Source organism: Corallococcus exercitus (genome assembly GCF_042231735.1).
GTDB classification, from domain to species: Bacteria; Myxococcota; Myxococcia; order Myxococcales; family Myxococcaceae; genus Corallococcus; species Corallococcus exercitus_B.
On sequence record NZ_CP102577.1, the window covers coordinates 7414718 to 7472388 of the forward strand.

At 71.2% G+C, this 57671-nt stretch carries 49 protein-coding genes and 1 pseudogene (1 of these 50 cut by a window edge); 33 read left to right on the forward strand and 17 right to left on the reverse strand.

Annotation, left to right across the window (positions count from 1 at the left end; all coding sequences use genetic code 11):
- Positions 1–557, forward strand: the 3' portion of a protein-coding gene (locus NR792_RS29785) for a PLP-dependent aminotransferase family protein (RefSeq protein WP_375756091.1). It extends 898 nt beyond the left edge of the window; the window shows 557 of its 1455 coding nt (coding positions 899–1455); the start codon falls outside the window, past its left edge; its stop codon occupies positions 555–557.
- Positions 558–773: 216 nt separating this feature from the next.
- Positions 774–1112 (forward strand): DUF6572 domain-containing protein, encoded by a 339-nt coding sequence (locus NR792_RS29790; RefSeq protein ID WP_375756092.1) that lies wholly within the window; start codon positions 774–776, stop codon positions 1110–1112.
- A gap of 83 nt (positions 1113–1195) precedes the next feature.
- Here the strand turns inward: NR792_RS29790 and NR792_RS29795 are convergent, their stop codons facing one another.
- On the reverse strand, positions 1196–1807 hold the full coding sequence (locus NR792_RS29795) for a hypothetical protein (protein ID WP_375756093.1): 612 nt from the start codon (positions 1805–1807) through the stop codon (positions 1196–1198).
- 1227 nt (positions 1808–3034) lie between these two features.
- Here NR792_RS29795 and NR792_RS29800 point away from each other — a divergent pair.
- Both NR792_RS29800 and NR792_RS29805 read left to right on the forward strand, forming a co-directional pair.
- Entirely contained in the window at positions 3035–3322 is a 288-nt protein-coding gene (locus NR792_RS29800; protein ID WP_375756094.1) for a hypothetical protein, read from the forward strand.
- 192 nt (positions 3323–3514) lie between these two features.
- A complete protein-coding gene (locus NR792_RS29805) occupies positions 3515–4300 on the forward strand; it encodes a zinc metalloprotease (RefSeq protein ID WP_375756095.1) in 786 nt (261 codons plus the stop codon).
- 126 nt (positions 4301–4426) lie between these two features.
- Here NR792_RS29805 and NR792_RS29810 read toward each other — a convergent pair whose 3' ends face one another.
- On the reverse strand, positions 4427–4573 hold the full coding sequence (locus NR792_RS29810; protein WP_375756096.1) for a hypothetical protein: 147 nt from the start codon (positions 4571–4573) through the stop codon (positions 4427–4429).
- A gap of 130 nt (positions 4574–4703) precedes the next feature.
- On the opposite strand from NR792_RS29810, the gene NR792_RS29815 reads away from it, so the two are divergent.
- Entirely contained in the window at positions 4704–5864 is a 1161-nt protein-coding gene (locus NR792_RS29815; RefSeq protein ID WP_375756097.1) for an acetyl-CoA carboxylase biotin carboxylase subunit family protein, read from the forward strand.
- Positions 5865–5868: 4 nt separating this feature from the next.
- Here the strand turns inward: NR792_RS29815 and NR792_RS29820 are convergent, their stop codons facing one another.
- Positions 5869–6447: a DUF2378 family protein gene (locus NR792_RS29820; RefSeq protein WP_375756098.1), complete on the reverse strand. Its 579-nt coding sequence runs from the start codon at positions 6445–6447 to the stop codon at positions 5869–5871.
- 10 nt (positions 6448–6457) lie between these two features.
- Positions 6458–7231 carry an alpha/beta hydrolase gene (locus NR792_RS29825; protein WP_375756099.1) on the reverse strand — a complete coding sequence of 258 codons (774 nt, stop codon included), beginning with the start codon at positions 7229–7231 and terminating at the stop codon, positions 6458–6460.
- A 195-nt stretch (positions 7232–7426) separates the two neighbouring features.
- On the opposite strand from NR792_RS29825, the gene NR792_RS29830 reads away from it, so the two are divergent.
- The 3 genes and pseudogenes from NR792_RS29830 to NR792_RS29840 form a co-directional block, all read left to right on the forward strand.
- On the forward strand, positions 7427–9466 hold the full coding sequence (locus NR792_RS29830) for a hypothetical protein (protein ID WP_375756100.1): 2040 nt from the start codon (positions 7427–7429) through the stop codon (positions 9464–9466).
- Positions 9467–9478: 12 nt separating this feature from the next.
- Entirely contained in the window at positions 9479–11224 is a 1746-nt protein-coding gene (locus NR792_RS29835) for a lamin tail domain-containing protein (RefSeq protein WP_375756101.1), read from the forward strand.
- Positions 11221–11661, forward strand: a pseudogene (locus NR792_RS29840) (thermonuclease family protein); the annotation flags it as partial. The gene NR792_RS29835 and the pseudogene NR792_RS29840, both read left to right, overlap by 4 nt.
- A 63-nt stretch (positions 11662–11724) precedes the next feature.
- Here the strand turns inward: NR792_RS29840 and NR792_RS29845 are convergent.
- On the reverse strand, positions 11725–12432 hold the full coding sequence (locus tag NR792_RS29845; protein WP_375761772.1) for a hypothetical protein: 708 nt from the start codon (positions 12430–12432) through the stop codon (positions 11725–11727).
- Between the two features lie 366 nt (positions 12433–12798).
- On the opposite strand from NR792_RS29845, the gene NR792_RS29850 reads away from it, so the two are divergent.
- Together NR792_RS29850 and NR792_RS29855 are read left to right on the forward strand one after the other, a co-directional pair.
- On the forward strand, positions 12799–15093 hold the full coding sequence (locus NR792_RS29850) for a PAS domain-containing protein (protein ID WP_375761712.1): 2295 nt from the start codon (positions 12799–12801) through the stop codon (positions 15091–15093).
- Between the two features lie 115 nt (positions 15094–15208).
- A complete protein-coding gene (locus tag NR792_RS29855) occupies positions 15209–16021 on the forward strand; it encodes a hypothetical protein (RefSeq protein ID WP_375756102.1) in 813 nt (270 codons plus the stop codon).
- Between the two features lie 6 nt (positions 16022–16027).
- Here the strand turns inward: NR792_RS29855 and NR792_RS29860 are convergent, their stop codons facing one another.
- Complete coding sequence (locus NR792_RS29860; protein ID WP_375756103.1) at positions 16028–16951, reverse strand: TerC/Alx family metal homeostasis membrane protein; 924 nt, start codon at positions 16949–16951, stop codon at positions 16028–16030.
- Positions 16952–17160: 209 nt separating this feature from the next.
- On the opposite strand from NR792_RS29860, the gene NR792_RS29865 reads away from it, so the two are divergent.
- From NR792_RS29865 to NR792_RS29915, 11 genes are all read left to right on the forward strand, one after another.
- The gene (locus NR792_RS29865) at positions 17161–17568 is read left to right on the forward strand and encodes a low molecular weight phosphatase family protein (RefSeq protein WP_375756104.1); all 408 of its coding nucleotides are present in this window, start codon (positions 17161–17163) and stop codon (positions 17566–17568) included.
- A 247-nt stretch (positions 17569–17815) separates the two neighbouring features.
- Positions 17816–18727, forward strand: a complete 912-nt coding sequence (locus NR792_RS29870; protein WP_375761713.1) for a DUF2135 domain-containing protein — start codon at positions 17816–17818, stop codon at positions 18725–18727.
- Between the two features lie 31 nt (positions 18728–18758).
- The gene (locus NR792_RS29875; protein ID WP_375756105.1) at positions 18759–19436 is read left to right on the forward strand and encodes a DUF1175 family protein; all 678 of its coding nucleotides are present in this window, start codon (positions 18759–18761) and stop codon (positions 19434–19436) included.
- A complete protein-coding gene (locus tag NR792_RS29880; RefSeq protein ID WP_375756106.1) occupies positions 19433–21037 on the forward strand; it encodes a hypothetical protein in 1605 nt (534 codons plus the stop codon). Before NR792_RS29875 ends, NR792_RS29880 begins: the two co-directional genes overlap by 4 nt.
- On the forward strand, positions 21034–25749 hold the full coding sequence (locus NR792_RS29885) for an MG2 domain-containing protein (RefSeq protein WP_375756107.1): 4716 nt from the start codon (positions 21034–21036) through the stop codon (positions 25747–25749). The genes NR792_RS29880 and NR792_RS29885 overlap by 4 nt, the downstream gene beginning before the upstream one ends.
- A gap of 3 nt (positions 25750–25752) precedes the next feature.
- A complete protein-coding gene (locus tag NR792_RS29890; RefSeq protein WP_375756108.1) occupies positions 25753–28011 on the forward strand; it encodes a hypothetical protein in 2259 nt (752 codons plus the stop codon).
- 225 nt (positions 28012–28236) lie between these two features.
- Positions 28237–29268 (forward strand): hypothetical protein, encoded by a 1032-nt coding sequence (locus NR792_RS29895; RefSeq protein WP_375756109.1) that lies wholly within the window; start codon positions 28237–28239, stop codon positions 29266–29268.
- 131 nt (positions 29269–29399) lie between these two features.
- Positions 29400–30083: a DUF4142 domain-containing protein gene (locus NR792_RS29900; protein ID WP_375756110.1), complete on the forward strand. Its 684-nt coding sequence runs from the start codon at positions 29400–29402 to the stop codon at positions 30081–30083.
- 79 nt (positions 30084–30162) lie between these two features.
- Positions 30163–31137, forward strand: coding sequence for a hypothetical protein (locus NR792_RS29905; protein WP_375756111.1), 975 nt, complete (start codon positions 30163–30165; stop codon positions 31135–31137).
- 15 nt (positions 31138–31152) lie between these two features.
- A complete protein-coding gene (locus NR792_RS29910) occupies positions 31153–31902 on the forward strand; it encodes an ATP-binding cassette domain-containing protein (RefSeq protein ID WP_375761714.1) in 750 nt (249 codons plus the stop codon).
- Positions 31902–33389 carry a glycine betaine ABC transporter substrate-binding protein gene (locus NR792_RS29915; protein WP_375761715.1) on the forward strand — a complete coding sequence of 496 codons (1488 nt, stop codon included), beginning with the start codon at positions 31902–31904 and terminating at the stop codon, positions 33387–33389. Before NR792_RS29910 ends, NR792_RS29915 begins: the two co-directional genes overlap by 1 nt.
- Positions 33390–33395: 6 nt before the next feature.
- Here NR792_RS29915 and NR792_RS29920 read toward each other — a convergent pair whose 3' ends face one another.
- Entirely contained in the window at positions 33396–34370 is a 975-nt protein-coding gene (locus NR792_RS29920) for a COX15/CtaA family protein (RefSeq protein WP_375756112.1), read from the reverse strand.
- A gap of 147 nt (positions 34371–34517) precedes the next feature.
- Between NR792_RS29920 and NR792_RS29925 the strand changes: the two genes are divergently transcribed.
- A complete protein-coding gene (locus NR792_RS29925) occupies positions 34518–35642 on the forward strand; it encodes a hypothetical protein (RefSeq protein ID WP_375756113.1) in 1125 nt (374 codons plus the stop codon).
- Positions 35643–35652: 10 nt separating this feature from the next.
- Here the strand turns inward: NR792_RS29925 and NR792_RS29930 are convergent, their stop codons facing one another.
- The 3 genes from NR792_RS29930 to NR792_RS29940 form a co-directional block, all read right to left on the reverse strand.
- Positions 35653–37059 carry an NAD-dependent succinate-semialdehyde dehydrogenase gene (locus NR792_RS29930; protein ID WP_375756114.1) on the reverse strand — a complete coding sequence of 469 codons (1407 nt, stop codon included), beginning with the start codon at positions 37057–37059 and terminating at the stop codon, positions 35653–35655.
- A 97-nt stretch (positions 37060–37156) separates the two neighbouring features.
- Entirely contained in the window at positions 37157–37636 is a 480-nt protein-coding gene (locus NR792_RS29935) for an SMI1/KNR4 family protein (RefSeq protein ID WP_375756115.1), read from the reverse strand.
- Entirely contained in the window at positions 37633–38985 is a 1353-nt protein-coding gene (locus NR792_RS29940; protein WP_375756116.1) for an HNH endonuclease, read from the reverse strand. Before NR792_RS29940 ends, NR792_RS29935 begins: the two co-directional genes overlap by 4 nt.
- Positions 38986–39226: 241 nt before the next feature.
- On the opposite strand from NR792_RS29940, the gene NR792_RS29945 reads away from it, so the two are divergent.
- From NR792_RS29945 to NR792_RS29975, 7 genes are all read left to right on the forward strand, one after another.
- Complete coding sequence (locus NR792_RS29945) at positions 39227–39640, forward strand: ExbD/TolR family protein (RefSeq protein WP_375756117.1); 414 nt, start codon at positions 39227–39229, stop codon at positions 39638–39640.
- Between the two features lie 11 nt (positions 39641–39651).
- A complete protein-coding gene (locus NR792_RS29950; protein WP_375756118.1) occupies positions 39652–40089 on the forward strand; it encodes an ExbD/TolR family protein in 438 nt (145 codons plus the stop codon).
- A 74-nt stretch (positions 40090–40163) separates the two neighbouring features.
- A complete protein-coding gene (locus NR792_RS29955; RefSeq protein ID WP_375756119.1) occupies positions 40164–40892 on the forward strand; it encodes a phosphatase PAP2 family protein in 729 nt (242 codons plus the stop codon).
- 116 nt (positions 40893–41008) lie between these two features.
- A complete protein-coding gene (locus tag NR792_RS29960) occupies positions 41009–42814 on the forward strand; it encodes a histone deacetylase (RefSeq protein WP_375756120.1) in 1806 nt (601 codons plus the stop codon).
- A 53-nt stretch (positions 42815–42867) separates the two neighbouring features.
- Positions 42868–43536 (forward strand): DapH/DapD/GlmU-related protein, encoded by a 669-nt coding sequence (locus NR792_RS29965; protein ID WP_375756121.1) that lies wholly within the window; start codon positions 42868–42870, stop codon positions 43534–43536.
- Positions 43537–43648: 112 nt separating this feature from the next.
- Entirely contained in the window at positions 43649–45775 is a 2127-nt protein-coding gene (locus tag NR792_RS29970) for an ATP-binding protein (RefSeq protein WP_375756122.1), read from the forward strand.
- A 203-nt stretch (positions 45776–45978) separates the two neighbouring features.
- Positions 45979–48051, forward strand: coding sequence for a neutral/alkaline ceramidase (locus tag NR792_RS29975; RefSeq protein ID WP_375756123.1), 2073 nt, complete (start codon positions 45979–45981; stop codon positions 48049–48051).
- Positions 48052–48060: 9 nt separating this feature from the next.
- Here NR792_RS29975 and NR792_RS29980 read toward each other — a convergent pair whose 3' ends face one another.
- A complete protein-coding gene (locus NR792_RS29980; protein ID WP_375756124.1) occupies positions 48061–48894 on the reverse strand; it encodes a hypothetical protein in 834 nt (277 codons plus the stop codon).
- A 209-nt stretch (positions 48895–49103) separates the two neighbouring features.
- Between NR792_RS29980 and NR792_RS29985 the strand changes: the two genes are divergently transcribed.
- Positions 49104–49598: a gluconokinase gene (locus tag NR792_RS29985; RefSeq protein ID WP_375761716.1), complete on the forward strand. Its 495-nt coding sequence runs from the start codon at positions 49104–49106 to the stop codon at positions 49596–49598.
- Positions 49599–49605: 7 nt separating this feature from the next.
- Here the strand turns inward: NR792_RS29985 and NR792_RS29990 are convergent, their stop codons facing one another.
- Positions 49606–50232, reverse strand: coding sequence for a phenylalanine--tRNA ligase beta subunit-related protein (locus tag NR792_RS29990; RefSeq protein WP_375756125.1), 627 nt, complete (start codon positions 50230–50232; stop codon positions 49606–49608).
- An 81-nt stretch (positions 50233–50313) separates the two neighbouring features.
- Between NR792_RS29990 and NR792_RS29995 the strand changes: the two genes are divergently transcribed.
- Both NR792_RS29995 and NR792_RS30000 read left to right on the forward strand, forming a co-directional pair.
- A complete protein-coding gene (locus NR792_RS29995) occupies positions 50314–50676 on the forward strand; it encodes a cupin domain-containing protein (RefSeq protein WP_120523820.1) in 363 nt (120 codons plus the stop codon).
- A 169-nt stretch (positions 50677–50845) separates the two neighbouring features.
- Positions 50846–52468, forward strand: a complete 1623-nt coding sequence (locus tag NR792_RS30000; RefSeq protein WP_375756126.1) for an ABC-F family ATP-binding cassette domain-containing protein — start codon at positions 50846–50848, stop codon at positions 52466–52468.
- Here the strand turns inward: NR792_RS30000 and NR792_RS30005 are convergent.
- From NR792_RS30005 to NR792_RS30025, 5 genes are read right to left on the reverse strand one after another with little or no spacing between them, the layout of a single operon-like run.
- A complete protein-coding gene (locus NR792_RS30005; RefSeq protein WP_375756127.1) occupies positions 52465–53013 on the reverse strand; it encodes a hypothetical protein in 549 nt (182 codons plus the stop codon). The two genes, NR792_RS30000 and NR792_RS30005, sit on opposite strands and share 4 nt — an antisense overlap.
- A gap of 53 nt (positions 53014–53066) precedes the next feature.
- A complete protein-coding gene (locus tag NR792_RS30010) occupies positions 53067–53273 on the reverse strand; it encodes a hypothetical protein (protein ID WP_375756128.1) in 207 nt (68 codons plus the stop codon).
- A 13-nt stretch (positions 53274–53286) separates the two neighbouring features.
- Positions 53287–54726 (reverse strand): aldehyde dehydrogenase family protein, encoded by a 1440-nt coding sequence (locus NR792_RS30015; RefSeq protein WP_375756129.1) that lies wholly within the window; start codon positions 54724–54726, stop codon positions 53287–53289.
- A 27-nt stretch (positions 54727–54753) separates the two neighbouring features.
- Positions 54754–56205, reverse strand: a complete 1452-nt coding sequence (locus tag NR792_RS30020; RefSeq protein ID WP_375756130.1) for an aldehyde dehydrogenase family protein — start codon at positions 56203–56205, stop codon at positions 54754–54756.
- Positions 56206–56238: 33 nt separating this feature from the next.
- Positions 56239–56910 carry a TetR family transcriptional regulator gene (locus NR792_RS30025; RefSeq protein ID WP_375756131.1) on the reverse strand — a complete coding sequence of 224 codons (672 nt, stop codon included), beginning with the start codon at positions 56908–56910 and terminating at the stop codon, positions 56239–56241.
- Positions 56911–57035: 125 nt separating this feature from the next.
- Here NR792_RS30025 and NR792_RS30030 point away from each other — a divergent pair, with 125 nt between their 5' ends.
- The gene (locus NR792_RS30030) at positions 57036–57662 is read left to right on the forward strand and encodes a phospholipase D-like domain-containing protein (protein WP_375761717.1); all 627 of its coding nucleotides are present in this window, start codon (positions 57036–57038) and stop codon (positions 57660–57662) included.
- Positions 57663–57671: the final 9 nt, after the last annotated feature.

Sequence of the window (57671 nt, forward strand, 5' to 3'; positions counted from 1 at the left end):
AGTTCCACTTCGACGGTCCTCCTGTGCTGCCGCTCGCAAGCCAGGACCGTGACGGACTCGTGCTCTACGTGGGCACGCTGTCCAAGGTGCTCGCGCCGGGCTTGCGGCTGGGTTTCCTCGCCGCGCCTGCGCCGTTCATCACCCGCGCGGCCTCCGTACGCGCCGCCGTGGACCGGCAGGGCGACGGGGTCACCGAGGCCGCTGTCGCCGAGTTGCTTGAGGAGGGCGAGGTCCAGCGCCACGTCCGCAAGATGCGCTCCGTGTACCGTTCCCGCCGCGATGCGCTCGTAGAAGCACTGCGGGCATCCCTGGGCACCGTGCTCGACTTCACCGTGCCCGCGGGCGGCATGACCCTGTGGGCCCGTTGCGCTCCCGGCGTGGACGCCGCCCGCTGGGCCGAGCGGGGCCTGGGCGAGGGCGTCGGCTTCCTGCACGGCGGCCACTACACCTTCGACCGCGCGCCCCTGGACGCGCTGCGACTGTGCTTCACCTCGCTCCAAGAGGACGAGCTGCGCGAAGCCGTGAGACGCATGGCCGGCGCGCTTCCCAGTAGGTGAACGCCGACCCCTGAAGGACGCTGCCCGGCTGCCCGCCCGTCGGAGGCCGGGCCGGCGACGTCCGTGCAGTGGGATGGGGAGTCCCGCGTCTTGGCGATGGGACCTGTTCTGCGCTCGGGCTGGCTCTTCACGACGAGGGACCCCACTCTAGAGACGCGCAGTTTGGGCCCTCACCATTCATTGGCGAACGCGGCGTATAGATTTTGGAGGTGAACAGTGCCAGGAGTAGCTCAGCCGAACGTAGTCGACGTTGTGGGGCACGATGCGTCGGGCCGGTACCTCATGATCATGGTCGAGGCGCGCGCGTGGGGTGCCGAGGCGGCTCAAGCCTCGCAGTTGAAGGAGAAAATCAACGCGTACGCCGGTTTCATCATGGACGGGAGTTTGGCCCGGCAGTATCCCGAAACAGCAGGCCAGCCGGTGGACATCCAGCTCGACTGCTGCGAGGCGCCGAGGGGGGAATTCGCGACGATCCTCAAGCACGCCGCGATGCAACTCCAGCGGCTAGGCATCGGCTTGCGCGTGAACGTTACCGCCATGCATCCCGCTCGTTGATCGGCATGCACCTCCGCTCCAGAGGCGTTCGGGCCACTGGAGCGGCTGAACTCGTACTACTGGTGACAGTGGAAAAGCCCCGCCTATTGAAATGACCGAGGCAGCAACCGGCTGCGGAGCGATGCCGCAAACTTCCTGAATTCAGCTGCCGCGAGGTCCGTTCGCGCACCAATGGCCGCGAGCGCCTCGTCCAGCAGGGCGCGCGCCTGCTCAGGCTCCCCCGCGACCAGCGCTGCCGTAGGGCGTCGGTATGCTAGCTGGTGTTCAAGTCCGAACTCGCCTCGAAGCAGCTTGCGCAGTTCGTCGAGATCGACAACCGAGCGCATGAAAGCAACCCCGTGCATGGCGATCGCATTGGTCATGTCGGTTGCTACCGTCTCCGAGCGCCCAGGCGCGAACACCCATGCCTTGTACTTCTTCTCGGGCATCAAGTATCCGAGCGGACTGCTGATTGTCGATGGCTGGTAGGCATGGAACTTTTCGCCACGACACTCAGCCACGAGTCGCTCCACTTCTTGGAACCTCACGCCGATGACGGGGTTGATCTCCACTTCGCCCGCAGCAAGGTGTCGCGTCGCTCGATTGAGGCCCAGCCACCCGAGCACGTTAGGGGCGAGATCGAGCGTGAACACATGGCCTGCGCGCTTCCTGAAGCCGAGCTTGGCCAGGAGCAACACCAAGGTTTCGAGGCCCATGTCCCTCGTCATGGGTGCGGCCATGGATGGTGGACCGTCCAAACCGGCGTCGGTCCAATGGGAACTCCCGGGGTCAAATTAGCGGAGGTGGCGTTGGCGCCGCGCAGAGTGCCACCCAGCGTCCACGTTTGTGGGAAGGCGACCGTCTGATTCGGCGTGAGCCCTGCGGAGGCACCAAGCATGGCAGCGACGAGCTCGAAGGCTCCGACGCAAGCATGCGCATTCGCAGGTGTCGACGAAGCCCCGCCGCTGCGGTCCGAAGGAGCGCGGTGACGAAGCCGAGGAAGAGCGCGAGGTAGCGAGCCCATGGTATGCGCCCATTCTACAACGCGGGCAGGGTCGGGGACAGAGTGAGGAAGCGAGGCCGCCGACCGCCGGGCCTCACGCGTCGCGTTCATCGAGGACGACTACGCACTACACCTTCGACCGCGCGCCCCTGAATGCGCTGCGGCTGTGCTTCACCTCGCTTCAAGAAGACGAACTGCGCGAAGCCGTGAGACGCATGGCCGGCGGGCTTGAGGGGATGCTCAAGGATACTCACAGGTAGGAGGCGAGATGGCGGGCAGTGAAAATGACACATGGGCTCGCGACCTGGCCGGAGTTCTTCAAGGGCTTCGGGGAAGGCCAGGCGCTCCGGTCTTGGATATCGAGTGGGTGCTTGCCCGGTGTGCAGACACCCTGCGATACCAAGGGCAAATGCGCGACGAGTCTGTCCGGCAGCTCGTCAAGGATGTTCGAGCCTTCGAAGTCGAGTTCCCTGGCTTGCTTCCTCGGGGGCTACTGGATGGACCCGGCAGCTAGATGCGAGTGTCGGACCGAGAGGCATTACTCAGGTCCAAGACTGAAGACTATTCGCGACTGGAGCGTTCTGTGCTCACCCAAAACGCAACGAACTGGAGAGAGCCATGCGAGAGCGGTTGCTCATCCGTGCACGGGTCAGGCTCTTGACGCCTGACGAGGGCGGCACCCAGGGAACGCTGGGGAAAGTGTTCAGGCCATCCTGGAACATTGGAAGTCGAGCCGACGATGGCCGGATGGCATTGGATGGGGGTTCCGTCACGTTGGATGACGCAGGACCGCTTGTGCCAGGGCAGGAGAAGGAGGCAATCATCGAGCCGTTTCTGTCCGAGCCTTGGCTGCACGTGGCTCGAGGAATGGAAATCCCGATGCACGCTGGGGCCCGAGTCATCGGTTCTGCTCGAGTCCTGGAGATTGTGAGGATTCAAGATGCGTGACGCGGACGTCTTGAACGTGCTTCGTGCGAAAGAGAAGCTGCTGACCCCTGTGGAACTCGCGGAGTTGCTGGGCGGCATGCTTGAAGGCGGGATTTCGTATTCTGCGATTGTTTTCTATTTCAAACGGGCATTCCCATCCATTCCTCTGAGGGTCTTGCTGGAGTCAGGGCTGTGGTGGAGGGTCGGCGAGGGCCAAATGAACGACCAAGAATTCAATGAACATTTGAGTCCCTGGGTGGGGCAGGGAGTTGCCGGCTGCAATGGCGGACATCTGGTCTGAAGGGGTGGCGCCCCGGCGTGAGAGCCCAAGGTATCCTGGGTTCAAATGACACTTCATTCCATGATGGTCGGTCATGTCCTGGCGCTCCTGTCCGGAGCGTCCCACCCGGTTGACTCCCACAGCTGTGCGGCCCCTGAGCCCGCGCCGTCCTGGGTGGCGAAGTTCGCCTCCTCGACCGCCTCCGACTGCTCCATGGACTCGACCGTCCCCGGGCCTCAATGGCTGCCCGTGGCGGTGCGGCGCATTCCGGTGGTGGTCCATGTCGTCGCGGACAGCGCGTGCACGAATGGCAATGTCTCGGACGCGCTGGTCCACAGCCAGATTGCGGTCCTCAATGAGGACTTCCGCGCGCTGCCCGGCACGCCGGGGGCGGGTGGCGTGGACAGCAAGATTGAGTTCTTCCTTGCCACCGTGGACCCCTCGGGCAACCCGACCACGGGCATCCAGCGCTATTGCAACACGACGTGGTACCAGGACACGGGCAGCTACTGGCTCAGCACTGCCTGGGATCCGACGCGCTATCTGAACATCTACACCCACAGCGCCGGCGGCTCGCGCGGGTACGTGCCCTTCCTCCCGGCGGAGCCCACGGGCGCTGTCGGTCAGCCGCAGGACCGGGTGGTCATCAACTGGCTGGCCTTCGGCCGGGTGGGGCCCGTCATGCCGTACCACAACGGGCGGACCGTCACGCACGAGGTGGGCCACTACCTGGGCCTGTTCCACACGTACTACTCGGGGTGCGGCACGGCCACGGCGCCAGACTGCTACACCACCGGAGACCGCATCTGCGACACCCCGCCCAACGCCACCTCCCACAAGGGGTGCACCGCGGGAATCACGAGCTGCGGCGGCGTGCCCGTCCCCATCCAGAACTACATGGAGCTGACGGACGACGCCTGCATGACGGGCTTCAGCGCGGAGCAGGTGCAGCGCATGCGCTGCACCCTGGCCACCTACCGCCCGGACCTGGCGCAGTAGCCGTCAGCCGCCGCTCCGCTCCCCCCAGCGCTTCTTGAACGTGTCCCGGTGCGCGGCCCACCAGTCGCGCCACTCCTTCACCGCAGCCTCCCTTTCGGCCCGCGGACCCGCGGGCTGGAAGTGGAGTCAGGTGGACGTCGCGTCCCTCAGGCACATCTCCGCCAGGAACCGCGTGCGGACGTCTTCGCTCTCCAGCAGGTCGATGAGCTCCGGGATGGTGTGCCTTCCCATCGCCTCCCGCGCCTGTGCGAACCCCTTGGAATCCTCCGCCATGGCGCGAGTGTTCCCGGGCCAGGCCCCCGGCGCGAGTCCCGCTGGTGGACACTGTTCCCCACCGGGCTTCTAGGGCGGGGGCGGTGCCGCTATGGTCCCACCCCAGCGGAGGACTCGCCCGCCAGGAGCCATGAACTTCGTCTTCATCTCCCCCCACTTCCCCTCCCAGTACTTCCACTTCGCCACCGCGCTGCGCGAGCGCGGGGTGTCCGTGCTGGGCATCGGTGACACGCCCTACGAGTCCCTGCGCCCGGAGCTGCGCGAGTCCCTGCGGGAATACTTCTTCGTCCCCAGCCTCACCGACTACGACGCCCTCCTGCGCGCCACCGGCTACCTCACCTGGCGCCACGGCCGCATGGACCGCATCGAGTCCCTCAACGAGTCCTGGCTCGAGGTCGAGGCCCGCCTGCGCGAGGACTTCCATGTCCCCGGCCTCCAGCCCTCGGACATCCTCAAGCTGCGCTCCAAGTCCGGCATGGCGGAGGTGTTCCATGCCTCCGGCGTCCCCCACCCGGACCTCCTGCGCGTGCGCGACGCGGACCAGGTGAAGTCCTTCGCCGCGCGCGTGGGCTACCCGCTGGTGCTCAAGCCCGACGTGGGCGTGGGCGCCGCCCACACGTTCAAGGTCGCCAGCGACGCGGAGGTGGACGCGGCGCTCGCCCACCCGCTGCCCACGTCCTACGTGGCCCAGCCCTTCGTGCGCGGCACCATCGTCACGTACGACGGCATCGTGGACCGCCACGGCGTCATCGTCTTCACCCTCAGCCACGAGTACAGCGACGGCGGCATGGAGACCGTCACCGAGCGGCGCGACATCTCCTTCTGGAGCCTGCAGCACATCCCCGCCGCGCTCGACGTGCTGGGCCGCCAGGTCGTCGCCGCGTTCGGCCTGCGCGAGCGCTGGTTCCACCTGGAGTTCTTCCGCCTGCCGGATGGCCGCTTCGTCGTGCTGGAGGCCAACCTGCGCCCGCCCGGCGGCTTCATGACGGACATGATGAACTACACGTGCGACATCGACGTGTACCGGCTCTATGCCCGCGTCGTGACGGGCGACCCGGTGGCGGACTTCCAATACACGCCGCGCCACCACGTCTGCCACAGCGCCCGCCGTCACGGCCGGAAGTACCGCCACTCGCATGCGCAGATCGTCGAGCGGCTGGGCAAGTCGCTGCTCGTGCACCGCGAGCTGCCGCCCATCTACCACTCGCTGCTGGGCGAGGAGATGTACCTCACGCGCCACGCGGACCGCGAATCCATGCAGGACGCGGTCCGCTTCATCCAGGCGACGTGAGCCGTCAGGGCTCCGGCGTCCAGGTGAGCGCGTACACGGTGCTCGCCCCGTCGTCGTGCAGCTTCGTCACGCGGGGCGCCTTCGCGCCGCCCGCGGCCAGCAGTCCCTCGAAGAGCGCCTCCACGTAGCCGGGCCCTCCGAGGCTCGAGTTGAGGTGCAATTCGAAGTGCGTGGGGCCCCGCTCCGTGAGCGTCGCCTCCGTGTAGTTGTCCGTGCCGCGCAGCACCTCCGGCAGCCGGTGCACCATGCGCCGGGGGCCCAGCACGCGCATCACGCCCATCACCGCGCGCCCCAGGAGCGTGGACCCGTAGCCCTCCACGTGCGCCCGGGCGAGCCGGGCGTAGCCCTCCGCGCGAGGGACGTCCGGGTAGACCTCCTCGACGACGATGTCCATGCACCGCGACCAGAGCGGCACGGGGTAGAGCGGCAAGAGCGGCCGGTCCAGGTCCACGCCCGCCTGGCGCAGCCGTTCACGCAGGCGGGGAGACACCTGGCCCTTCAAGCCGTGCTGGAGCAGGCCTTCCACGACCTGCACGTAGACCTGCCGCTGCTCGGGCGGCACCGACCGGGGACGGCGTGTCACGGGCGGGAGCTCAGCTGAGCAACCACTGCATGGCACCCGGCAGCCGGCGCTGCCAGTCCTTCTCGTGGTGCTCGCCGCCGGGCTCCAGCACGAGCGACACCTCGTGGTCGCCGTAGCCCAGGCCCTTGAGGTGGTGGAAGAAGTCGCGCGTGCCCTGGCCGTAGTCCAGGGGGATTCCGCCCGCGTGGATGAACTCGGTGTCGCCCGCGTCCAGGTAGATGCGCGTCCAGCGCTGGCTGTGCTCGCGCCACGCGTCGAACAGGCGGCCCTGGCTCCACATCACCGTGGGCGACAGCGCGCCGATGCGCCCGAACACCCGCGGGAACTTCCACCCCAGGTACAGCGAGATGAGGCCGCCCAGCGATGAGCCCATGGTGCCGGTCCACTCGCTGCCCTGGCGCGTGCGGTACGTCCGGTCGATGTATGGCTTCAGCTCCTCCACGAGGAAGCGCCCGTAGGCCTCACCGCGCGCGGAGACGCCGTTGCGCGGCTCGTCCCACGGCGAGTACTCCTGGAAGCGGCCGGGGCCGGAGTCCACCGCGACGATGAGCCACGGCTCCATCCGACCCGCGCTCACGCTCTCCTCCGCGACGCGGTTGGCGCACCACGTGTCGAAGACGGCGGACTCCGGATGCGCGAAGACGTTCTGCCCGTCGTGCATGTAGAGCACCGGGAAGCGGTGGTCCCGCCAGGCGTCGTAGTTGTCCGGCGTGTAGATGCGGACGGTGCGGTTGAATCCCTCCTGGGGAGAGGGGAAGTGGCGAAGGATGTGGACGTGGCCCATGCGCTGTTCTTGGGGCCGGACGGGACCAGCCCTCGCGAGGATGTGGCCGCAGCATAGCCGCACCGCCCGACGCCCACGTGCAAGGGATTGGACCGCCGTCCCTTGCCTGGACGCCGAGTCCGGGGAAGGGATGGACCACGCGTCAGGACTTCGCTGTAGGGAAGAGTGGTCCCGCTCGTGCAGAGGGCCCGCCGCGTGCGTTCCGTCCTCGTTGCCGTGTGGCTGCTCCTGGCAGGTCTGCCCATCGCGTCGCTCGCGGCCTCCTATGAGGTTGAACCCGAGGACAGTGGCGAGCAGGCGCTGTTCGCGCTGAGGGAGGACGGCGCCATCACGGCGGAGACGCTGGCGGCGCTGCTGGTGCTGCGGCGCTCGGGCGTGGATCCGGCGCATGCGTCGCGCGCGGGGCTCTATGCGTTGCCGGGGCTGACGTACGCGCGCGTGGATGGGCTTGCGGCTTCCGGAGGGCTGACGTCGGAGGAGCGGCGTCGGCTGGCGCCCTTCCTGAGGTCGTCGGCGCCGGAGCGGGTGTCGGGGGACGCGCGGCTGCTGACGGCGTTCGCCGCGTTGGATCCGGTGCTCCCTCCGCTGGCGCTCCAGGTGCGCGTGGCGGGGCCGGAGGGCTGGCGCGTGGGGCTGCTCACGTCGCTGACCCGGCGACGGCTGGGCGCGGTGCACCGGGATGCGAGCCGGCGGACGCTGGTGGCGGAGGCGCCCGGTGTGTCGGTGGTCGTGCCCAAGTTCCACGGTCAGTGGACGGGCGAGCGGGCTTCCGTGCTGGTGGGCTCGTACCGGCTGGGCTTCGGTCAGCGGCTGACGCTGGACACCACGGGGCTGCCCACGCCGGAGGGCTTCCTGCCCGACGACGCCGTGCGTGCGCCGGGCGGCGTGGAGCGCTGGTGCTTCCTGGGAGAAGGGGCCTGCGCGCCCGAGGAGCGCGACGCGGAGGTGACGCCGGACTTCCAGTGGGACGAAGGCTTCCGGGGCGTGGTGGGCACGGTGCGGGGCGCGGTGGGGGCCTCCTCGGAGGTGTCCGTGACGGGCTTCGGTTCGTACCAGTCCCGCTCGCTGCTCTCGCATGCCCTGCTGGAACGGACGTCCTGTGAGGGCGCTGCCTGCAAGGCTCCAGGGGTGTGGCTCCAGGGAACGGGAGCCCCCGCGGGACGCGTGGTGTCGCGCACGCTGCCCGGCGTGTTCCACGAATGGGCAGGCGGAGGCCACGCGGCGATTGCCTGGACCTCGCGGTCGCAGCTGGGCGTGACGGCCTGGAGCGCGAAGCCGGTGTGGCGCGTGGAGGGCGTGGCGCTCGATTTCCGCTCCACGGCCGGCTACCCGGCGGGCGGTGCTTTCGGCGCGGTGGGCTTCGATGGTGCGTGGGGCCTGGGCGCCGTGGACCTCTTCATGGAGGCGGCGCGCACGTTCGATGCGGCGCCGGGCGGAGGCGGTGGATTCGGCGTGCTCCAGCGCACGGTGGTGGCGGGCACGTCGAAGGAGCTGGAGCTGTCGCTGCGTGCCTACGGTCGCGGCTTCGCCAATCCCTACACGGGCGCGATGTCCGGGCCGGACGAGCTGGAGGGCTCACGGGCCCGGAATGAGGTGGGCGCACGCATCCGCTACCTGCATCGGCTGGAGGGCGCGCTGCGGCTGCGCGGGGAGGTGGATGCGTGGACGCTGCCTTCCGACGGTGCGGCGGTGGGCAGTGCTGGCACGGTGAACCTGCGGGCCTCGGCGCGGGTGGACTGGCGGACGCATGCGCTGTTCCAGCCGTCGCTGTGGGGCGAGTACCGGGACAAGGACGTCGGCGTGGCGGGGGACTGCTTCGAGGGTTCGGGGGAGGAGCCCTGCTCGGGTTCGCTCTTGCGTGTGACGGCCCGGGTGAAGGCGGAGCTTCACGACGCCGTGTCCGTGGCGGCGCAGTACGCGCATGCGCGCGTGGATGATCCGGTGAACCACGGCGTGCGGCAGGACGCGCATGCGGTGGTGGAGACCCAGGTGCGGCCTTGCGAGGCCGTGAGGCTGCGGGGCCGCGCCGTGTGGAAGGACGAGGACCTGTCGACGCGCAACCGGCTGGAGCAGTCCTTCCGGGCCACGCTCGATGCGAGCTGGACGGCGGCCGACGCCGTGACGACGCGGGCCCGGTACGCGTGGGTCATCGACTTGAAGGACGCGCGAGGTGCCCGGACGCCGCCGGATGCGCCCCGGCACCTGTTCGCGCTGGAAGTGGAGACGCGGTTCTGAAGGGAGCGGAGTGTGGCGGCTTGGGCAGTGCGGGGATGGGGCGTGTGGCTGGGATTGGGATGGGTGCTGGGAGGGTTGGGGGCGTGCGGGCTGCCCGCGTGGGAGGAGGCGCCGCAGGCCTGTGAAGCGCTGCTGCCTGGGGACGTGGTCATCACCGAGTACCTCAACGACCCCACGGGCGCGGACACGGGCAGGGAGTACGTGGAGCTCCACAACCCCACCCGCGAGACCGTGGACCTGCTGGGCGTGACGCTCTTCACCGCGCGCGACGAGGCGGCACAGGAGCGGGTCTATACGTTCACCACGGGCCTGCCGGTGGATGCGGGGACCTTCGTCGTGCTCGGCGACGTGCGTGAGGGGGCACTGCCCGGGCATGTCGATGGGACCTATGGGGATGCGCTCGGCGCGCTGGGAAACAGCTCCGGGCTGTTGGGCCTGCGGTGCGGGACGCGCGTGCTCGACACGGTGGTGCTCGGCGCGCCGGCGAAGTCAGGCGCGGCCCGGACCTATGACGGCCGGTTCGTGCCCGATGCGGAAGGGAATGACGACCTGTCGCGCTGGTGTGACGCACCAGAGGCCACGCCGGGAAGCGCGAACGCGCCGTGTCCCGCGTTGACGGACGGCGGAGTGCCTTCGGGCGACGGGGGGCGTGTCACGACGTGCCTGCCGCCGGGAGCTGTCTCTCCCCGGGAGGTCCAACCTCCGCGTCCAGGAGAGCTGATCATCACCGAGGTGATGGCCAACCCGCGAGGCGACGACACGGTGGGCGAGTGGCTGGAGGTCCGCGCCACCGCGCCCGTGGACCTCAATGGGCTGACGGTGGGGACGGACACCTCCGGCACACGTCTGGAATCAGCGCGCTGTCTGTCCCTCGCCGCCGGAGAGTCCGCGCTGCTCGCGCGCAAGAAGGAGCCGGAGGCGAACGGCGGCCTGCCGGAACCCCTGGCCACGTTCTCCGTGGACCTGCGCAACGCGGGCGGTGTGGTCGCCGTGCGCGCGGGAAACGTGCTCATCGACAGCGCGCTGTATGGCCCGGCCCAGGATGGCGTGGCCACCCAGGTGTCCGCGCCGCTCACCGCCGATGCGAAGGGCAACGACGCCGCGACGTCCTGGTGCGCGGCCACGGAGGCCTACGGTGACAAGGGCAACCTGGGCACACCGGGGCGGAACAACCGCACCTGCACCGGGGCGGACGCGGGAGCCACGCAGGCAGGTTGCATCGACCGGATGACGGGACAGCCCCGCGCACTCCGCGCTCCCTCCGTGGGCTCACTGGTGCTCACCGAGTTCATGGCGGACCCTGGCGCCGTCCCGGATGCGCTGGGTGAGTGGGTGGAGGTGCTCGCGCTGCGCGAGGTGGACCTCAACGGGGTGACGCTCGCCAACGAGGCGGGCAGCTCCATCCTGGAGTCTCCGCTCTGCCTTTCGATGAAGGCCGGAGGCTTCGCGGTCCTCGCGCGCGGCGACGATGCTTCGCTCAATGGCGGGTTGCCCGCCGTGCTCGGCACGTTCGGGTTCGGCCTGGGCAACGGCGCGGGGGCCCATGTCCTCAAGCTGTCAGCACACGGGACCGTCCTGGACGCGGTGGCCTTCACGAACGCCGCGAGCCCGGGTGTGTCGTCGCAGCTGGATGCGCGTGTACGGGATGCCACCGGCAACGACGCGGCCGGGGTCTTCTGTCCCACGCCGGCTGGCGTGACGTACGGCGTGGGCGACCGGGGCACCCCGGGCCGGGAGAACCGGACGTGCTCGCGATGAGGACGCGGGGCCTGGCGTGGCTGGTGCTGCTCACCGTCCTGTCCGCCTGTGGCGGCGGGGAAGGGGAGTGCGGACCGGCCACGGGCGTGGTGGCGAAGGTCATCGACGGGGACACCGTGGTGCTCCAGGACGGCGAGCGGATCCGCTACCTGCTCGCCGACACCCCGGAGACGACGCAGGGCCACGATGACTGCTTCGGCGAGGAGGCCGCGGCGTTCAACCGCTCGCTCGTGGAGGGCCGCACGGTGCGGCTGCGGGACGCGGAGGCGTGCACGGACCGCTTCGGACGGCGGCTCGCCTACGTGTCCGTGGACGGCCAGGACGTGAACGCGCTGCTCGTGCAGCGGGGGTACGCGTGCACGCTGTTCATCCCGCCGGCCGGAGCCTCCCGGCGCGGCGAGTTCGAGGCCCTGGAGCTGGAGGCCCGGCGTGCCCGCCGGGGCCTGTGGGGCCGCTGTCTGGCGCCGTGTCCCAGGGGCCGGCGCCCGCCTGCGTCCACCCTACGGCAGCGTGTCCATCACCGCCCGGGCCAGCTCCGACTCCAGCGGCCAGGCCGCCGGACGGCGCGACGTGGTGAGGTCCAGCGTGCCGTTCGCGAGCCTCGCCCCGAAGGCGTCCCCCACGGACAGCCGCACCCTGCGCACCCGCTCCCGGAGCACGTCGCCCACGTCGGGCGCCGAGGCCAGCTGGGTCAGCACCTCTCCGGTGTGCTCGACGAGCCACGCCAGGGGCTGGATGTTGGCCTCCGTCTCCAGCTCCGTGGCCGTGCCGAACTCCGCCGTCACCTTCGTGCCCCAGGCGCTGGACAGCTTGTCGGCCATCGCGGGCAGGTGCCGGCGCAGGTGCATGGGCGAGGACTCGGGCATCGACTTCTCGGGCGTGTCCAGCACCGTGGCGTCGTGCAGCGTGAGCGCCTCGATGACCCCGTCCGGCACGAACGTCACGTCCCGGCCTTCCCCGTGCGAGCCGTAGCCGCCGGAGGTGATGAGCAGCACGCCGCGGCCCTGACGGAACTCGCCGTACTCGCGGACGAGCCCCGTCACCTCGCGCCCGCTGCGCAGGAACACCGTCACCTGCGGCAGGTTCAGCGGCAGGCCCTCGGTGTAGCGGCGCATGAGGATGCTCATGGCCTCCAGCACCTCCCAGACGCTGCGCACGTTGCCCCGGGCCAGCGACTCCAGCGGATCCACCCGCCTGGGCGTGCTCATGACCGGCCCTCCTTCGCCGGGCCCTGTCCCTGGGGGCACGTCCCCGGGGGCAACCGCCCCGTCGCCGCCGCGTCCGCGTCCTGCCTTCCGATGCCGTGTTCCGCGAATGCCATGGCCTGCTGCCTCCCGTGTGCCTGGGAGTCAGTCTCCCCCAGGTCCCCGGCGGGACCCAGCGGTTCGCAAGGGCCTTCCACGGCCGCCTGCCACCCCCCGGGGTTCCATCCCAGAGGTGGGCAACCCACCCCTCCTCCTCCCGCAGGCCCCATCCATCCCACGGCGCGCGATGCCCATCTTCCCTCCACTCCGGCCATGTCCAGGGAGCAGGGGAACGGTGACACTCACTCTTCCGACAGCAGGCGGCCTGCCTTGTCCGACCGGTGTCTCCGGGGCACCGGCATGAACCCGGTCGCGTCCACGACGGACCTGCTCGCGGACTTCGTGGCGGGGCGGCGCGAGGACATCCTCCGGCGCTGGAGCGCTCGGCTGGAGCCCGCCCCGCCGGGCATGTCCGACGAGTTCCAGGACCGGCTGCAGGGGATGATCAAGCTGGTGGACGCCCTCGTGCTCGTCCTCCGCCAGGGGGCCGTGGAGGCGTGGGCCCAGGAGTCGGTCTGGTCCCATGCCCGGGAGATTGGACTGCGGCGCTTCCAGTCCGGCGCTCGCGTGGAGACGCTGGTGCAGGAGTACAGCCTCCTGCGCGAGGCCATCCTGGAGGTGCTGGATGCGGCCCACCGGCCGCTCGGCGCGGACGAGCTGCGCATGCTCTGGCGCGCGCTGGACCGGAGCCTGACGGAGGCGGTGGCCCACTACGTCCACGAACACGAGCAGGCGCTGCGCTCCCGGGAGCTGCGGCTGCAGGAGATCCTCGACCACGCCCCGGCCGCCATCTACGCGAAGGACGCGCTCGGGCGGTACCTCTTCATCAACCGTCCCTTCGAGACCATCTCCGGCCACGAGCGCGCGGCGGTGCTGGGGCGCTCGGACCTGGAGCTGTTCCCCCGGGAGACGGCGGAGCGCTTCCGGCACAACGACCGCCGGGTGCTGGCGGCGAAGTCGCCGCTGGTGTTCGACGAGGAGGTGCTCCAGCCCGACGGGCCGCACCTCTACCACACGATGAAGTTCCCCCTGCCCAGCGTCGCGGAAGGGGAGCCCTGGGCCCTCTGTGGCGTGTCCACGGACATCACCACCACGCGCACGCTGCGCCAGGAGCGCGACGAGGCCCGCGAGCAGCTCCAGCGCGTGCTCACCCAGCTGCCCGTCGTGCTGTGGGCCTTCGACACGCAGGGCGTGTTCACGCTCTTCGAGGGCGAGGGCGTGACGTCCACGTCCATGCCCGCCCAGGTGATGCGCGGGCGCTCCGTCTTCGAGATCTTCCGGGACCGGCGGGACGTGCTGGAGGTCATCCTGCGCGCGCTGGCCGGGGAGCGGCTGTCCACGGAGCTGTACCTCATGGGTGTCTGGTTCGAGGTCCGCCTCCTGCCGGTGTTCGACCCGGGGGGGCGCGTGGTCAGCGTGTCGGGCGTGTCGCTGGACATCACCGAGCGGCGCCGGGCGGAGCAGGAGCTGCGCGCGTCGGAGACTCGCTACCGGCTGGCCACCCAGGCCACCCGCGACATCATCTGGGACTGGGACCTGGTGACGGATGAAATCCACTGGAGCGACATGGCGCCCCGCATCCTCCGGCTGGACCCGTCCCGGGGGCTGCCCGTCATGGACATGGGGTGGTGGGCGGACAGCCTGCATCCCGACGAGCGCGAGCGGGTGATGCGGGGGCTGCAGCAGGCGCTCGACAGCCCGGAAGGCCACTGGATGGCCGAGTACCGGCTCAGGCGGGGGGACGGGACCTGGGCCTTCGTCGAGGACCGGGGCCGCGTGGTGAAGGACCTCCAGGGCCGCCCGGTGCGCATGGTGGGCGCCATGCAGGACGTCACCGGCCGGCACGAGGCCGAGGCGGAGGCGAAGCGCCGCGCGGAGTTCGAGCAGCTGCTCATCGGCATCGTGGGCCACGACCTGCGCAACCCCATCTCCGCCATCACCATGGCGGCCACCACGCTGGCGAAGCGCGAGGACGCCGACCCGCGCGACCAGAAGGCCGTGGCCCGCATCCTCTCCAGCGCCGACCGCGCGCACCGCATGCTGCGCGACGTGCTGGACTTCACCCAGGCCCGGCTGGGCGGCGGCATCCCCATGGCCCCGCGCGACGTGGACCTCCTGGACCTGGTGCGCCAGGTGGTGGACGAGGTGCAGCAGGCCCACCCGGACCGGCGCCTGGAGGTGGACGGGCGGGGGGACGCCCGGCTGTGGTGCGACCCGGACCGGCTGGCGCAGGTCATCACCAACCTGGTGAACAACGCGCTCGCCTATGGAGACGCCTTCTGCCCGGTGCGCGTGCGGCTGCGCGGCCAGCCGGGGACGGTGTCGCTCGCGGTGAAGAACCAGGGGCACCCGATTCCACAGAGCCTGCTGCCGCACCTCTTCGAACCCCTCAAGCGCGCGGAGGCCCGCGAGGGCAACCGCACCGCCCACGGGCTGGGGCTGGGGCTGTTCATCGTGAAGCACATCGTGGACGCGCACGGCGGCCGGCTGCGCGTGCGCTCCAACCTCCAGGACGGCACCACCTTCCTCGTCCAGCTGCCGCGCCAGCCTCACCCCCGGGACTGAAGGCGGCGCCTCCGGGGCGCGCTTGCCCTGGAGGGACGGCCCGGGTAGCAAAGGGGCTCCCCAAGGGACTCCGACGACGGGCGGGCCCTGTCCTTTGTGGAAGGAGAGCGGCGCCATGAACAAGAAGTGGATCCTCGGGGTGGGGCTGGGTGTCGGCGGGCTGCTCCTGGTGGGCGGAGGGCTGGTCGCGACGGGCTACTGGGCGAACGGCCAGATGGGCGGCGACGGCATGGAGGTGCTGGCGCAGACCCAGGCCCGGGCCCAGCGGACCGCGGACCTCAACGCCCGCTACCCCTTCCAGCCGCCCCCCGCGGGCAAGGTGCTGAAGCTGGAGGAGGCGCGGCTGGAGACGTACCTCGCGGTGCGCGAGGCGACCCTGCCCGCCTACCAGGCGATGGAGAAGGAGTCGCTCGAGTTCATGCGGACGCACGGCGAGCAGCTCAACCGCGGGGGCCGGCGCGCGATGATCCAGGCCGCGGGCGCCTCCATGCGCATCATGGGCAAGGCCCAGACCGTGCTCCTCCAGAACCTGGAGGCGCGGCACATGTCGCCCCAGGAGTTCCGCCGCCTCACCGCCGTGGTGTACCCGCCGCCGGAGGTGGTGCCGGACGCGGGCGTGGCGATGTCCCACGCGTCGGACCCCACGAACCTCGCGCAGCTGGAGGCGCAGCTCGCCGCGCTGACGCCGCAGCTGGAGGACCCGAAGCTCACCGAGGCCGAGCGGCTGCAGCTGGAGCAGCGCCGCGCCGGGCTGCGCAAGTACATCACCCAGCTGGAGCTCGCCTCGGGCAAGGACGTGAAGGAGGCCAACGCCGCCCTGCTGAAGAAGCACGCGGAGCGCGTCGCGAAGGCGGCGAACCCCACGTTCGACGAGCTGATGACGAAGCCCCTGGAGGCCGCCGGCACCGCGGGGCTGCCCACGCCCTGAGGCGCGTCAGGCCTCCACCTGACGCCCGGAGCGCCGGTGCACGAGGCTGGCCCCCACCGCGCCGCCAATCACCACGAGGATGATGGCCACCGACAGGAGCGGCGGGATGTGCACCCACTGCTCCACCACCATCTTCACCCCCGCGAACGCCAGCACCCCCGCGAGGCCGTAGTGCAGGTACTTCAGCTGCCCCACGGCCCCGGCGATGACGAGGTAGAGCGCGCGCAGCCCCAGGATGGCGAAGGCGTTGGAGCTGTAGAGGATGAACGTGTCGGTGGTGACGGAGAACGCCGCCGGCACCGAGTCCACCGCGAACAGGATGTCCGTCACCTCCAGGCCCACCAGCGCCAGCAAGAGCGGCGTGGCGAGCCTGCGGCCCCGGTGCTTCACCAGGAAGTGCGGCCCCTCCACCTGGTCCGTCACCGGCAGCTTCTTCGACAGCCAGCTCACGACGCGGTTGTCCTCCTGCTTCGACGGGTCCTCGCGGAAGACGCGCCACGCGGTGACGAGCAGGATGGCGCCGAAGACGTACGACACCCAGCCCCAGCGCTGCAGCGCCGCCGCGCCCACGAAGATGAACAGGGCCCGGAACACCAGCGCGCCGAAGATGCCCAGGAAGAGCACCTCGTGCTGGTAGCGCTGGGGGATGTTCAGGCTGCGGAAGATGACGAGGAAGACGAAGACGTTGTCCAGGCTGAGGCTCTTCTCGATGAGCCACGCCGCCAGGTATTCATGGCCGTGCTGGCTGCCCAGCGTCACCCACACGAAGCCGCAGAAGCCCAGCCCCAGCCCCACCCACGCCAGGCTCCACAGGAGCGCCGCGCGGCGCGACTGCCCCCGCCCGCCCCGGTGCGCCAGCAGGTCCACCACCAGCAGCGCGATGAGCAGCGCCCAGAAGACGACCCAGGCCCAGGAAGGGGTGCTTTGCATGACCCCTCCAACCTAGGCACGTCCCCGGCATCCGCTCGCGAGAAGGCTTCGCGCGGAGTCAAATCCTACCCATATCCCGGTGCGTGACGCCCCGGGCCGAGGGGATGGGATGGGGGGTGGGCGAGCGTTGTCCTCTTCCCCGCTCAGGATGTGATACTTCCCAGTAAGCCCAGGAACCTCATGATTCTCAACACTCCAAAGGCGGTGCGATGAACACGGTCATCTTCGCTTGTACGCAGAACGCGGGTCGCTCGCAGATCGCGGCGGCCTTCTTCAACCTGCTGGCGGACCCGGCGAAGGCGCGCGCCATTTCGGCGGGGACGCAGCCGGCCGAGCGTCTGCATCCCGAGGTGCTCGCGACCATGAAGGAGATGGGCGTGGACCTGGGCGACGCGAAGCCGCAGCGGCTGACGCCGGAGCTGGCGAAGAGCGCGCAGATCCTGGTGACGCTGGGCGGGCTGTCGGACGCGCCGGCGGTGACGGACCAGAAGCGCGAGGACTGGCCCATGGAAGACCCGATGGGCAAGTCCGCGGCGGACGTGGAGAAGATTCGCGACGCGACGGCCGCCATGGTGTCGGACTTCGTGATCCGCCACGGCTGGGAACGCCCGCAGTAGGTAGGGAGCGGGAGGCAGTACCTTTCTGATGCGTGACCGTGGGTGTCCGGGCCTGAGGGTGGACGGACGGACACGCGAGGAGGGGGTGGGACCCGCGATGCCTGGCGTCGCGGTGGGGGGGGCCTTCCCGGGCCGTGGCACCGGTCGGGGGCGGGTGGCTTGAAAACGGGCGGGGGCTTGCCGCACGCTGTGTCCTTTCGCGGACACGCGGTTCGCGCACCCCACGTCCAGGCTCACAGGCTCCATGATGCTCTCCGTGCTTCTTGCCGGGCTGCTGTCGCAGACGGCGCCGTCGGTCTCCGCTCGCCAGCAGGGCGTGCCCATTGGCCGGGGGGACAAGGTCCCCACGGTGGTGTTGAGCGCGCCGTCCGGCGGGTGGACGGTGGACCGGATGATGCTGATTGAGGGCACGGTGAGCGACGCCTCGGTGGATCCGGTGGTCGTGTCCATCAACGGCGACCGCTACCTGATGCGCACCCAGGGCGGGCGCTTCAGCCGCAAGTTCCCCGCGGCCAGCGGCAAGAACGTCGTGACGGTGATGGCGACGAACAAGGGCGGCACGGCGCGCACGCAGGCGACGAGCTACGCGCAGGTGCCCCCGGTGCCGCTCAAGGCCATCCTCACCAGCGACACGGACGGCGTCTACACGGACCTGCACATCTACGAGCCCACGGACGTGAGCAGCGCGGGCGACACGCTGGACGTGAAGGCGATGGCGCACGTGTACTGGGCGAACACGCAGAGCCCGTCCGGCGGCACGTTCTTCCTCAACGAGCAGGGCGGCGACTTCGACCAGCCGGCGTACGGCCCGTACCTCTACATCCACCGCGCGCCGCCGAAGGGCGTGTACCTGGTGGCGACGAACTACTGGCCCAGCGGGGACAAGGCGCACACGGTGGCCACGCTCAACCTGGCGCTCTTCGAGGGCACGCCGGGCGAGGTCCGCCGCCGCGTGCGCATCCCGCTGGCGACGCCCGGCACGACGCGCGTGCTCGCGTGGGTGAACATCCTGGGGGACGGGCAGGCGGAGGTGTACGTGCCCTCCGCGGATCCAAAGCCGAAGGGGAAGGGCTGGCCCACGAACCTGGAGGCGGCGCTCAAGGAGCTCCAGAAGAGTGGGGACGGCGAGACCGGCGGCGAAGGCGAAGGCGACTACTGACGCGACCGGCGCTCCCGGCACGGCCAAAGCCATGCGCGTCCTGATGCTCACGCTGTTGCTCCACGCGGGCCCGCCTCCGTCCGGGACGCCGCCCGTGTCGCCCGCGCGCGAAGGCGCACGCAGCGCAGCCGGGCCGGCCTCCGCGCGCGAGGCCGCGTCCGTCGCATTGGGGCCGGTCCCGCTGGAGACGCGCGCGCGGCTCTTGCGCCGTGAGGTCGCCCAGGTGGCGCTCGCGCAGGTGAAGGCCCCGGACGCGGCGTGGCAGCCGGCGCAGCGCGACTGCGCGGGCCTCATCCGCTACGCGTACCGCACGGCCTACCGGCGCGTGGCCTCGGAGCGCCTGGCCTCGCCGCTGTGGCAGGACGCTCGCGGGCCCTCGGACTTCGCGGACGCGGAGACGTTGATCAGCCGCAGCTTCGTTCCCCTGGGCCGGGGCGCGGACGCGCTCGCCCAGCTTCGCACCGGAGACGTGCTGGCCTTCCGCCAGGAGCACGACGCGGGGCCCGTCTTCCACCTGATGCTCGTGGTGCGCCCGGAGGACCGGGCCCACGCCCCCGCGCGCGTCGTCTACCACCCCGGTGAGGCCGGCGCCCGCGTGCGCACCGGCATCCTGGACTCACTCGCCACCGAGGCGCCGCTGGAGTGGCGCCCCGTGCCGGCCAACGCCGCCTTCCTCGGCTTCTTCCGCTTCAAGGAGTGGATGTCATGACGTCTCCCGTGAGCCCGCCGCCCCCCGCTGGAGGCGGAGGCAAGGGCCGCTCGTCCGCCGTGCGCATCGCGCTCATCGGCGCCCTGGTCGTGGGTGTGGGCGTGGGGGCCTTCGTCATCGGCCGCCGCAGCGGTGGCGGTGGCAGCTCCGGCCCCGCCTTCTCCTCCGGCGAACCCAAGGGTCCGCCGTCCGCGGGCGCCACCGTGGAGGGCATGCCGGACGTGCCCGCCGAGCCCACCAGGATGGAGGTCCCCGGCGCTGGCGCCACCGCCGCCATCTGGGTGGACGTGCACTCGCCCGCGAAGGTGCGCGACGCGCTGGCGCGCAACGCGTGGCTGAAGGCGCAGTGGGACAAGCCGCTGGGCCAGGGCTTCGTGAGCGGCTGGTCCGCGTTCCTGGGCTCCACCGGCACCGACCTCAAGGCGTCCTTCAAGGGCGCGGTGCTGGACGTCGTCGCGGGGCAGCTGCTCGACACGCCGTTCCGCACCGTGTGGTTCAGTGGCGACGCGCGCGTGGGCACGCCCGCGCTCCTCGTCCCCAAGGCGAACAAGACGTCGCAGGCCGCGTGGGACGCGCTGGACGCCGTGGCGAAGCGCGGGGAGATGCTCGCGGAGAGCTGCCCGTCCGGGATGGGGGAGAAGGCACCCGAGGACGGCTTCCACCTGTCGCGCTGGCTCGTCGCGGAGCAGACGGTGTGGGCCGCGCGCACGGAGGACCGGCTGGTGCTCTCGCGGCACCCGGTGGTGGTGCTCCAGGCGCTGTGCACGTCGCTGCCGGAGCTGGAGGCCGACGACGGCGTGGACGTGGAGGTGGGCTTCGACCCGAACGCCTACGGTCGCGAGGCGCAGCTCTTCACCCACGTGCTGGGCCTGGGCGAGAACACGCGGCTGCAGCTGCGCGTGGACGGCGACCGGCTGGTGGCGAAGGGCATCGCCGGGAAGCTCCGCCCGGACGCGCTCGCCTCCGACGGCAAGCCCCTCTCCAACGACCTGCTCAAGCTGGTGCCCGAGGACACGCCGGTGCTGTTCGCGTTCCAGCTCACGCTGCCGGAGTCGCTGGAGCCCGCGCAGCTCAACGCCTTCTGGAAGAACGAGGGCCAGCCCCGGACGCGCACGCGCCAGGTGGCCCTGGTGTGGACGCCGCGCGGCAACACGTCGCTGGAGCCGGAGCTGGCGCTCCTGTGGGGGGATGAGAAGGACGCGGAGGGCCTGTCCGCGCTGTTCTCCGGCGGCGCCCGGACGCTGACGAGCGCCACGCTGTGCAAGCACGTGGTGCTGGCCACGAGCGCGCAGGAGGTGGAGCGGCTCCAGAAGGCCTGCGAGGGCCGCGCGCCCAACATGCTCAACGCCGCGGGCCCGGTGGTGGCGGGGCTGCGCGCGCCCTCCACGGTGATGCTGGGCATCAACACGGGGCGGCTGCTCAGCGGGCTCGCGATGGACGGCTACACGTCCGAGGCGCGGGTGGACCGCTCCTCGCCGCTGTCCAAGACGGTGCCCCCGGAAATCGAAGCGGCCCGCCGCGACCTGGAGGCCCTGCCGTACCTGGGCTTCCGCGGCAACGTGCAGGGCTACGTCATGCTGTCGGAAGGGTTCGGGACATGAAGACCTCCCTGCGTTTCGCGGCGCTGGCCGCGCTCCTGCTGTCCGGCGTGGCGCTGGCCAAGCCGCTCTACATCACCGTCCCGCGCTCCTACGGCAGCGGCGAGCCGGTGGCGGTGGACGTCGCCTTCGAGGACAAGGGCCCCGTCGAGCTGCGCGTGCTCCAGCCCGCGAACCTGGATGCGTTCATCCGCGCGCAGGGCGACTTGCGGCGCGCGTACCAGACGCCGCCCACGCTGCTCAACCCGGGCCGGGGCCTGAGCCGGGGCCTCAACGCGGTGCGCTCGCCAGGCATCGTGCTGATGGAGGCGCTGTCACCCGCGTTCCGCCAGGAGGTGGGGACGGCGCTGCCGAAGCCGCCGGAGGCGTCGTCGTCCGGCGAGCCGCTGGCGAAGGTGGCGGAGGGGCCGGAGAAGCTGGTGGGCACGCCGCCGGGCTTCTCCGTGGTGCGCAGCCAGTGGCTCAACCTGGACCTGGGCGGCGCGAACCGGGACTTCAACGTGCCGGGCTTCGACACGGGCGACAGCGGCAGCGGCTTCCAGGAGCGCCGCGTGCTGCTCGCGCCGCTGCCCGCGGGCACCTACGTGCTCCAGCTGGTGCAGGGCCGCGTGGAGGGGCAGGTGGTGCTCGTCGTCAGCGACGTCACCGTGCAGCTGAAGCAGACCGACGGCCAGGTGCTGGTGCGCGCGGCGGGGCGCGACCAGCAGCCGCGCGCGGGGGCGCAGGTGCAGGTGTACCTGCCCACGGGCAAGGGCCCCTCGGGCACGACGGATGAGAAGGGCGAGGTGACGCTCGCGGTGACGGAGCCGCGCATCATCGCGACGGTGACGGCCGGGCAGGACACGGCCATCGTGGACACGGACTTCTACTCCACGCTGGCGGTGGCGCCGGACGTGTTCATCTACAGCGACCGCCCCATCTACAAGCCGGGCAACGAGGTGAAGTTCCGCGGGCTCGTGCGTCAGCCGGACACGTTCCTCGCGCGGCTCTTCACGCCGAAGAAGCGCGATGTGCGCGTGAAGCTGGTGTCGCAGGAGGGCCGCGAAATCCTCACGCGCGCGGCGGTGGATGACTTCGGCGCGTTCAACGGCACGCTCAAGGTGCCGGACGACCTGGGCACGGGCGTGCTGCGCATCGAAGCGGACCTGGACACGCGCCCCTACCAGGGCGAGGCGCGCGTGCAGGACTACGTGAAGCCCACGTTCTACCTGGAGGTGCAGCCGGCGTCGGAGACGGTGGTGCCGGGCTCCACGGTGAGCGTGACGGTGCGCGCGCGCCGCTACGCGGGCGGCGTGCCCAAGGGCGCGAAGTATGAGGTGTTCCTCTACCGCAGCCTGCTGGACGCGCCCGCGTGGGTGGACGACTCCGGCCGCGGCGGGCAGGGCAGCGCGGTGACGTACGGCAGCGCCTCCAGCAGCGAGGGCAAGCTGAGCGTGCCGGAGCGGCTGTACTCCTCCGTCGCGGAGCGCGAGGCCACGGACGACCCGTGGTCCACCGCCAGCGAGTTCGACGCGGACGGCGAGGCCGAGGTGGAGATCGCCGTCCCCGCGCTCAAGCCGGGCGAGGAGCGGCTGCCGTACCGCTACAGCCTCACCGTGCGCGCGCGGGATGATCAGGAGACGTTCGCCACCGGCACCACCGCCTTCTTCCTGTCGAAGGTGGAGGTGATGGGCGTGGCGCGGTACTCGGACGCGGTGGTGCAGAAGGGCTCCGACGCGCAGCTGTCCGTGCGCGCCACCACGCTGTCCGGCAAGCCGTATGGTGTCACGACGGGCGAGGTGGCCTTCGTGCTGCGCCGCGCGGACGGCAGCGAGAAGACGCTGGGCACGCAGGCGTTCACCACGCAGCAGGACGGCACGTCGCGCCAGAAGGTGCCCACCTCCGACGTGGGCACGGTGTTCGCGCGCGTGACGGTGAAGGACAAGAAGGGCGAGGCGTGGACGGGCGAGGAGTCGCTGCTCGTCATCGGCGGCGCGGACGAGCCCGTGGCGCAGGTGCCCAACCTCACGCTCGCGTCGCTGTCCGGCACGCTGGCGCCGGGGGACAGCGCGAAGCTGGTGGCGCTCTTGCCGGATGGCTGGGGCCAGGGCGGCCGGGACGCGGGGCCCGTGTGGGTGACGCTGACGGGCGCGGGCCTGTACGGCACCACGGTGGTGAAGCTCACGGGCCGCACGCTGGTGCACGCCTTCCCGGTAGAGAAGCGCTTCGGCAGCGCGGTGTACGCGTCCGTGGCGTACCCCACGGCGACGGGCCGCTGGGAGGAGCGCACGGTGGCGTTCCGCGTGGTGCCCAAGGAGCGCACGCTCACGGTGGTACTGCAGCCGCGCCGCGCGGAGGCGCTGCCGCTCACGGAGCAGGCCATCGACGTGCGCGTCACCGACAGCGACGGCAGCGGCGTGTCCGCGCAGCTGTCCGTGGGCGTGGTGGACAAGGCCGTCTACGCCATCCAGTCCGAGTTCCGCCCGGGCGTGCTGGACTTCTTCTATCCGCCGGCGCGCGACAACGTGACGAGCTTCTACTCGGCGGAGTTCCAGGGCTACGGCTACGGCGAGCAGCTGGCGCGCAAGATGGCGGGGCTGCCGGACCACGCGTTCGCGTCCATCAAGCCACCCACCCGCAACGCGAAGGACCTGGAGAAGGACACGGCGCACTGGGACCCGGCGGTGGTGACGGACCGGGACGGACGCGCGACGGTGCGCTTCACGCTGCCCTCCAACCAGACGCTGTGGGTGGTGACGGCGGTGGCCGCGGACACGTCCGGCCGCTTCGGCGAGGGCACGGCGGAGTTCGCCTCGCGCGGCGGCCTGAACCTCTACGCGGCGCTCCCGCAGTTCCTGCGCGAGGGCGACGAGGCGCTGGCGTCGGTGCGCCTGGCCGCCGGTGAGAAGTCCAAGGGCAGCCAGCTGCTGGACGTTAGCCTGCGTCCCGGTGGCTCGCTCCAGGCGGACGCGCTCCAGCGCAAGGTGGAGCTGGGCCAGGGCGGCGAGCAGGTGGTGCCGGTGACGCTGCGCGCGGCGAAGACGGGCCCGGCGCAGCTCGCGGTGGACGTGACGGGCGGCAAGGACCCCTTGCGCGACCTGAAGCGCTTCGACGTGGCGCCGGCCGCGGTGGAGGACGCGGTGCAGGTGAGTGCGTGGGGCGGTGGGGCGCTGTCGCTGGAGGCCCCGGAGGCAGCGGCGCTGACGCGCGTGGAGCTGGTGCTCCAGCCGTCCACGGTGGACGCGGCGCTCACCAACGTGCGCGAGCTGCTCACGTACCCGTACGGCTGCCTGGAGCAGCTGGTGTCCACGACGGTGCCCAACGTGGCGGTGTACCAGGTGCTCCAGAAGGCGGGCGCGCTGGACAAGCTGGACCCCGAATCGCAGTCGCTGCTGGCGGAGGCGCGCAGCCGCTCCGTGCAGGGCACGGCCCGCATCCTGGGGCTCGCGGTGAAGGGCGGCGGCTTCACGTGGTTCGGCGGCTACAGCGAGCCCAGCCTGCCGCTCACGCTCATCGCGCTGGACGGCCTGGCGTACGCGTCCGAGGCGGGGCTGGTGGACCGCGACGACGCGCGCATCCAGGAGAGCGCGAAGTGGCTGGAGGCGCAGGAGGGCCTGTCGCCGGAGTACGACGCGACGCGCGCGTACGTGCTGGCGCGCTTGCAGGGCCCGCGTCAGGCGGCGCGGGTGCGCGCGCTGGTGGAGGCCGCGAAGCCGGGGGACCTGTACCCGCTGGCGCTCGCGGTGCTGGCCGCGGAGAAGGCGGGCGTGATGAAGGAGCCTGGCCTCCAGGAGCGCATCCAGGGGCTGGTGAAGCAGAGCGGCGAGGGCTTCGTGAAGCTCGCGGCGCTCAAGGGCGAGGCGGAGACGTCCGAGGCCTTCTACCGCTTCCCGCTGCGGCGCGTGGGCCTCACCGCCATCACCGCGCACGCGGCGTCGTTCGGGTCGCTGGACGTCACGCGCGCGCGCAAGCGCATCCTGGAGATGCTGAGCGAGCCGGGCCTGTCCACGTTCGACCGGAGCACGGCGCTGTTGCACTCGCTCTGGCTGGTGGAGCGCGACGCGAAGGCGTTCAAGGGCATGGCGCCGCCGGAGGTGAAGGGCGCTTCGTCGCCGGTGACGTTCTCGCCTCGCGGCATGGGGCTGGTCGCGACGCTGCCGGCGGGGACTCGCACGGTGGACGTGGGCGGTTTCGACGGCGTGGCCACGCTGCGCGCCGCCGCGATGACGCCGCTCAAGGCCGTGCAGCCGCGCGTGAACGGGATGTCCGTGGAGCGCGCGTACTACGTGCTGCGCGAGGGCGGGAAGGTGAAGCTGGACGCGGGCGTGCAGGTGACGCAGGGCGAAGAGGTCTACGTGGAGCTGACGCTGGACGCGCGAGGGGAGAACCGGGCGCGCTCGGCGTACTACGTGGTGGAGGACGCGGTGCCGGCGGGCTTCGTTCCGCTCCAGGAGGACAAGGTCTTCCGGGGGCCGCCGCACTCGCTGCCGCTCGCTCCGGAGGCGCTGAAGCGCCGGCAGTTGGACCCGTCGCACGCGACGTTCTTCTTCGAGGAACCGGCGTGGTGGAGCGACAGCCCGCGCACGGTGGGCTACGTGATGCGCGCGCAGTTCGCGGGCACGTTCGCGGCGCCGCCCGCGATCATCGAGGACATGTATTCGGCGCGCATCCGGGGCCGCACGGCGTCGGACGTGTTGAAGGTGGTGCCCTCGAAGACGTCCGTGAGTGACCTGTAGCCCATGGGGTGGGCCGTCGCCGTCGCCGTGCTGTTGTCGGCCTCGCCTGCCTTCGTCACGCGAGGGGACGTGACGCCCGAGGCGGACCTGCGCCGGGAGGCCCAGGCCGCCTGGGGTTCCCTGGAGGCGCAGTACGCGGCGCAGGCGGGAGGCCTTCCGACGAGGGCCCCCGCCACCGTGACGCTCCAGAAGGGCACGGCGCTGCCGCCCGAGCGCAACGCGCAGGGCCGGCCCGGCGTGGTGGAACTGCGGCAGAACACGCCCGGGGTGCTGGACGCGAGGACGCGCACGGCGCTGCGGCATGAGCTGGCGCACCAGCTGCTCTGGTGGGCCTGTCCCGCGTCCAGCGAGGACCGGCTCTTCCACGAGGCCTTCGCGCTGACGGTGAGCGGCGAGCTGCCCGCGTGGCGCGACGGGCCCTACCAATCGCTGTCGCGCGCGGCGAAGGAAGTGGCGAGCGCACCGGCGGTGGACACGCCGCGAGCGAGGAGGGGACTGGCGCGGATCCTCGGGGAGCACACGGGGTTTCCGGCCGCGCTGACGCGCAGGCTGCGCCAGTGTCATGACGGAACACGGTGGGCGGCGCCCCTGACGGTGGAGGAGCTGGCGGACGTGGCGGTGCTCGCGCCCGAGGCGGCCACGGTGGTGGTGAGCCGGCACTCGGGAGAGGTGCTGCTCGCGGAAGGAGACGTGCGGCGCGCGGTGCCCTACGGCTCCACGCTCAAGCCGTTCCTGTACGCGGCGGGGACCGTTCTTGCCCCGGACTCCAATGCGCCTCCGCTGCTCCCGCCGCGTCCGGGCGTGCAGGAGTGGGCGTGCGGCGCGGGCCTGCCTCCGAAGGTGGATGCGCGGCTCGCGCTGCTGCGCTCCTGCAACGGCTGGTTCCTGGACTGGGAGGCCACCGGCCGCGCTCCCAAGGCCTTCGGTGTCTGGGGCCCGGTGCTCTCCGCCGTCGGCCTCACCGGTCTGCCCTCGGACATGACGGAGGCCATCGGGCTCCGCTCCGCGCATGGGCTGTCCCCCTGGGGCATGGCGCAGGCGTACCGGCTGCTCGCGGAGGCGCGGCCGGACGTGCTCGCGCTCCTCACCGGCAACGTGGATGAAGGCACGCTCAGTGGCCTCTCCACGTCGAAGGCACTCAAGGGCGTGGCCACCAAGACGGGTACCGTGCGCGACGCCGCGAGCCGCCCCCAGTTCGGATGGATCGCCGCCGTGGACGCGGACCTCGTCGCCGTCATCGTGCGGCCCGGCAAGATGCCCCGGCACTTCGTGGATGAGCTCCCCGCGCTCCTCGCCCGCGTGCGCCGGCAGGCAGGGCTGGATGCCGCGCGCGTGCAGGTGCTCGGCCTGCTGCCCTCCTCGACCGTGGAGGCCCGCTGCTCGGGTGCCGGCTTCTCTCTCGATGACGGCACGCCGCGCACCGCACCGCCGGACTTCTCACGCCTGGATGCGCTCACCTCGAAGGGCCCCGCCGTCTGCCTGGGCAGCCCCTGGCGCGTGCGCTTCCCGGAAGGCCCCGACGGTGGCCGTGACTACGCGGGCGTCTTCACCTGGTCCACGCCCCCGCCGTACCGCCCCCCGCCCGGCGTGCCCACCACGCCCAGCGCGCTCAAGGCCCGGCGCGGCTCCGACTTCGTCTTCCGCACCACGCGCGTGCAGTACACCGCCGGCGTCGTCGCCGCCGAGGACGTCACGCTCCAGGGCGAGGCCCGCGTCGCGCTGGCCCGCGTGGCCGCGCACAACGAACGCCACGCCGCCACCCGCCACCCCGGCCGCGCCATCTGCGACACCACCCACTGCCAGGCCTTCCGGGGCACCGTGCGCATCCGTCCGGAAGAGCCCCGCGCCCTCCAGCTCCCGCCCCTGAAGTGGGACGCATGGCTCACGTTCTCGCAGGGAGGCTCCACCCCGTGGCGTGAAGCCCGCTCCCGCGCGAGGGTGGAGGCCCTGCTGGGCACGAACCTCGTCTCCCTGCGCTTCGAGTCCGGCCGCGTGCGCTACCTGCGCACCGAAGGCACCCCCAGCGCCCCCTACGAGGACGCGCGCTCCCTGCCGTGCGACACGCTGCGCGCCAGCCTCCAGCTTCCCTCCTGCCCCCAGCGTGCCTCCTTCGACGGACCCCAGGTCCTCTTCGAGGGCCAGGGCCGCGGCCATGGCGAGGGCCTGGACGTCGAAGCCGCCAAGGCCAGTCCCGGCCTCTCCAGCGACGCCCTCCTGGAGCGCGCCTTTGGAGCCCGGGACCCCCGGCCTCCCACCCCCTGACGGCGGACGCCAGGGGGGCCCCACCCGGGCGCGCCGGCCGCTCAACTGGTCCGACTGTCGGACCAGTTCGGGCGCTTCGGCTCCGGAGGGGGGCTCCTGCCCCCACGCAAACCCACAGGGTTTCCGGGTACCCACTCTGGAAACCGAGAAAAACGAGCTGACACGAGCCCCTAATCACAGCTATTACGGAAGAATACCGTAGCGCTGTTTGGTGCGAGGGGCCCAATGGCGGAGGGAATGAGCGAGGCGGAGGCCACGCGGCGCGCGTTGGAGGCGTTGCCGGAGGGCCTTCGGGTGCGCTGGGTCCAGGAGGGCCGCGGGGCGTGGGTCCTGGGCTGCCAGGACTCGAAGCCGAACCTGCACGCGCCCCGGGGCGAGGACGTGCTCATCCAGGGCGAGCTGTGGCTCCTGGGCGCCCGCTACGTGGAGGGCGCGGTGCCTCGCGGGGCCCTGCGGGTGTGGCTGCTGGAGGGCCCCGTGCGGCACGTGCTGGCCGCTCGCGTGGCGGTGGGCGGTGGAGACCTGACGCTGGGCCTGGGGCCGCCGGGAGCGCGGGTGCCGTCGGCGCGCGTGGTGTGTCAGCGCGTGGAGTGGCGGCCGTACTCGGTCGCGAACGCGGCGCCGCTCGCGGCGGCCTTCGTGGACCTGTGGCGCGGCCTGGGCCGGGGCTCGCGGCTGGAGCGGCTGGGCCTGGAGGTGGAGGGCGCGGTGGAGGGCCGCGCGCGCGTGTCCCCCTTCGTGGAGGTGGAGGCGGACCGCAAGAGCAGCCGCCGCTCCGCGACGCGCCACCCGCTGCCCCCCTTCGAGGCTCACACGGCGGACGTGCTGCGCGACTGCCGGCTGTGGCTGCGCGCGACGGCGCACGCGCTGACCCGCGAGCCGCCCTTCCTGCGCGAGGTGTACCTGCCGTCCCCTCCGTCCGGAGACGGCGTGCCCCTGCCGCTGGAGGCCACGGACGCGAGCGAGTCCTTGAGCGCGCTGCTGGAGCGGCGGCTGCGCTGGGCGGAAGGGTGGCTGTCGCCCTCCGCGCTCCTGGAGCTGGAGGTGTCGCGCACGGTGCCCGAGGGCGTGAGCGCCGGGGCCTGCTGGCTCACCGCGCGCTTCGAGCAGGCGCAGACGGGCGGAACGGCCACCACCGTCACGCTGCTCGACACGGACTCCTTCTCCTCGGAGGTGCTGGCGCTGCTGCGCGGCTGGGCCCAGGCCATGGCACAGGGGCGCGGCGCGGTGGTGCGCGGCCTGTTGTCCGTCGAGTGACGCGGCCTCATCCCTCGGGGCTCGTGCCCCGGGGCGGGGCGCTCGGCCAGGCGGCCCTGGCAACCGGTTTCCGCGACCCCACCTTGCCTCCGTCAATCTTTCATCCGCGGAGGCGGGGGAGGCGCAAGGCCATGGGCAAGACGAACTGGAAGGCGCGGGCGGTGACGGCGGCGGTCATGACGGGGCTGATGGGCTTCGCGGCCCACGCCGACGAGGGCGAGTCCAAGCAGGAGAAGCAGGAGATGAAGCAGGGCAAGGCCGTGGGCGAGGCCGCCGCCAAGCGCGTGCAGTACGTGGGCAAGCTGGCCGTCTTCAACAACCGTCAGATCAAGCTGGCGCGGCTCGCGGAGCAGCAGGCGACGGATCCGCAGGTGAAGGAGTTCGCCACCAAGCTGCGCGAGGACCACGAGAAGAGCCAGGAGTCGCTGCGCGACTGGGCCGAGCAGAAGAAGATGGAGGTCAGCGCGCTCAGCGACAGCAACATCACCTCCGAGGATGAGATGGGCACGGGCGGCTCCGGCGTGCAGGAGGGCTACCAGGAGAAGATGAAGGGCACCGGCGAGAAGCTGGGCAAGGCCATCGACAAGACGAACGAGGAGATGACCAAGCTCCAGTCGAAGCAGGGGCCCGAGTTCGACAAGGCCTTCCTGACGCGCATCTCCGAGGACCAGAAGAAGGGCAAGGACATCCTCAAGGAGGGCCGCAAGGAGTACAAGAACGACGCCAGCTTCCTGGCGCTCCTGAGCGACACCGAGCGCACCGTCAGCGGCAACGAGACGCAGGCGAAGGAGCTCGAGAAGCAGATGAAGAAGTAGTGCCCGCGTGTGTAGCGCGGTGGGCGTCGGGCCGACGGGCCGGTTGACTCGGCCGGGTCCGGCGCCTAATCCCTCGCGAATGCGCACGGCACTGGCGGCGGTGGGGGTGATACTCGGGGCGCTGCTGGGCGCGTGTCAGGCGTCCATGCCGGTGGTCCCCGCGGTCCCGCCCGTGGGCGCGACGCCCACGGGCCCCTTCGTCGACGACGCGCGCTCCCTCTTCGAGGGCTGCGTCCCCGTCCCGGACAGCGCCACGTCGCGCACGTACCGCTGCGGCGCGCTCTCCGTGTGGCTGCATGAACAGCCCGGCCTGAGCGAGGCGCAGGCGGTGGAAGCGGGACGCGCCCGCGTCCATGCGCGCCTGGGCCCGGCGCTCACGGAGGTCCGGGGAGAGCTGCCGCTCGCGGGACATCCGCACCCGTCCCTGCGGTTCGAGCAGTGCTCCGGTGCGAACGGCGGCAGGACCTGCCCCGTGGGCGGCTACGTCGCGGCGGTGACGCCCTCCGCGGGCCACGTGCGGCAGCTGGGCTGCGTGGCGCGCGAGCCCGTCCGCTCGGGGCTGGGCCGGTGCTTGGAGTTGTTCGCGTACCTGGCCACGCGGGGCAACCCCGAAGGCGACGTGCTGGCGCCCTCGTCGCTCATCACGCCGCCGCGCCTGCCGTGGCGGTTGCTGTACCTGCCGGAGGGCTGCGAGCTCGCGGACTCGACGACGCGCGCGGGGAGGATCCGCTGTGCCGCGTCCACCTTCTCCTGGAGCGTCTTCTTCCCGGCACATCCGAGCGCGGCCCAGGTGGAGCGGTGGCGCGACCGGAGCGTGGAGGAGCTGCGCGACGCGCTCCCGGGGGCCGGCCCGGTGGAGGTGCGCGACTGCTACGTGGAGGGCCTGGCCACGCGCTGCCTCCACTTCACCGCGCCCGCTGCGGACGGCGACGTCCAGGTCTGGGCCGGCGGCGTGGACCGGAGCGGCTGGGGCCTGTTCGCGGCGTGCAGCCTTCCCGCGAGCGCTTCCTTTCCCCTGCCGACCGCCTGCAACGGCGTGTTCGCTCCGCGCTGAAGGGACGTGGCGTCCGTGTTCCTCCTGGAAGGGGTGTCCAAGCGCTTCGGTGCCGCGCAGGCCCTGCACCCGCTGAGCCTGGCGCTGCCCAAGGGCGCCACCACGGTGCTCATCGGCCCCAGCGGCTGCGGGAAGTCCACGCTGCTGCGGCTGCTCAACGGCCTGCTCCGGCCCGACACGGGGCGCGTGCTCTTTGACGGGCTGCCCCTGCCGGAGGAAGCGGACGCGCTGCTCGCCGTGCGCCGCCGCGTGGGCTACGCGCTCCAGGGCGGCGGCCTGTTCCCGCACCTCACCGGCGCGCGGAACGTCACGCTGATGGCGCGGCACCTGCGCTGGCCGGAGGCACGGATCCGCGAGCGGCTGAGCCAGCTGATGGACCTCACGCGCTTTCCGGCGGAGGCGCTGGAGCGCTTGCCGGGAGAGCTCTCCGGAGGCCAGCGGCAGCGCGTGGCGCTGATGCGCGCGCTGATGCTGGACCCGGACGTGCTGCTGTTGGACGAGCCGCTGGGCGCGTTGGATCCGCTGGTGCGCCACGACCTCCAGACGGACCTGCGCGGCATCTTCGAGCGGCTGGGCAAGACGGTGGTGCTCGTCACCCACGACCTGGCGGAGGCGGCCTTCCTGGGTGACGGCATCGTGCTGATGCGCGAGGGCCAGGTGGTGCAGCAGGGCACGCTGGACGACCTGGAGGCGCGGCCCGCGGAGCCGTTCGTTTCGCGCTTCATCCAGGCACAGCGCCCGCTGCCCCTGCGGAGGTCCGGATGATGCGCGCGCTGGCACTGGCGTGGCTGCTGCTGTTCGGCGTCGCGTGCGAGAGCCCCGACGGCGCGGGGCCCGAGGTGCGCGTGGGCTCCAAGAAGTTCACCGAGTCCGTCATCCTCGGGGAGATGGTGACGCAGGTGGCGAAGGACGCCGGCGCACGGGCCTCGCACCGGCGCGAGCTGGGCGGCACCACGGTGCTGTGGGAGGCGCTGCGCCGGGGCGAGCTGGACGTCTATCCCGAGTACACCGGCACGCTGCGCCAGGAGTTGCTCGTGGGGCGCGCGCTGCCGGACGACGCTGCCTTGCGCAAGGCGCTCGCGGACGAGGGCCTGCGGATGAGCGCGCCGCTGGGCTTCAACAACACGTATGCGCTGGGCATGAAGGAAGCGGAGGCCCAGCGGCTGGGCATCCGCCGCATCTCCGACCTGAAGGCCCATCCGGAGCTGCGCGTGGGCTTCAGCAACGAGTTCATGCAGCGCGGCGACGGCTGGCCCGCGCTGCGCGACGCGTACGGCCTGCCCCAGCGCGACGTGCGCGGCCTGGACCACGACCTGGCCTACCGGGGCATGGAGAGCGGCGCCCTCCAGCTCACGGACCTGTACTCCACGGACGCGGAGATCGCCGCGTACGGGCTGCGCGTGCTGGAGGACGACCGGCGCCACTTCCCCGCGTACGACGCCGTGCTCCTCTACCGCTCGGACCTGGAGCCGCGTGCGCCCGAGGTCGTCTCCGCGCTGCGCCGGCTGGAGGGCTCGCTGACGGAAGCGGAGATGGTGAAGCTCAACGCCCGCGCGCGGCTGGAGCACGTGCCGGAGGCCCGGGTGGCGTCGGGCTTCCTCCAGGCGTCGCTGGGCCTGACGACGGAGGTGCGCACGGACGGGCGGGCGTCCCGCGTCTGGCAGCGCACGCGCGAGCACCTGTTCCTCGTGGGCCTGTCGCTGGTGGCGGCCATCGCGCTGGCCATCCCGCTGGGCGTGGTGGCCGCGCGCCGTCCACGCCTGGGGCAGGGCGTGCTGGGGCTCTCCAGCGTCATCCAGACGGTGCCGTCGCTGGCGCTGCTGGTGTTCATGATTCCGCTGCTGGGCATCGGCTCGAGGCCGGCCATCGCGGCGCTGTTCCTCTACAGCCTGCTGCCCATCGTGCGGAACACGGCGGCGGGGCTCCAGGGCATCCCGTGGGAGGTGCGCGAGTCCGCGGAGGCGCTGGGCCTGCCCTCCGGCGCGAGGCTGTGGCGCATCGAATTGCCCATGGCGGCGGCGTCCATCCTCGCGGGCATCCAGACGGCGGCGGTCATCAACGTGGGCACCGCCACGCTGGGCGCGCTGGTGGGCGCGGGCGGCTACGGCCAGCCCATCCTCACCGGCATCCGGCTGGACGACGTGGGGCTCATCCTGGAGGGCGCGGTGCCCGCGGCGGTGCTCGCGCTGGGCGTCAGCGGCCTCTTCGAGGCGGTGGCGCGCGTGCTGGTGCCCCGGGGGCTTCGCGGCTGAGCGCCGCTACACCGGCTCCACGTGGGACGCGGGCTCCGTGGCAGGCTCCAGGCGCGGTGCGTCCTCCGCGAGCCCCGCCGCGCACAGCCGCACCACGCACATCCACACGCAGTCCGCGAGCAGCAGGTGGATGAGCTGCATCGTCACGGGCGCGAGCAGCACCAGGTTGACGACGCCCGCGCACAGCTGCGCGACGTACATGGCGGTGAGCCACGTGGACGCCCGCCGCACTTCCGGCGAGGGCCGCAGCCGCGCCACCTGGCGACCGCCGAACACCAGCAGCGCGCCCATGGCCACCGCGATGATGGGGTGGAACACGCGCAGGCGCAGCAGCACGTGCGCCGCTTCCGACAGGTCCTGCTCGAAGCCGTGCGCGAGGCTGGTCGCGGGGAACAGCGTGTCGCCCAGCGCGGCCACCGCGCCGCTGATGCCCAGCAGCAGCATGCCGGCCACGCTCAGCCCCAGCACCGCGCCCACCGCGCCCTGGCCCCGCAGCACCACGCGCGCGCGGCCCCTGGCGGCCCACACCACCCACGTCTGCGCGCCCACCAGGAGGAAGGTGTTGGTCAGGTGCACGCCCATCCACACCGCGCGGCCCAGGCGCGCGTCCTGCGCCACGTACTTGAGCAGCACGATGCCCGCGCCCACCAGGCCCTCCGTGAGCATGAACACCAGCGCCCAGAACGCCGCGCGGCGGCCGGGATGGCCTTTGGGGAACTCGCGGCGGCCCCACACGTAGAGGGCGACGGCGAGCACCGTGGCCAGGCCGCTGGTGAGCCGGTGCGTGTACTCGATGAGGGTCTGGAGGGAGGGGGCGCGCGGCACCACCTCGCCGTTGCAGACGGGCCAGTGGTCGCCGCAGCCCGCGCCGGAGCCGGTGGCGCGCACGAACGCGCCCCAGAGGATGACGCCCAGCGTGTAGAGGAGCACGCCCTGGCTGAACCACTGGAAGCGGCGGGTCGCGGCGGTGGGGAGGGTCATCGTGCCCTCCCACTACCGCATCCGTTCCCGGGGGACCACCGCGCGCCCGAGTCCGCCTGCCCGCCGCGCGCCAATGGCTCAACACCTGGGCTTATGGGCCGCCCCGAGCCAGTCCCCAAGGAAGGGAGAAGTTGTTAGCGTCACCCCGTGCCCCGAGACCGCGAAGCGCCCCCTGCCTCCTCGCCCCCTGCCGATGCGGCCGAGCGCCTGCGGCGACTGGAAGCGGCCATCGAGGAGGGACGGGCGCGCAAGGACGCGGCCCTGGAGGCGTGGGTGCGCCGGATGGGCCGCCTGCCCACCGAGAAGGAGCGCGACCGCTGGGAGCGTGAATGGGAGCGCGGCGCGGAGCGGGAGCGCCAGCGGTGGGAGAAGCAGTGGGAGCGCGAGTCCAAGGACGCCCTGCGCCGCGCGGAGCGGCAGTCCAAGCGCGACGCGTACCTCGCCCAGCAGCAGGCGCACCGCGAGGCGAAGCGCGCGGAGAGAGCGGCGCGGGAGGCGGCTTCGCGCAACCCGGTGGTGGGCGTGGGAATGCTCATCGTCGCGCTGGCGTGCATCGCCACGGTGGTGCGGCTGCCGCAGCACTACTGGTGGCTCGTGTTCGTGGCGCTCGGGTTCTTCAAGGGCGCCGCGAAGCACCTGCGCCCGGCCAACAACCCGTTGCTGACGCGCGTGGAGGAGCCGCCCGCGCCGGCGCTGCCACAGGCGAAGGTGCCGGAAGCGCCCGCGGATCCGCGCCTGACGCGCGTGGATGCCGTCTGCGAGAAGCTGCTGGCGGAGCTGCGAGCGGGGAAGGGCGTGTTGCAGGAGATGGTGCGCTCGCCGGAGCGCACCGTGCAGGACCTGCGCAAGAGCTGTCACGAGCTCATCCGCCGCGAGCGCGAGCTGCGCACGGTGGCGCCGCCGGAGGACGTGCAGCGGCTGGCGGACGAGCGCAAGAAGCTGGAGACGCGCTGGGCCGCGGAGGAGGACGTGGTGGTGCGCGACCGGCTGCGCGCGGCGTTGCAGGTGCTGGATGAACAGGTGCGCCAGCGCGCGGAGCTGACGAAGGCCGCGGACCGGCTGGAGGCCGAGTACACGCGGCTGGCGTACACGCTGGAGAACCTCTACGCGCAGGTGCTGCGGGTGCGCTCGGCGGACGCGGCGGACGCGGACGTGGCGGGCGCGGGCCTGCGCCACAGCGTGGAGCAGCTGGGCGCGGAGGTGGACGCGGTGACGTCCGCGCTGGAAGAGGTGCACGGCGCGCCCATGGATGGCCGGGTGCGCACGCGCTGAAGGGGCGGGGCTATTCGCCCGCGTGCTTCGACGGCGGCGGAGCGCCGGACGCGCCGGTGATGCGGACCGTCTTGGCGTTGACGAACTCGCGGATGCCCAGGTCGGCCAGCTCGCGGCCGTGGCCGGAGTGCTTCACGCCGCCGAAGGGAAGGCGCGCGTCGGACGCGACGAGCGCGTTGACGAACACCATGCCGGCGTCGATGCCGTCGATGAACCGGCGCTGCTCGTTCGCGTCCTGCGTCCACACGCTGGCGCCGAGGCCGAAGGGCGTCGCGTTGGCCAGCTCGATGGCGTGCTCCAGGTCGCGGGCGCGCAGGAGCGTGGCCACGGGGCCGAAGAGCTCGTCGTGGAACGCGGGCGCCTTCGGGGGCGGATCCGCCAGCACGGTGGGCGGGTAGAAGTTGCCGGGGCCGCCCTGGGGCTTGCCGCCCAAGAGCAGCCGGGTGCCGGCCTTCACGCTCTCCTGCACCTGGGCGTGCAGCCCTTCGAGGATGCCGGGCGTGGCGAGCGGGCCTACGTCCGTCTTCGGGTCCATGGGGTCGCCGACCACCATGGTCTTCATGCGCTCCACGAAGCGGCGCTCGAACTCCTGGGCGATGGGCTCCGCGACGATGAAGCGCTTGGCGGCGATGCAGGACTGGCCGTTGTTGATGAGGCGCGCGGACACGGCGGTGTGCACGGCCTTGTCCAGGTCCGCGCTGGGCATGACGATGAACGGGTCGCTGCCGCCCAGCTCCAGGACGACCTTCTTGATGGCGCGGCCCGCGGCGGCGCCGACAGCGCGGCCGGCGCCCTCGCTGCCGGTGAGGGTGACGGCCTTCACGCGAGGGTCCTCGATGACGCGGTTCACCTCGGACGTCTCGATGAACAGGGATTGGAAGGCGCCTTCGGGGAAGCCGGCGGTGCGGAAGAGCTCCTCCAGGGCGATGGCGCACTGGGGCACGTTGCTGGCGTGCTTGAGGAGGCCCACGTTGCCGGCCATGAGGGCGGGAGCGGCGAAGCGCACGACCTGCCAGAAGGGGAAGTTCCACGGCATGATGGCGAGGACGGGGCCCAGGGGCTGGTAGCGCACGAAGGCGGTGTCGCCATCCACGTCGATGGGCGTGTCGCGCAGGAGCTTCTCCGCGCGGGTGACGTAGTAGCGGCACGCGGTGGCGGACTTGATGGACTCCGCCTTGGCGGCCTCCAGGGGCTTGCCCATCTCCTCCGTCATCATGCGGCCGAAGCGGTCGGCCTCGACTTCGAGGATTTCAGCGGCGCGGCGCATCCAGCGGGCGCGGTCGGCGAACGACGTCTCGCGATAGGAGCGGAACGTGTCCGCGGCCCGTTGCAGCTTGCGCTCCAGCTCCTCGGACGAGAGCACCTCGAAGGTGCGCAGCGTCTTGCCGGTGGTGGGGCTGATGGTGGCGATGGCCATGTGCGGGTGCCTCCCGGTGCGAACGTCTCCGGGTGATAACAGGCCACATCCCCCTGACAATGCCTCCCGCACCAGAGCGTCCAGGGCCGTACGCCGCTCAGGACTCCAGCAGGGAAGGTGACAGCGCATCCGACTGGAGCGCCGAGATGAACGTGTAGAGGTCCTCCGCCAGCAGGTGGACGCTGTTCGTGCCTGGCTGGGCATGTGCGTCCCAGTAGAACACCCGACCTAAGTCAGCACCGCTCACGGCAAGGCAGATCTTGTCCGCGCCTTCCGTCGTCGCGATGGGGAGCAGACCTGGCGGAAGGCGTTCGCGGAAGACCTCCAGGTTCCAGTCGAGGTTGCAGGATTCGATGGAGTCGTTGAGGCCGAAGAACAGGTGGATCCGTCCGAATGGATTGCCCGGCACGCCCTGGAGTTTGAAGAGGTCGCGCTCGGGCCGACCACCGTTGGTGGCCAGCAGGAACTCACGAAGCAAGAGCGGGAGCTTGAGTGCATACCGCTGCTCGAATGCATCGAGGTCGGCTGTGCTCAGCAGCGGCCCACCCTCGGTCGTCCGTAGAAGCTGCGCCATCATGGGCCTCCTGAGAAACCGCCGGTATGTCCTGTCCGGGCGTGGATGGCGGTAGGAACCAACTGCAGGGTGGCTCGGTCCTGATGGTGATGCCAGGTCATTCCCTTGGGTGTTTCCCTCAAGCCCGCGGCCTTGTTCGCGGCGGCGAAGTCCCCGGCACGCGAACCAGTATAGGGAATCCTCACCTCGGCCTTCACGACTCCGGCTGCCTTGAAATCGGGGTAGCCCTCCGCGTCGAAGGGGACGCCGGTCACCGGATGTCTTTTCCCGGCCAGATGCGCGTTCCGGATGGGTGTGTCGGTGGAGAAGCCTCCTGTGGACGCGTTTGCGGTGGAGCGGGTGGAAGGCGTCCGTGACCGTTCGCGCTCGGCCTCCGCCAACATGGCCTGGGCCTTGGCTGCGTTGCCTCGGGTCTCATGCAGGGCCAGGATCCCTGCCTCTCCCCACTCTGCGGCGACGTAGGCATTCTCCCGCCGGGCCTGGAGGTACTGGAGCACGTCACGGGCCGCGTTGACGCCCAACTGCTTCTCCAGCCGGGATACCACTGCTTTCAATCTCTCCAGGCTGAAGACAGGCCCGGAAGACTCTCGAAGCGCCCGTGCTCCCTTCCCGCCTGCATACAGCGCGACCAGGAGCGCTGCGGGTGCCAGCTCCCGCGACGCCTGCTCGTACCTGCCCTCCGCCAGTGACGACGCCCCCTGAGCGGTTCCCCCCAACAGGTGGAAGAAGCCCAGCGGTACGCCGAAGGTCAGGTGGTCAAAGCTTCCCAGCACCACGCTGTCAGCCGCGAAATGCTGCTCCATGAGGGCCCGCTCCACCTCGTCGAGGGCCTGACGGTAGGGCGGAGGCAGTTGCTCGCGTTTGGAGGACAAGTCCAGGTAGCGGCCCCCCGCGCTCACCTCGCTGCTGGCGAGTGCATCCCGGCCAGCCCGGCCCAGGCCCCGGAGAACGTCACCGCTGCGTTCGGGACGCTCGGCATATGTCTCAAACGTCAGGCCGCGCGTATGCAGTTGCTCGCGGACTGTGGTCATCGCGCCCAGCGTCTGGCCGAGTTGCTTGTCCTGAGCCAATTGGTGAAGCACGGCACGCATCTCGTCATTGCATGCGGAGTGGAGGATGAAGAGGGCGAACACCTCGGCTCGGGCAACGCCGTACCGCTCGGTGGCGCTGATGAGAAAGGCCGAGCGTTTCCGGCTCAGGACTTCAGCGGCCTTCGCGTCCATCGGGCCCAGGGCGCCCAGTCGGACGGCGTCCCAGTCGTTCAGGGACTCCACCAACCGGGCCATGTCCAACTCGCGCTGCATGGCCACGAAGGCCGCAGGCGATGAACACTTCAGGAAGGAGGTGAGCACATCCTCGCTGGAGTCCTGGGAGTCAGGTTCGAATGGCACGGACGCACAGCCGGTAGCCAGCAGGACGGCGCATGCCAACGTCAACCACCCATGCCATCTCATACGGGCCTCCTGCGGATGCATCGAGGGAAGAAGACCACCCTCGACCGTGACCGAACCATGACCGAACCACCGAGTGCCCAAGGCCAACGGCTCCCTGGACCCGTGGTCCCATGGCGTCTGATTCACATGGAGGTCGTGCATGGGAATGGCCGTGGGAGCCAGGGGCGGAGTGAAGGCAGACATCAACGTCACTCCGCTGGTCGACGTAGTGCTGGTGCTGCTGATCATCTTCATGGTCGTCACCCCGATGACCCAGCAGGGCAAGGACGTCACCCTGCCCACCGCCGCGCAGGGGGAGTCGCGCGACAAGCCTGAACCGCTCGTCTTCTCCCTCACCGCCGACAAGGCGCTGTTCGTCGACAAGGACGCGTTCCCGGACGCGGCGTCCTTCCAGGAGCGCGTCCAGCAGGAGCTGCGCGCCCAGCCTGAACGCAAGCTGCTCCTCAAGGCGGATGAGACGCTGACGTGCGGCGACGTGCTCGGCGTCCTTCAGCAGTCGCGGGATGCCGGCGCGCGGAAGGTGTCCCTGGGTGTCTCCATGAAGAAGAACTGAGGAGGATGAACATGCGATCCAGACGCCCCATCGTGAAGCCCCAGTCCGGACTCCAATCCGACATCAACGTCACGCCGCTCGTGGACGTGGTCCTCGTGCTGCTGATCATCTTCATGGTCGTGACCCCGCTGATGCGCGGCGAGCTCCTGCTCCAGCTCCCCTCCCAGGAGCCCGCGACGGCCGAAGCCCCGCCGTCGCCGTCGAAGGAGCTGGCCCCCGGCCTCGTGCGCCTCACCGCGGACGGCACGCTCCTGCTGGAAGGTCAGCCCGTGAGCGAGGCGGACTACGTGCCGCGCCTGCGAGCCTTCCTGGAGGCCCGCCCCCAGGGACAGCGCGGCCTGTTCTTCCAGCCGGACGCCCGTGCCCCGTACGCACGGCTCATCCGCGCGCTCGACGACGCGAAGGCCGCGGGAGCCGAAGCCCTGGCCCTGTCCGTCCAGAACCCCTGAGCACCTGGAGCCTGTCCGACACTCGCCGCGAAAAGCCCGTGGCCAGCCCGCACCCGCCGACTTAAGTCACGGCCATGTCACGAGGGCCTTGGCGGTGGTTGTCGGGTTGGGATGTGATGGTGACGCGGCCCCTGGGGTTGCTGTTGCTGGTGGTCGCGTGCGTCCTGGGGTTCGTCGTCCTGTCGGACGAGGTGCATGAAGGCGACACGCAGGACATCGACGAGCGCATCGTCCGCTCCCTGCGCCGTGAGGAGGACCCCGCGCTTCCTCGCGGCCCGTGGTGGCTGGCGGAGACCGCTCGCGACGTGACGTCGCTGGGCGGCTTCCCCGTGCTGTCGCTCCTCACCGCGGCCGTGTGCGGCTTCCTGGGGGTGGCCCGCCGCTACCGCACCAGCCTCTTCGTCCTGGGCGCCATCGTCGGTGGGTGGATCCTCAACGCGCTGCTCAAGAACCTGTTCCACCGCCCGCGCCCCTCGGTGGTGCCTCACCTCACCGAGACCATGTCCACCAGCTTCCCCAGCGGCCACGCCATGCTGTCCGCCATCACCTACCTCACGCTGGGCGCGCTGCTGGCCCAGTTCGCGGAACACCGCCGCGTGAAGGTCTACCTCCTCTCCGTCGCCCTGGTCCTGTCCGTCCTCGTGGGCTGCACCCGCGTGTACCTGGGCGTGCACTACCCCTCGGACGTGCTCGGCGGCTGGGTGGCCGGGCTCGCGTGGGCCCTCTTCGTCACCGTCGCCGCCCGCACCGTGCGCCGCCGCAGCCCCGCCCTGCGCGAGGAGGCGCAGCGCCCCGTGGAATGAGCCTTGCGCCCCGGGCCCCCGCGCAGGATGAAGGGGCCTCCACTCCCTCCGCCTGTGCCTCCCGTGTCCCTCGCCCCCGTGAACGCCCGCCACTCCCTGCCGCCCGCGAGGCGCGGATGATCCAGGCGTGGCTGTGGCGGCTGGGGCTGGGACGCGGCCGTGTGCACGTCTTCTACGACGAGGCCTACCGGCTGCCCCTCTCCGGCATCGAGTCCTCCGTGGGCATCGAGCCGCGCGGCACCGACTTCACCACCTGGTACCTGCTGGAGGCCGGCGTGGTGCGCGCCGCGGACGTCCGCCACCCCGTGCCGGTGTCCTACGCCCAGCTCGCGCGCGTGCACGACGCCCGCTACCTGGAGTCCCTCTCCGACCCCGCGACGCTCGCGCGCATCTACGCCACCGACCCGTCGGAGGTCCCCGTGGACGCGCTGCTGGACAGCGTGCGGCTCGTGTGTGGCGGCACGCTGGGCGCGGCCCGGCTGGCGCTCGCGCGGCAGGGGCCCGTGGTGAACATGGCGGGAGGCTTCCACCACGCGCGCCCGGACAAGGGCGGCGGCTTCTGCACCGTCAACGACATCGCCGTGGCCGTGGCGGACCTGCGCGCCTCCGGCTTCGACGGCTCCGTGGCCGTGCTGGACCTGGACGCGCACCCACCGGATGGCACCGCCGCGTGCCTCGCCGGCCAGCCGAAGGTGTGGATCGGCTCCGTGTCCGGCAGCGACTGGGGCGTGCTGCCCCCCGGCGTGGACGAGACGCGCGTGCCCGACGGCTGCGACGACGTCACCTACGTGCAGAAGGTGAAGGACCTGCTCTCGCGCATGCCCTCCTCGGACATCACCTTCATCATCGCGGGGGGGGACGTGCTGTCCGGGGACCGCTTCGGGCGCGTGGGCATCACGCTTCAAGGCGCGCGCAAGCGCGACGTGGCCATCGCCGCCGCGCTGCGCGGGAAGGCCAGCGTCTGGCTGCCCGGCGGCGGCTACCACGCGGAGTCCTGGAAGCTGTTCGCGGGCACCGTGCTGGTGCTCGCGGGCCTGGGCCACCAGCGCATCACCGCGCGCTACGACCCGTTGAGCGCGCGCTTCCAGCGCATCGCGCACCTGCTGGATCCGGAGAAGAAGGCGGACACCGCCGGGAACGCGCCGGAGTGGGAGCCCTTCTCGCTGGAGGACCTGGAAGGGCCGCTGCGGCTGGGGCCGGAGGTGCAGCCGCGCGTGCTGGGCCACTACACCGCGCAGGGCATCGAGTACGCCCTCTTCCGCTACGGCATGCTGTCGTACGTGGAGCGCCTGGGCTACAGCCGCCTGCGCGTGCAGGTGGCCTCCACCGGCGGCACCGGCGACCGCATCATGGTGCTGGGCCACGCGGGCGGCCGCGAGCACCTGCTGTCGGACTCGGTGCTGGAGAAGAAGGTCCTCCAGGGGGAGACCTACCTCTTCGCCAACTGGCTGTCCCTGCGCCACCCGCGCGCGCGCTTCAGTGACACGCGCCCGCAGCTGCCCGGCCAGCAGGTGCCCGGCCTGGGCCTGTCGCGCGAGACGACGGAGCTGCTGCTCACCATGGCCCAGCGCCTGGGCCTGGCCGGCGTGGCCTTCCGGCCCATGTGGTACCACCTGGCCGTCGTCGCGCGCGGCCGCTTCCACTTCTCCACCCCGGAGCGCCAGGGCCGCTTCGAGGCGCTGATGCGCGACCTGTCCGCGCTGTCGCTCGTGGAGGCCACGCACGCCGTGGCCGAAGGGCGCGTGCGCCTGGACGGCCAGCCGTACCCGTGGGAGCCGGACGACATGCTCTGCCGCCTGACGCCCGTGCCCCTGGACGCGGAGGCCGTGGCGAAGGAGCGTGAGCGCTGCCACTTCAGCGTGGAGCCCGCCGCGGCGCAGGCGCCCGCTCCGGCACCGTCCGTGAAGCCAGAGCCCCTGTGACGCCGGCGTGGCCCGTCTCCGGCTGAAGCCGCGCCCGTGGTAGTCATTGCCGCGTGGACCTGGAAGCGCAACGCCGTGAACAGCACAAGCTGCGGCTGTCGTGGATGCCGTGGCTCTACTTCAGCCTCAAGCCGCGCCACCGTGAATGGGCGGAGGCCTGGCAGCGCGAGGTGCAGGACCGCCTGCGCGCGCTGGAGACCGTCGAAATCGCGGAGGGATGTTTCATCGCCCCGGAGGCGCGCATCTTCGCGGAGCCCGGCCGCACGGTGCGCATTGGACCGGGGTGCAGCATCGGCGCGGACGCCTTCGTGCACGGGCCGGTGGTGCTGGGGCCGCGCGTCAGCCTCAACGCGCGCGTCAGCCTGGACGGCGGCGCGGGCGGCATCCGCATCGGCGAGGGCAGCCGCATCGCCACCGGCGCCACGCTGTACGCCTTCGACCACGGGCTCGCGCCGGACCGCCCCGTGCGCGAGCAGCCCGTCACGTCGAGGGGCATCGTGATCGGCCAGGACGTCTGGGTGGGCGCCAACGCGGGCATCACCGACGGCGTCACCGTGGGTGACCACGCGGTGATTGGCATGGGCGCCGTCGTCACCCGCGACGTGCCCCCGTGGGCCATCGTCGGCGGGGTGCCTGCCCGCCTGCTCGGGGACCGCCGTCAACGCCCACGTTCCGGAATCCCCGGGGGTTGGGAGCCTCCCGACTCCGAGGGAAACCCTTGAGTCCCTGGTGGGTCCATTGACTTTGAAACATTCGCGCGACGTATGCTTCAGGGCGCGGTGAGACGGAGAGAGGACCCGGTCCCGGACGCACCGGGTGGGGTTCCTCAAGTTCATGGCTGAGTCCGTTTCATTCGTGATGAAGGAGGCCGCGGTGTCGCAGGAGCAACGCGAGACGGGGAACGTCACCGCGCCGGGGCAGTCCTCCGTCGCGAGCGACCTCGTGGACACCCGGCGCTTCCAGCGGGCCGGCTCCCTTCTTCGCGAGGTGCTCTTCGAGCTGGACGTCGCGGGCCGGCTCATCCTGGCGAGCCCCGCCTGGGAGCGCCTGGTGGGCGCGCCCGTGCACGCGTGGACGGGGCGCGCGCTGGTGGAGCTGTTCCACCCGGAGGACCGGGACCAGGCGCGCGCGCTCCTGCGCACGGCGCTCGCGCGCACGGACGTGCCCACGCGGCTGGAGCTGCGGCTGTCGTCGGGCGGCACCCAGCCGCGCTGGGTGGAGCTGTCCGCGACGGGAGACCCGGAGCACCTGGGCGGCGTGCTGGGCACGCTGGTGGACGTCACCCCGCGGAGGCTGGCGGAGGACGCCGCCGCCACGCGCGAGCGCTACCTGGGCGCGATGGTGGAGGTGCAGCGGCGGCTGCTCGCGCCGGAGGCCTCCGCGGACCTGTACAACTCCATCCTGGAGCCGCTGGGCCGGGTCGCGGGCGCCAGCCGCGCCTACGTCTTCGAGTTCCACCGCGACGCCTCCGGCCGGATGCTCCAGTCCCAGCGCGCGGAGTGGTGCGCGCCCGGCGTGTCGCACGAGCTGGACAACCCGGACACGCAGGCGTGGCCGGTGGATCAAGCCTTCGAGTTGCACCAGCTGCAGCAGCTGCACCGGGGCGAGGCCGTGCAGGGCACGCCGGAGGCCTTCGGCATGGACAACGCGCGGGTGCTGCTGGCGCAGGGCATCCGCTCGCTGCTGGTGCTGCCCCTGGTGGTGCACGGCGAGCCGTTCGGCTTCATCGGCTTCGACAACTGCGACGACGCGCGGCCCTGGTCGCACGTGGAGGTGAAGCTGCTGTCCGGCGCCGCCGGCGCGCTGTCGCTGGCGCTGGAGCAGCACACCACGGACGCGCTGCGCATGCGCACGGAGACGGCGCTGCGCCGCACGGAAGCCGGCTTCCACCTGCTCATCGAGGGCTTCCCGGACCCCGTGGTGGTGCACACGACGGACGGCATGCTCCTGTCGGTGAACCCGGCCATGGCCAACTACCTGGGCTACCAGGACCCCGCGGAGCTCCTGGGCCGGCACCTGCTGGGCCTGGTGCGGCGCGAGGACCAGGAGGTGGCGCGCCGCCACCTGGAGGAGGCGCAGGACGGGGCGCTGGCGGCCCGCTCGCACGAGGTGCCGCTGGTGCGCCGCGACGGGCAGGTGGTGAGCGCGGACCTGGTGACGCTGGGCGTGCTCTTCGACGGCGTGCCCGCGCGCGTGACGGTGGCGCGCGACTTCACCGAGCGCAAGCACATGCAGGCGCAGCTCATGCTGGGGGACCGCCTGGCCTCCATGGGCATGCTGGCCGCGGGCATCGCGCACGAATTGAACAACCCGCTGTCCTACGTGCTCTCCAACCTGGAGTTCCTGCACCGCGCGCTGGGCCCCATGCCCCGGCCCCTGGGCGCCGAGGAGCTGCTGGAGTACCAGCAGGTGCTGGAGGACGCGCGCGAGGGCTCCGAGCGGATGCGCCAGATTGTCCGCCAGCTCAAGGTCTTCTCCCGCGTGGACGACGCGCACGAGGAGGCGGTGGACGTGCACCGCGTGCTGGACTCCGTCGCGCAGATGGCGGCCAGTGAAATCCGCCCGCGCGCCCGGCTGGTGAAGCAGTACGGCACCGTGCCGACGGTGCGCGCCAACGAGGGCAAGCTGTTCCAGGTGTTCCTCAACCTGGTCATCAACGCCGCGCAAGCGATTCCGGAAGGCTTCACGGACGAGCACGAGATCCGCCTCATCACCCGCGTGGACGACGACGGCCGCATCGTGGTGGACGTGCGCGACACGGGCCGGGGCATCGCGCCGGAGCTCCTGCGCCGCATCTTCGACCCCTTCTTCACCACCAAGGCGCCGGGCCAGGGCACCGGCCTGGGCCTGTCCATCTGCGACACCATCGTGCGCGCGCTGGGCGGCAGCATCGCCGCGGAGTCCACGCCGGGCCACGGCGCCACCTTCCGCGTCACCCTGCACGCCGCACGCGCGGCCTGAGCGGGCCCGCCTTCCGCGTCCGTGCGGGGAAGCGCGCCGCCTGCCCGCTGCCGCGAAATGGACTGAATCCGCCGCGGCCCCGTGTTCGAGTGTGGAGCGCCGGACGGCCTGCTCCCGGATGCGCTGCCCTCGCGGAAGCGATGGCGACACGCTGGGGTTGCCTTGCCGCCGGCCCCTTTCTTCCGGAGGCCGTGGAGGACGCCATGCGCACGCTGAAAGCCCGCCTCGCCCCCGTGCTCGGGCTGCTCTTGGGCAGCGTGCTGGCGCTGGGGCCGGGCGCCCCCCCGGGCCTGTCCACGGCGAGCGCGGCCGAGGCGGCCGGGAACGCGTGCGCGGGCTCCGCGAACTTCCTCCTCGGCGCGGCGCGCTCGGACATCACCGGCCCCGCGGCGGAGGTGGGGATGATGGGCTACGCGCAGGTGTCCCAGAAGACGGAGGGCATCCACCTGCGGCTGTACTCGCGCGCGTTCGTCATCGCCTCGCCGTGCAACGGCCGGCGCGTGGCCTTCGTCAGCGCGGACCTGGGCATGGTGTTCCAGGCGGTGAAGCAGCAGGTGGTGGAGCGGCTGCGCGCGAAGCTGGGGGACACGTTCTCCGACGACAACGTGCTGCTCAGCGCCACGCACACGCACGCCGGGCCGGGCGGCTTCAGCCACTACACGCTCTACAACCTGAGCACCTTCGGCTTCGTGCCCCAGAACTTCGAGGCCATCGTCTCCGGCATCACGGACTCCATCCTGCGCGCGAACGCACGGCTGGCCGAGGGCTCGCTGCGGCTGGCCTCGGGGGACCTGCGCGGCGCCAGCGCCAACCGCTCACCGGAGGCCTACCTGCGCAACCCGGAGGCCGAGCGCGCCCGCTATCCCGACAACGTGGACACCCGCATGACGCTGCTGCGGATGACGGGCGCGGACGGGCGTGAGCTGGGGCTCGTCAACTGGTTCGCGGTGCACGCCACGTCCTTCGGCAACACGAACCCGTACATCAGCGGCGACAACAAGGGGCTCGCGTCGCACGCGTTCGAGGTGGGGCAGGGCGGGCTGACGCCCGGAGGCCCGGACACCTTCGTCGCGGCGTTCGCCAACTCCAATGAAGGCGACGTCACGCCCAACCTCCTGGGCGGCACGAACGGTGGCGGCGCGAACGACTTCGAGGACGCGGCCCTCTCCGCGAAGAAGCAGTACGACTTCGCCGCGCACCTGTGGGCCACCGCCGCGATGCCCGTGATGGGCGGCGTGGACTACCGGCACGCCTACGTGAAGATGGACGCGGTGGACGTCGCGCCCGCGTACGCGGACGGCAGCGCGCACCGCACGTGTCCGGCGGCCATCGGCCTGTCCATGCTGGCGGGCGCGGAGGACGGGCCCGGCTTCGGTTCGGAAGGGGCCACGTGCGAGTCCGTGCACGACGTGTGGAACCAGTTCACCTGCGCCGCCGTCACCACGCCCTGCCAGGGGGAGAAGCCCATCGTCCTGGAGATGGGCGCCATGAAGCCCTACCCGTGGTCCCCGGAGGTGCTGCCGCTGCAGCTGGTGACGGTGGGGCCGCTGGCGCTGGTGGCGGTGCCCTTCGAGATGACCACCATGGCGGGCCGGCGGCTGCGCGACACGGTGCGCGCGCAGCTGCAGGGCACGGGCGTGACGGACGTGGTCATCGCGGGGCCGGCCAACGCCTACTCGGGCTACGTGGCCACGCGCGAGGAGTACGCGCGCCAGGACTACGAGGGCGCATCCACGCACTTCGGCCCGTGGACGCTGGCGGCGCTGCAGCAGTCCTTCGCGGGGCTCGCGGGCTCGCTGCGCGAAGGGGCGTCCGTTTCGCCCGGGCCCACGCCGCGCGACCTGCGCAAGGCGGTGGTCGGGCTGCAGCCCGGCGTGGTGTTCGACGACAAGCTGCTCTGGGTGGACTTCGGCGCGGTCGCGGAGGAGGCGAAGGCGTCGTACGCGCGGGGCGACACGGCGAGCGTCACCTTCTGGGGGGGCCATCCGCGCAATGATTTGAAGTTGGGAGGCACCTACCTGCGCGTGCAGCGGCGGCAGGCGGACGGCACGTGGCGGGACGTGGCGCACGACGGGGAGGGCGGCGCGCTGTACCACTGGCAGCGCGAGTACTGCGTGCCCACGCTCGCGTGCTCGCATGTGCGGATCGACTGGCCCATCCCGCTGGACACGCCGCCGGGCACCTACCGGCTGGTGCACGAGGGCAACTGGAAGTCCGGCTGGGACGGGCGCGTGCACCCGTACTCGGGGAGCTCGCGCCCGTTCACCGTGCGGTAGCGCGCGCCCTCAGTCGCAGGTGCCGTCCGCGTTGCACTTCTTGTCGCACTTCTTGCAGACCGCGCCGCCCTTGCCGCACTGGTTCTTGTTGGGCGCGGGGATGCAGCTGTTGCCGTCGCAGCAGCCGCCGCAGGTGGTGGGGTCGCAGCGGCAGTTGCCGCCGATGCAGGCCTGGCCCGGGCCGCACGCGTTGTTGTTGCCGCAGAGGCACTTGCCCCCGAGGCAGCGGTCCGCGGTGTTGCGGCTACAGGCCGGGCCCGTTCCGCAGCCGCAGGTGCCCCGCGGCGTGCAGGTATCGGCGCGGTCCGCGTCGCAGCTCTCGCAGGCGACGCCGCCCACGCCACAGGTGCGGAACGTGCGCGCCGTGCAGATTCCCTCGCGGCAGCAGCCGTCCGCGCAGTCCAGGCAGAAGGTGCCCGTGCCGCCGTCGGGAGTGGGGCCGGAGGTCAGCCGCACGGTGACCTCCACTTCGTAGCCGTCGCGCACGCTGACGGTGGCCTCGCCCGACGCGACCACGGTGGCGTCGTCGCGCAGGCCCTCCACGCGGACGGTGGCCTGGGTGCCGTTGGCGGCGCCGTCCAGGAGGACGCGGAAGGTCTCGCCGCTCAGGAGCTCGCGGCTGGAGTCCTCCGGCAGGAGCGTGGTGGGCACGGAGGGGCCCTCCGCCACGGCGCCGGAGACGCGCAGGCGCGTGAGGTTCAGCGACGGCTCGAACTCGGTGGTGACGAAGAGGGCGGTGCCGGACGCGGCGGCGGGGTCGCGGCAGGCGGCCAGGGTCACCAGGGTCAGCAGGCCACTGCACAGGAGGAGCCGGACGAGCGCGCGGCGGGGGGATGCTCCCATGGAAGTCATGATGGTGAAGGAGGGTAGCGGTTCCTCCGTCGTGGCGTGGAAGGCCTGGTGCGCGCGGGAGCGATGGCGTTGGACAGCGGACGCTCACCTTCCGGTATCCGGGATGTCCGGTGTGTCACCGGACATGTTTCTCGCATGGCGCCGGGCGCGGGAAGGCCGCAGCATGGAGGATGCGCGGGACCGAGGGAGGCGGCAACGGCATGGTGGTCATCGTCATGGGCGTTTCAGGCACCGGGAAGTCCACGGTGGGCCGGGCGCTCGCGGACCGGCTGGGGTGGACGTTCGTGGACGCGGACGACCTGCACTCGGTGGAGAACCGCCGGAAGATGGCCGAGGGCACGGCGCTGACGGACGTGGACCGGCAGCCGTGGCTGGAGCTGTTGCGCGCGTGGATGGAGAAGGCGCTGGCGCAGGACGAGGACCTGGTGCTGGCGTTCTCCGGCCTCAAGCAGCTCTACCGCGCCAGGCTCACCGTGGACGCCGGGCGCGAGCGCTGGGTGTACCTGCACGCGCCCGCGGCCCTCATCCTCGAGCGGATCCAGAAGCGCCAGGGGCACTTCATGCCGGCGTCGCTGCTGCGAAGTCAGCTGGAGACGCTGGAGGTGCCCGAGGGCGCGTTCACCGTGGACGTGACGGAACCGCCGGACCGGGTGGTGACGCGCATCCTGGACGGGCTGGACCTGAAGTCCGGGTAGGGGGCCTTCAGCGCACGGGCTCGACGGTGGCGCCCAGGCGCTCCAGCAGCTCGCGGTACCAGGTGAAGGCGCGCTCGGCGTGGCCCTTCAGCTCCTTCGTGCCCCACAGCAGCGTGAGGGTGCGGCGCGTAGTGGCGTCCGTCTTGGTGCGCTGGGCGTCCTTCACCGCGTTGGCGCACGGGCCCTGCGCGTCGAAGAGGCACAGCAGGCCCTCCAGGTCGATGGTCTGCCCCGAGGCGTTGAAGACGTAGCGGTCACCCTGGATGGCGGTGGTGACGCGGAACGGCGCCTGGGCGCGGTCCAGGTCCACCACGCTGATGGGCAGGCCGCTGTGCAGCGACACGGCGTTGCATGCGTCCACCGCGGCGTTGATGGTGCCCAGGGTGCCGTCGCCGGAGGCGCGCACCAGGTACTCGGACGCGGGCTTGCCCCGGCCCGTGGGCTTGAAGCCGCCGTGGCGGAGCAGGTCGCGCACGGCGCCCCGCACGGCGTCGTCGCTCTGGACGGGCGCGGTGGCGCCGGGCTTCAGCAGGGCCTGCAGCCAGTCGGGCGCGGGCAGGTCCCCCAGGGGTGCGGGGAAGGAGGAGGTGAAGGCGACGAGGTCGAGGAGGGGATGGTTGTCGACGGTCAGCACGGCGGCACTCTACGCCACGCGCTGGTAGGGTAGGGATGGCCGCTGCTTCCCTTCGTGGTCCCTGCACCTGGAGCCTTCCGCATGCCCACGCTCATCCCCAAGCCCAACCGTGTGACGGCGGTGGGCAACAAGCCGAAGCTCATCGACGAGTACGTGGGGCGGGTGACCTCCAAGACGTCGAACATCAGCGTGGCCCACATGCGCAGCCCGGGAGGGTGGGAGGAGCCGGGCCAGACGCCCGAGTTCCGTGAAATCACCCTGGTGCTCGCGGGCACCCTGCGGGTGGAGCACAAGGGCGGGGTGATGGACGTGCACGCCGGCCAGACGGTGGTGTGCGAGCCGGGCGAGTGGGTCCGCTACAGCACCCCCGAGGAGGAGGGCGCGGAGTACGTGGCCATCTGCACCCCGGCGTTCTCCCCGGGCACCGTGCACCGGGACGCCTGAGGACGCCCGAGCCTCACGTTTCACGCTGGGCGGAATCCCGGGCGGGGGCCTGCCTGCCCGGATGCGCGGATGGACCTGGGGCCGTCGGGGGTTCGGAAGCATCCCTCCGGCGGGCGGCTCGTGGCATAAGGGCGCGCCGCCTGATTCCCCGGGCCTTTTCGGTACGCACATGATCCGTCTCGACAACATCGGCAAGCAACACGGTCAGCAGCTCCTCTTCATCGAGGCGTCGGCCGCGCTCCACAAGGGCGAAAAGGTGGGCCTGGTGGGCCCGAACGGCGCGGGCAAGACGACGCTGTTCCGGATGATGACCGGCCAGGAGTACCCGGACGAGGGACAGGTCTCCATCGACCGCGGCGTCACCATTGGCTACTTCAGCCAGGACGTCGGTGAGATGAACGGCCGCAGCGCGGTGTCCGAGGTGATGGACGGCGCGGGCCCGGTGAGCACCGTCGCGGCGGAGATGAAGGAGCTGGAAGCCGCCATGGGGGACCCGGACCAGGCGGACAACATGGAGAAGCTCGTCGAGCGCTACGGCGTCGCGCAGGGCCGCTTCGAGGAACTGGGCGGGTACGCGCTGGAGGGCCGCGCGCGAGAGATCCTGGCCGGCCTGGGCTTCAGCGAAGAGATGATGGACGGCGACGTGGGCAAGCTGTCCGGCGGTTGGAAGATGCGCGTGGCCCTGGCCCGCATCCTCTTGATGCGGCCGGACGCGATGTTCCTGGACGAGCCTTCCAACCACCTGGACCTGGAGTCGCTCATCTGGCTGGAGGGCTTCCTCAAGGGGTACGAGGGCGCGCTGCTGATGACGTCGCACGATCGCGAGTTCATGAACCGCATCGTGACGAAGGTGGTGGAGATCGACGGCGGTTCGCTGACGACGTACTCGGGCAACTACGACTTCTACGAGGGCCAGCGCGCGCAGAACGAGGCGCAGCAGCAGGCGCAGTACGAGCGTCAGCAGGCGATGCTCGCGAAGGAGATCAAGTTCATCGAGCGCTTCAAGGCCCGCGCGTCGCACGCCGCGCAGGTGCAGAGCCGGGTGAAGAAGCTGGAGAAGATTGAGAAGGTGGAGCCGCCCAAGCGCCGCTCCACGGTGCTCTTCGAGTTCCAGCCGCCGCCGCGTTCGGGTGACGACGTGGTGAACCTGAAGAACGTGAGCAAGGGCTACGGCAAGCGGACCATCTACAACGGTCTGGACTTCCTGGTGCGCCGCGCGGAGCGCTGGTGCGTGATGGGCGTGAACGGCGCGGGCAAGTCCACGCTGCTCAAGCTGGTGACGGGCTCGACGCAGCCGGATGAAGGCACGGTGGCGCTGGGTGGCAGCGTGAAGATGGGCTACTTCGCGCAGCACGCGATGGACCTCTTGGACGGAGAGAAGACGGTCTTCGAGCAGCTGTCGGACGCGTTCCCACGCGCGGGGCAGGGCTCGCTGAGGGCGCTGGCGGGCTGCTTCGGGTTCAGCGGCGACGAGGTGGAGAAGAAGTGCCGGGTGCTGTCGGGTGGAGAGAAGGCGCGTCTGGTGATGGCGCAGATGCTCTACGACCCGCCGAACTTCCTGGTGCTGGACGAGCCCACGAACCACCTGGACATGGGCACGAAGGAGATGCTGATCACGGCGCTGTCGCGCTACGAGGGCACGATGCTGTTCGTGTCCCACGACCGGCACTTCCTGGGAGCGCTGTCCAACCGCGTGCTGGAGCTGACGCCGGACGGCATCCACAAGTACGGCGGCGGCTACACGGAGTACGTCGCGCGCACGGGCCAGGAAGCCCCGGGCCTGCGCAGCTAGGAAATCCCAAGCTCTTCGAGGAGGGACCGAAGGGCTGGCCCCACTCCGTGGCGCGCGCAGACATCACGAAGTTCGGCAACATTCAGGTGTTGCCGATTGCGCTCCAGAAGCTCCAGGACGTCGGCCTTTGACTTCCATCCTCCCGCGAAAAGCTTCAAGGCGATGAGGTGGGGAAGGTCGACGACCCGGAGGCGACTGCCCGGATTCAAGGCCAACGACGCGGACTGAATGGCCTCTTGCGCAAGCGAGGTGTTGTCCTTCGCGCCAGGCCATGGATTCTGGAAGTTCACAATCTCGATGGTCTCGAAGTCCTCCCCCGAGACACGAAGGACTCCGCCCAGGGGATCCTCCGCATCGGGGTAGCTGAGATCGGTCTCGAACCCTTCCGCCCGTAGAGCCTCGTCAAGCTGACGAAACCGGGGGAAGGGATTGATGTTGATGGCCAGGTCGAAGTCTTCCGTCTGGCGAGGATAGTAGTGAACGGCCAGGGCGATAGCGCCAATCACCGCAGCGGGAATGCCGTGCTGCTCCAGGAGTCCGACCACGCGCTCGGCAACCTGGAGCGTTCGCTCCTGTCGGTTGGCACCCGCTGTACCGCTCACTTGGACGTACCGGGGCCGCGCTCGGTCGAGCGCGCAGGCGTGATGTAGCGCATCCGTTCCTTGAGGCTGAGCGCGAGGAGTACGCGCTCCCGGGGCGTCATCGCGGCCAGTCGCTCGAACTGGAGTCGCCGCGCCGAATCCGCGCTCTTGCTGGGGCGCTGCCCGTAGAGGCCACGAGGCGGTGGTGCGTTGTCGGAACTCATCGTGCCTCCCATTCTATTCGAACAGCTTGCTCGCGAGCCGTGCCAGGCGCTGGGCCTTGCCTCGGTACGGCGGGAAGAAGAGGTTCGTGAAGGCAGTGCGGCCCTGGCGCACCACCGCGCGCTCGTGGCTGAAGGTCTTGAAGCCCGCCTCACCGTGATACGCGCCCAGGCCGCTCTGGCCCACGCCTCCGAACGGCAGGTGCGGGTTCACGTTGTGCAACACCACGTTGTTCACCACCGTGCCGCCGGCGCTCGTCTCCTTGAGCAGGCGCTCCACCGTGGCCTCTTCGTGGCTGAAGACATACATGGCCAGCGGCTTGCCTCCCGCGCGCACGTGCGTCACCACTTCATCCAGTGACTCGAAGCGCAGCACCGGCAAGAGCGGCCCGAAGATCTCCTCGTCCATCACCGCCGACTCCGGCGTCACGTCCGCCAGCACCGTGGGCGCGATGTAGCGCGTCTCCGCGTGCACGCCGCCCCCCGCCACCACCCGCGCTCCCTGTGCCACGGATTCGTCCAGCAGGCCGCGCACGCGCTTGAACGCCCCGTCATCCACCATCCGGCAGAAGTCCGGCGTCGCGCGCCGCGCCTCCTCCGTCTTTCCGTAGAAGCGCTCCAGCGCGGCCTTCATCCCCGCCAGCAGCGCCTCCTCCTTCGACGCGTGCACCCAGACGTGGTCCGGCGCGATGCACGTCTGCCCCGCGTTGAGGAACTTCCCCCAGACAATCCGCTCCGCCGCCGCGTCCACGTCCGCCGACGCATCCACGATGACCGGCGACTTCCCACCCAGCTCCAGCGTCACTCCCGCCAGGTGCCGCGCCGCCGCCTCCATCACCCGCCGCCCCACGCGCGGCCCGCCCGTGAAGAAGAAGTGGTCGAACGGCAGCCGCAGCAGCGCCTCGCCCACCTCCGGCCCTCCCTCCACCAGCGCCACCTCATCCTGCGGGAACACGTCCCTGAGCAGCTGCGCCAGGAAGCGCGCCGTGCCCGGGGTCTTCTCACTCGGCTTGCACAGGACGGCGTTGCCCGCCGCCACCGCCGCCACCAGCGGCGACACCAGCAGGTGGAAGGGGTAGTTCCACGGCGCCAGGATGAGCACCACGCCCTTGGGCTCCGGGTGCACCTCGCTCTTCGTGCCCGCGAGCAAGAGCGGCGCCCCCACCTTGCGCGGCTTCATCCACGCCTTCAGGTGCTTCTGCACGTGCGCCAGCTCCAGCAGCACGGGCAGGATTTCCGTCGCCTCCACCTCCGCCGCGGGCTTGTGGAAGTCCTCGTGCAGGGCGTCCGCCAGCTCCTCGCGCCGCTCCAAGAGCAGCGCCTTGAGCTTCTCCAGCCGCGCGAGGCGCTCCTTCGGCCCCGTCTTCGCCAGCTCCCAGCGGCGCGCCTGCAAGCGGTCGAACACCGCCTGCAGGTCTCCAGGGACCAGGGCCTCCTCCACTGACACCACGCGCATGCCGGCTCCTCCTTCCCGCGCCCGTGCCTACTCCAGCATCCGGGTCGCGCGGGAGGCCCATTCCTGGGCCTTTCCCCGATACGGCGGGAAGAACACCGCAGCCAGCGACTTCATCCACTGGACCATCACCGCCCGCTCGTGGCTGAACGTCTTGAAGCCGTAGTGCCCGTGGTAGTTCCCCAACCCGCTCATCCCCACCCCACCGAACGGCAGGTTCGGGTTCGCCACGTGGATGAGCACGTTGTTCACCACCACCCCGCCCGACGTCGTGTGCTGGAGCACCTCCTCCACCACCTTCGAGTCCTGCGAGAACACGTACAGCGCCAGCGGCTTCCCGCCCTCGTTGATGTGCGCGTAGACCTCCTCGCGCCGCTCGTACGTCAGCACCGGCAACACCGGCCCGAAGATTTCTCCCTCCATGATGGGACTCTTCGTCGTCACCCCGGACAACACCGTGGGTGACACGTACCGCGACGGACCGTCCGCCGTGCCACCCGCCTCCACCTTCGCCCCCGCGGCGACCGTGCGGTCGAGCACCTCCTTGAGCCGCCTCCACGCCGCCGGGTCCACCACGCGCGCGAAGTCCGGGCTCGCCTGCCGCTCGGCCTCCGTCTCCCCGTAGAAGCGCGTCAGCACCGCCTTGAAGGCCTCCAGGAAGGCCTGCTGCTTCGACGCGGGCACGTAGATGTAGTCCGGCGCCACGCACGTCTGGCCCGCGTTGACGAACTTGCCCCACGCCAGCGCCTCCGCCGCCGCCTTCAGGTTCGCGGACTCGTCGATGATGACCGGCGACTTGCCGCCCAGCTCCAACGTCACGCTGGAGAGGAACTTCGTCGCCGCCATCATCACCTTGCGGCCGATGTTCGGGTTGCCCGTGAAGAAGAAGTGGTCGAACGGGTGCTGGAGCAGCGCCTCCGCCACCTCCGCGCCGCCCTCGAACACCGCCACCTCGTTCTCCGGGAACACGTCCCGCACCAGCTTCGCCAGGAAGCGCGACGTATGCGGCGTCTTCTCACTGGGCTTGAGCATCACCGCGTTGCCCGCGGCGATGGCCGCGATGAGCGGCGCCGCCAGCAGCTGGAACGGGTAGTTCCACGGCGACAGGATGACCACCACGCCCTTCGCCTCGAAGCGCACGTGGCTGGACGCGCCCTTGAGCGTCAGCGGCGTCGCCACGCGCTTGGGCTTCATCCACGACTTCAGGTGCTTCACCGTGTGGTTCAGCTCCTCCAGCGTCGGGTGCACTTCCGTCAGCTCCACCTCCATCGCCGGCTTGCGGAAGTCCTGGTGGATGGCCTCCGCCAGCTGCTCCCGCCTCGCGATGATGGCCTCGCGCAGCTTGCGCAGCCGCGCGATGCGCTCCGCCGCCGTGCTGCGCGACAGGTTCCAGCGGTTCGCGCGCTGCGACTCGAACACCGCGCGGATGCGGTCCACTTCAACCGAGGTCTGGGGAAGGAGGGACGCGACGGCTTCCAGCATGACGGAGCTCCGTTTCAGGAAAGACGCAAAGGGTCAGCGGGGCTCGAGCCCGCGAAGAAGGGTGGTGATGGCCGCCGTCAACTCAGCGGTGAAGTCCACGCGCAGGGGCGCCATGTGCGGCAGCGTCAGCACCTCGCGCGCCACGGGCGCGATGTCCGCCATCTGCCGCAGGCCCGTCATCAGCGCGTGCACGTGGCGGATGAGCTGGCCCGCTGACTCCGGCGTGAGGAAGGGCAGCCGCGCCTGGAGCAGCGCCGCCGTCGTGCCCATGGCCACCAGCACGCGCTCCTTGAACGCCTGCGTCTGCGCCACGGTCACGTTCTGCTCCAGCACCGTCTGCATCAGCGCCAGCAGCCGCGTGAAGGTCTCCTCACCCTCCAGCGACGCGGCCACCGCGCGCGCCAGCTGGTGGCCCGTCCACGTGCCGCCCTGGGACAAGCGGCCGTTCAGCTTCGCGAACCACGCGGTGAGCAGGTCGTCCAGGAGCGCCAGGAACAGCGCCTCCTTCGTCGGGAAGTAGAGGAACACCGTCCCCTTCGCCAGGCCCGTGCGCGCCGCGACGTCCGCCATCTTCACCTGGGCGAACGACGTGGCCTCGAACAGCGCTCGCGCCGCGTCCAGCAGCTCCCGCCGCCGCGCTTCCTTGTCCTCGTCCCGCCGCGCCCGGAGCGCGACGACGCGCTTCGCGGCCAGTGCTCCCGCCATGACCCGGAGTTAAATGACCCCGGGTCACCGGTCAAGCCGGGGCGACGTCCTCCTTCCACCGGCGGACAGCCAGGAGGGGAGGGGGATGGCGCCGTGTAATCCCGTGTGCGACGCTGGGTGACATGATGAGGCCCATCGACGCGGAGCTGCTGTCGGGGAGCGCGCTGTACCGGGAGGTCGTGCTGCGCAAGCTGGCCCACGCGCGCGAGTCGGTGTGGATGGCCACCGCCAACGTGAAGGCCATGTACGTGGAGCGGGCAAAGGGGGCGTTCGTGCCACTCCTGGAGGTGCTGGACGGGCTGGCCGCCCGGGGCGTGGCGCTGCGGCTCTTGCACGCGGAGCTGCCCAGCCGGCCGTTCCGGGCCGCGTTCGACGCCCGCTCCCGGCTGGTGAAGGGCGGGCTGGAACTGAAGGTGTGCCCGCGCGTGCACTTCAAGGCGGTGGTGGTGGATGGCGCCTGGGTCTACCTGGGAAGCGCCAACCTCACCGGCGCGGGACTGGGCGCCAAGGGCGATGACGTCCGCAACTTCGAGCTGGGTTTCGTGACCGAGGACTTCGACACCATCGACCGGACGACCGCCCTCTTTGACGCGGTGTGGAGCGGCGCCGAGTGCCGCGGGTGTCGGCTTCGCGCGGTGTGTCCGGACCCCATCTTGCCCTCCGGCGGCGGACAGGCGAAGAAACGGGGACGGGACGCGGTGCGGTTGGGGAAGTCCCGGCGCTTGAGCCGTCCACGGGAGGACTCCACATGAAGCTGTACC

Coding starts and splice junctions, on each gene's coding strand:
- NR792_RS29795 (WP_375756093.1), bottom strand. CDS start 1,807: ATGGGCCTCGAAACCTTGGTGTTGCTCCTGGCCAAGCTCGGCTTCAGG.
- NR792_RS29800 (WP_375756094.1), top strand. CDS start 3,035: ATGCGTGACGCGGACGTCTTGAACGTGCTTCGTGCGAAAGAGAAGCTG.
- NR792_RS29805 (WP_375756095.1), top strand. CDS start 3,515: ATGGACTCGACCGTCCCCGGGCCTCAATGGCTGCCCGTGGCGGTGCGG.
- NR792_RS29810 (WP_375756096.1), bottom strand. CDS start 4,573: ATGGCGGAGGATTCCAAGGGGTTCGCACAGGCGCGGGAGGCGATGGGA.
- NR792_RS29815 (WP_375756097.1), top strand. CDS start 4,704: ATGAACTTCGTCTTCATCTCCCCCCACTTCCCCTCCCAGTACTTCCAC.
- NR792_RS29825 (WP_375756099.1), bottom strand. CDS start 7,231: ATGGGCCACGTCCACATCCTTCGCCACTTCCCCTCTCCCCAGGAGGGA.
- NR792_RS29845 (WP_375761772.1), bottom strand. CDS start 12,432: ATGAGCACGCCCAGGCGGGTGGATCCGCTGGAGTCGCTGGCCCGGGGC.
- NR792_RS29855 (WP_375756102.1), top strand. CDS start 15,209: ATGAACAAGAAGTGGATCCTCGGGGTGGGGCTGGGTGTCGGCGGGCTG.
- NR792_RS29860 (WP_375756103.1), bottom strand. CDS start 16,951: ATGCAAAGCACCCCTTCCTGGGCCTGGGTCGTCTTCTGGGCGCTGCTC.
- NR792_RS29865 (WP_375756104.1), top strand. CDS start 17,161: ATGAACACGGTCATCTTCGCTTGTACGCAGAACGCGGGTCGCTCGCAG.
- NR792_RS29870 (WP_375761713.1), top strand. CDS start 17,816: ATGCTCTCCGTGCTTCTTGCCGGGCTGCTGTCGCAGACGGCGCCGTCG.
- NR792_RS29875 (WP_375756105.1), top strand. CDS start 18,759: ATGCGCGTCCTGATGCTCACGCTGTTGCTCCACGCGGGCCCGCCTCCG.
- NR792_RS29880 (WP_375756106.1), top strand. CDS start 19,433: ATGACGTCTCCCGTGAGCCCGCCGCCCCCCGCTGGAGGCGGAGGCAAG.
- NR792_RS29885 (WP_375756107.1), top strand. CDS start 21,034: ATGAAGACCTCCCTGCGTTTCGCGGCGCTGGCCGCGCTCCTGCTGTCC.
- NR792_RS29890 (WP_375756108.1), top strand. CDS start 25,753: ATGGGGTGGGCCGTCGCCGTCGCCGTGCTGTTGTCGGCCTCGCCTGCC.
- NR792_RS29895 (WP_375756109.1), top strand. CDS start 28,237: ATGGCGGAGGGAATGAGCGAGGCGGAGGCCACGCGGCGCGCGTTGGAG.
- NR792_RS29900 (WP_375756110.1), top strand. CDS start 29,400: ATGGGCAAGACGAACTGGAAGGCGCGGGCGGTGACGGCGGCGGTCATG.
- NR792_RS29905 (WP_375756111.1), top strand. CDS start 30,163: ATGCGCACGGCACTGGCGGCGGTGGGGGTGATACTCGGGGCGCTGCTG.
- NR792_RS29915 (WP_375761715.1), top strand. CDS start 31,902: ATGCGCGCGCTGGCACTGGCGTGGCTGCTGCTGTTCGGCGTCGCGTGC.
- NR792_RS29920 (WP_375756112.1), bottom strand. CDS start 34,370: ATGACCCTCCCCACCGCCGCGACCCGCCGCTTCCAGTGGTTCAGCCAG.
- NR792_RS29930 (WP_375756114.1), bottom strand. CDS start 37,059: ATGGCCATCGCCACCATCAGCCCCACCACCGGCAAGACGCTGCGCACC.
- NR792_RS29935 (WP_375756115.1), bottom strand. CDS start 37,636: ATGATGGCGCAGCTTCTACGGACGACCGAGGGTGGGCCGCTGCTGAGC.
- NR792_RS29945 (WP_375756117.1), top strand. CDS start 39,227: ATGGGAATGGCCGTGGGAGCCAGGGGCGGAGTGAAGGCAGACATCAAC.
- NR792_RS29950 (WP_375756118.1), top strand. CDS start 39,652: ATGCGATCCAGACGCCCCATCGTGAAGCCCCAGTCCGGACTCCAATCC.
- NR792_RS29955 (WP_375756119.1), top strand. CDS start 40,164: ATGTCACGAGGGCCTTGGCGGTGGTTGTCGGGTTGGGATGTGATGGTG.
- NR792_RS29960 (WP_375756120.1), top strand. CDS start 41,009: ATGATCCAGGCGTGGCTGTGGCGGCTGGGGCTGGGACGCGGCCGTGTG.
- NR792_RS29970 (WP_375756122.1), top strand. CDS start 43,649: ATGGCTGAGTCCGTTTCATTCGTGATGAAGGAGGCCGCGGTGTCGCAG.
- NR792_RS29975 (WP_375756123.1), top strand. CDS start 45,979: ATGCGCACGCTGAAAGCCCGCCTCGCCCCCGTGCTCGGGCTGCTCTTG.
- NR792_RS29980 (WP_375756124.1), bottom strand. CDS start 48,894: ATGGGAGCATCCCCCCGCCGCGCGCTCGTCCGGCTCCTCCTGTGCAGT.
- NR792_RS29985 (WP_375761716.1), top strand. CDS start 49,104: ATGGTGGTCATCGTCATGGGCGTTTCAGGCACCGGGAAGTCCACGGTG.
- NR792_RS29995 (WP_120523820.1), top strand. CDS start 50,314: ATGCCCACGCTCATCCCCAAGCCCAACCGTGTGACGGCGGTGGGCAAC.
- NR792_RS30000 (WP_375756126.1), top strand. CDS start 50,846: ATGATCCGTCTCGACAACATCGGCAAGCAACACGGTCAGCAGCTCCTC.
- NR792_RS30010 (WP_375756128.1), bottom strand. CDS start 53,273: ATGAGTTCCGACAACGCACCACCGCCTCGTGGCCTCTACGGGCAGCGC.
- NR792_RS30015 (WP_375756129.1), bottom strand. CDS start 54,726: ATGCGCGTGGTGTCAGTGGAGGAGGCCCTGGTCCCTGGAGACCTGCAG.
- NR792_RS30020 (WP_375756130.1), bottom strand. CDS start 56,205: ATGCTGGAAGCCGTCGCGTCCCTCCTTCCCCAGACCTCGGTTGAAGTG.
- NR792_RS30025 (WP_375756131.1), bottom strand. CDS start 56,910: ATGGCGGGAGCACTGGCCGCGAAGCGCGTCGTCGCGCTCCGGGCGCGG.
- NR792_RS30030 (WP_375761717.1), top strand. CDS start 57,036: ATGAGGCCCATCGACGCGGAGCTGCTGTCGGGGAGCGCGCTGTACCGG.